At 46.4% G+C, this 57,671-nt stretch carries 45 protein-coding genes and 2 pseudogenes (1 of these 47 only partly in view); 29 read left to right on the plus strand and 18 right to left on the minus strand.

The genetic code is table 11. From position 1 onward, the window contains the following. Positions 1 to 105 precede the first annotated feature (105 nt). The 3 genes from opuAA to KY305_RS11940 are packed head-to-tail and all read left to right on the plus strand — an operon-like array spanning position 106 to position 3,092. Complete coding sequence (gene opuAA, locus KY305_RS11930; protein ID WP_223062711.1) at positions 106 to 1,362, plus strand: glycine/proline betaine ABC transporter ATP-binding protein OpuAA; 1,257 nt, start codon at positions 106 to 108, stop codon at positions 1,360 to 1,362. Next, on the plus strand, positions 1,363 to 2,211 hold the full coding sequence (opuAB, locus tag KY305_RS11935) for a glycine/proline betaine ABC transporter permease subunit OpuAB (protein WP_061528096.1): 849 nt from the start codon (positions 1,363 to 1,365) through the stop codon (positions 2,209 to 2,211). Further along, complete coding sequence (locus tag KY305_RS11940) at positions 2,211 to 3,092, plus strand: glycine betaine ABC transporter substrate-binding protein (protein WP_223062712.1); 882 nt, start codon at positions 2,211 to 2,213, stop codon at positions 3,090 to 3,092. The genes opuAB and KY305_RS11940 overlap by 1 nt, the downstream gene beginning before the upstream one ends. Before the next feature lie 30 nt (positions 3,093 to 3,122). On the opposite strand, the gene KY305_RS11945 is transcribed toward KY305_RS11940, so the two are convergent. Further along, positions 3,123 to 4,244: a M20 peptidase aminoacylase family protein gene (locus KY305_RS11945; protein WP_223062713.1), complete on the minus strand. Its 1,122-nt coding sequence runs from the start codon at positions 4,242 to 4,244 to the stop codon at positions 3,123 to 3,125. A gap of 148 nt (positions 4,245 to 4,392) precedes the next feature. Here KY305_RS11945 and KY305_RS11950 point away from each other — a divergent pair, with 148 nt between their 5' ends. The 4 genes from KY305_RS11950 (at position 4,393) to KY305_RS11965 (ending at position 9,800) form a co-directional block, all read left to right on the plus strand. Beyond that, positions 4,393 to 5,826, plus strand: a complete 1,434-nt coding sequence (locus tag KY305_RS11950; protein WP_223062714.1) for a YfcC family protein — start codon at positions 4,393 to 4,395, stop codon at positions 5,824 to 5,826. A 115-nt stretch (positions 5,827 to 5,941) separates the two neighbouring features. Further along, positions 5,942 to 6,433 (plus strand): DUF6773 family protein, encoded by a 492-nt coding sequence (locus KY305_RS11955; RefSeq protein ID WP_223062715.1) that lies wholly within the window; start codon positions 5,942 to 5,944, stop codon positions 6,431 to 6,433. Positions 6,434 to 6,691: 258 nt separating this feature from the next. Further along, positions 6,692 to 8,677, plus strand: a complete 1,986-nt coding sequence (amyE, locus tag KY305_RS11960) for an alpha-amylase (protein WP_223062716.1) — start codon at positions 6,692 to 6,694, stop codon at positions 8,675 to 8,677. 169 nt (positions 8,678 to 8,846) lie between these two features. After that, the gene (locus KY305_RS11965; RefSeq protein ID WP_223062717.1) at positions 8,847 to 9,800 is read left to right on the plus strand and encodes an L-lactate dehydrogenase; all 954 of its coding nucleotides are present in this window, start codon (positions 8,847 to 8,849) and stop codon (positions 9,798 to 9,800) included. Between the two features lie 41 nt (positions 9,801 to 9,841). Here KY305_RS11965 and KY305_RS11970 read toward each other — a convergent pair whose 3' ends face one another. Continuing rightward, positions 9,842 to 11,374, minus strand: a complete 1,533-nt coding sequence (locus tag KY305_RS11970) for an MDR family MFS transporter (RefSeq protein WP_223062718.1) — start codon at positions 11,372 to 11,374, stop codon at positions 9,842 to 9,844. Between the two features lie 114 nt (positions 11,375 to 11,488). On the opposite strand from KY305_RS11970, the gene KY305_RS11975 reads away from it, so the two are divergent. The 3 genes from KY305_RS11975 to KY305_RS11985 all read left to right on the plus strand — a co-directional run bounded on the left by KY305_RS11975 (position 11,489) and on the right by KY305_RS11985 (position 13,472). After that, positions 11,489 to 11,950 (plus strand): MarR family transcriptional regulator, encoded by a 462-nt coding sequence (locus KY305_RS11975; RefSeq protein WP_223062719.1) that lies wholly within the window; start codon positions 11,489 to 11,491, stop codon positions 11,948 to 11,950. A 63-nt stretch (positions 11,951 to 12,013) separates the two neighbouring features. After that, positions 12,014 to 12,643: a LysE family translocator gene (locus tag KY305_RS11980; protein WP_214804116.1), complete on the plus strand. Its 630-nt coding sequence runs from the start codon at positions 12,014 to 12,016 to the stop codon at positions 12,641 to 12,643. A gap of 67 nt (positions 12,644 to 12,710) precedes the next feature. Beyond that, positions 12,711 to 13,472 carry a YqcI/YcgG family protein gene (locus tag KY305_RS11985; RefSeq protein ID WP_223062720.1) on the plus strand — a complete coding sequence of 254 codons (762 nt, stop codon included), beginning with the start codon at positions 12,711 to 12,713 and terminating at the stop codon, positions 13,470 to 13,472. Position 13,473: 1 nt separating this feature from the next. Here the strand turns inward: KY305_RS11985 and KY305_RS11990 are convergent, their stop codons facing one another. After that, positions 13,474 to 14,805 (minus strand): amino acid permease, encoded by a 1,332-nt coding sequence (locus tag KY305_RS11990; protein ID WP_223062721.1) that lies wholly within the window; start codon positions 14,803 to 14,805, stop codon positions 13,474 to 13,476. A gap of 122 nt (positions 14,806 to 14,927) precedes the next feature. Here KY305_RS11990 and KY305_RS11995 point away from each other — a divergent pair, with 122 nt between their 5' ends. Both KY305_RS11995 and nadE read left to right on the plus strand, forming a co-directional pair. After that, positions 14,928 to 15,524 carry a DUF1989 domain-containing protein gene (locus tag KY305_RS11995; protein WP_223062722.1) on the plus strand — a complete coding sequence of 199 codons (597 nt, stop codon included), beginning with the start codon at positions 14,928 to 14,930 and terminating at the stop codon, positions 15,522 to 15,524. Positions 15,525 to 15,655: 131 nt separating this feature from the next. Continuing rightward, positions 15,656 to 16,474, plus strand: coding sequence for an ammonia-dependent NAD(+) synthetase (nadE, locus tag KY305_RS12000; protein ID WP_223062723.1), 819 nt, complete (start codon positions 15,656 to 15,658; stop codon positions 16,472 to 16,474). A 46-nt stretch (positions 16,475 to 16,520) separates the two neighbouring features. On the opposite strand, the gene KY305_RS12005 is transcribed toward nadE, so the two are convergent. Together KY305_RS12005 and KY305_RS12010 are read right to left on the minus strand one after the other, a co-directional pair. After that, the gene (locus tag KY305_RS12005; RefSeq protein WP_223062724.1) at positions 16,521 to 16,805 is read right to left on the minus strand and encodes an antimicrobial peptide LCI; all 285 of its coding nucleotides are present in this window, start codon (positions 16,803 to 16,805) and stop codon (positions 16,521 to 16,523) included. Between the two features lie 144 nt (positions 16,806 to 16,949). Beyond that, positions 16,950 to 17,738 (minus strand): sugar phosphate isomerase/epimerase family protein, encoded by a 789-nt coding sequence (locus KY305_RS12010; RefSeq protein ID WP_223062725.1) that lies wholly within the window; start codon positions 17,736 to 17,738, stop codon positions 16,950 to 16,952. Positions 17,739 to 18,088: 350 nt separating this feature from the next. On the opposite strand from KY305_RS12010, the gene KY305_RS12015 reads away from it, so the two are divergent. The 8 genes from KY305_RS12015 to putR all read left to right on the plus strand — a co-directional run bounded on the left by KY305_RS12015 (position 18,089) and on the right by putR (position 27,952). Further along, positions 18,089 to 19,399 carry an MFS transporter gene (locus tag KY305_RS12015; RefSeq protein WP_223062726.1) on the plus strand — a complete coding sequence of 437 codons (1,311 nt, stop codon included), beginning with the start codon at positions 18,089 to 18,091 and terminating at the stop codon, positions 19,397 to 19,399. A 122-nt stretch (positions 19,400 to 19,521) separates the two neighbouring features. After that, positions 19,522 to 20,082, plus strand: a complete 561-nt coding sequence (locus KY305_RS12020; RefSeq protein ID WP_223062727.1) for a shikimate kinase — start codon at positions 19,522 to 19,524, stop codon at positions 20,080 to 20,082. A 461-nt stretch (positions 20,083 to 20,543) separates the two neighbouring features. Next, the gene (gene cah / locus KY305_RS12025; protein WP_223062728.1) at positions 20,544 to 21,500 is read left to right on the plus strand and encodes a cephalosporin C deacetylase; all 957 of its coding nucleotides are present in this window, start codon (positions 20,544 to 20,546) and stop codon (positions 21,498 to 21,500) included. A 68-nt stretch (positions 21,501 to 21,568) separates the two neighbouring features. Next, positions 21,569 to 22,339 (plus strand): nucleotidyltransferase domain-containing protein, encoded by a 771-nt coding sequence (locus KY305_RS12030; RefSeq protein ID WP_223062729.1) that lies wholly within the window; start codon positions 21,569 to 21,571, stop codon positions 22,337 to 22,339. A gap of 199 nt (positions 22,340 to 22,538) precedes the next feature. Next, complete coding sequence (locus tag KY305_RS12035; protein ID WP_223062790.1) at positions 22,539 to 23,450, plus strand: proline dehydrogenase family protein; 912 nt, start codon at positions 22,539 to 22,541, stop codon at positions 23,448 to 23,450. Positions 23,451 to 23,466: 16 nt separating this feature from the next. Further along, a complete protein-coding gene (gene pruA, locus KY305_RS12040; protein WP_214800618.1) occupies positions 23,467 to 25,014 on the plus strand; it encodes an L-glutamate gamma-semialdehyde dehydrogenase in 1,548 nt (515 codons plus the stop codon). A gap of 92 nt (positions 25,015 to 25,106) precedes the next feature. Then, positions 25,107 to 26,561: a sodium/proline symporter PutP gene (gene putP, locus KY305_RS12045; protein WP_223062791.1), complete on the plus strand. Its 1,455-nt coding sequence runs from the start codon at positions 25,107 to 25,109 to the stop codon at positions 26,559 to 26,561. Between the two features lie 155 nt (positions 26,562 to 26,716). Then, positions 26,717 to 27,952, plus strand: a complete 1,236-nt coding sequence (gene putR / locus KY305_RS12050) for a proline utilization transcriptional regulator PutR (protein WP_223062730.1) — start codon at positions 26,717 to 26,719, stop codon at positions 27,950 to 27,952. A 35-nt stretch (positions 27,953 to 27,987) separates the two neighbouring features. Here putR and KY305_RS12055 read toward each other — a convergent pair whose 3' ends face one another. The 3 genes and pseudogenes from KY305_RS12055 to KY305_RS20355 form a co-directional block, all read right to left on the minus strand. After that, on the minus strand, positions 27,988 to 28,845 hold the full coding sequence (locus tag KY305_RS12055) for a TIGR03943 family putative permease subunit (RefSeq protein ID WP_223062731.1): 858 nt from the start codon (positions 28,843 to 28,845) through the stop codon (positions 27,988 to 27,990). Positions 28,846 to 28,849: 4 nt separating this feature from the next. Then, positions 28,850 to 29,731, minus strand: coding sequence for a permease (locus KY305_RS12060; protein WP_223062732.1), 882 nt, complete (start codon positions 29,729 to 29,731; stop codon positions 28,850 to 28,852). A gap of 62 nt (positions 29,732 to 29,793) precedes the next feature. After that, a pseudogene (locus KY305_RS20355) lies at positions 29,794 to 29,937 on the minus strand (alpha/beta fold hydrolase); the annotation flags it as partial. A 162-nt stretch (positions 29,938 to 30,099) separates the two neighbouring features. On the opposite strand from KY305_RS20355, the gene ffoR reads away from it, so the two are divergent. Next, positions 30,100 to 31,110 carry a ferredoxin--NADP(+) reductase gene (gene ffoR, locus KY305_RS12065; RefSeq protein ID WP_223062733.1) on the plus strand — a complete coding sequence of 337 codons (1,011 nt, stop codon included), beginning with the start codon at positions 30,100 to 30,102 and terminating at the stop codon, positions 31,108 to 31,110. Positions 31,111 to 31,140: 30 nt separating this feature from the next. Here the strand turns inward: ffoR and cobA are convergent, their stop codons facing one another. From cobA to nirB, 5 genes and pseudogenes are all read right to left on the minus strand, one after another. Then, positions 31,141 to 32,586 (minus strand): uroporphyrinogen-III C-methyltransferase, encoded by a 1,446-nt coding sequence (gene cobA, locus KY305_RS12070; protein WP_223062734.1) that lies wholly within the window; start codon positions 32,584 to 32,586, stop codon positions 31,141 to 31,143. A gap of 66 nt (positions 32,587 to 32,652) precedes the next feature. Beyond that, positions 32,653 to 32,973 (minus strand): nitrite reductase small subunit NirD, encoded by a 321-nt coding sequence (gene nirD, locus KY305_RS12075; RefSeq protein WP_223062735.1) that lies wholly within the window; start codon positions 32,971 to 32,973, stop codon positions 32,653 to 32,655. Positions 32,974 to 33,004: 31 nt separating this feature from the next. Then, a complete protein-coding gene (gene nasD, locus KY305_RS12080; RefSeq protein WP_223062736.1) occupies positions 33,005 to 35,422 on the minus strand; it encodes an NADPH-nitrite reductase in 2,418 nt (805 codons plus the stop codon). Positions 35,423 to 35,541: 119 nt separating this feature from the next. Continuing rightward, a complete protein-coding gene (gene nasC, locus KY305_RS12085; protein ID WP_223062737.1) occupies positions 35,542 to 37,674 on the minus strand; it encodes an assimilatory nitrate reductase catalytic subunit NasC in 2,133 nt (710 codons plus the stop codon). Positions 37,675 to 37,680: 6 nt separating this feature from the next. After that, positions 37,681 to 39,997, minus strand: a pseudogene (gene nirB, locus KY305_RS12090) (nitrite reductase large subunit NirB). A gap of 182 nt (positions 39,998 to 40,179) precedes the next feature. On the opposite strand from nirB, the gene KY305_RS12095 reads away from it, so the two are divergent. From KY305_RS12095 to KY305_RS12120, 6 genes are all read left to right on the plus strand, one after another. Then, on the plus strand, positions 40,180 to 41,379 hold the full coding sequence (locus tag KY305_RS12095) for an MFS transporter (protein WP_223062738.1): 1,200 nt from the start codon (positions 40,180 to 40,182) through the stop codon (positions 41,377 to 41,379). Positions 41,380 to 41,560: 181 nt separating this feature from the next. Continuing rightward, complete coding sequence (locus tag KY305_RS12100; RefSeq protein ID WP_223062739.1) at positions 41,561 to 42,763, plus strand: GTP-binding protein; 1,203 nt, start codon at positions 41,561 to 41,563, stop codon at positions 42,761 to 42,763. Between the two features lie 63 nt (positions 42,764 to 42,826). After that, entirely contained in the window at positions 42,827 to 43,963 is a 1,137-nt protein-coding gene (locus KY305_RS12105; protein ID WP_223062740.1) for a zinc-dependent alcohol dehydrogenase, read from the plus strand. A 12-nt stretch (positions 43,964 to 43,975) separates the two neighbouring features. Next, a complete protein-coding gene (locus KY305_RS12110) occupies positions 43,976 to 44,410 on the plus strand; it encodes an RDD family protein (RefSeq protein ID WP_223062741.1) in 435 nt (144 codons plus the stop codon). Positions 44,411 to 44,485: 75 nt separating this feature from the next. Continuing rightward, positions 44,486 to 44,806: a YckD family protein gene (locus KY305_RS12115; protein ID WP_223062742.1), complete on the plus strand. Its 321-nt coding sequence runs from the start codon at positions 44,486 to 44,488 to the stop codon at positions 44,804 to 44,806. A gap of 140 nt (positions 44,807 to 44,946) precedes the next feature. Continuing rightward, positions 44,947 to 46,383, plus strand: a complete 1,437-nt coding sequence (locus tag KY305_RS12120; protein WP_223062743.1) for a glycoside hydrolase family 1 protein — start codon at positions 44,947 to 44,949, stop codon at positions 46,381 to 46,383. 39 nt (positions 46,384 to 46,422) lie between these two features. Here KY305_RS12120 and KY305_RS12125 read toward each other — a convergent pair whose 3' ends face one another. From KY305_RS12125 to hxlA, 5 genes are all read right to left on the minus strand, one after another. Then, entirely contained in the window at positions 46,423 to 46,821 is a 399-nt protein-coding gene (locus tag KY305_RS12125) for a competence protein ComJ (protein WP_223062744.1), read from the minus strand. Positions 46,822 to 46,840: 19 nt separating this feature from the next. Beyond that, positions 46,841 to 47,278 carry a NucA/NucB deoxyribonuclease domain-containing protein gene (locus tag KY305_RS12130; protein WP_214800635.1) on the minus strand — a complete coding sequence of 146 codons (438 nt, stop codon included), beginning with the start codon at positions 47,276 to 47,278 and terminating at the stop codon, positions 46,841 to 46,843. Positions 47,279 to 47,484: 206 nt separating this feature from the next. Beyond that, positions 47,485 to 49,179: a methyl-accepting chemotaxis protein gene (locus KY305_RS12135; RefSeq protein ID WP_223062745.1), complete on the minus strand. Its 1,695-nt coding sequence runs from the start codon at positions 49,177 to 49,179 to the stop codon at positions 47,485 to 47,487. A gap of 119 nt (positions 49,180 to 49,298) precedes the next feature. After that, positions 49,299 to 49,856, minus strand: coding sequence for a 6-phospho-3-hexuloisomerase (gene hxlB / locus KY305_RS12140; protein WP_223062792.1), 558 nt, complete (start codon positions 49,854 to 49,856; stop codon positions 49,299 to 49,301). Next, positions 49,856 to 50,488 (minus strand): 3-hexulose-6-phosphate synthase, encoded by a 633-nt coding sequence (hxlA, locus tag KY305_RS12145; RefSeq protein ID WP_223062746.1) that lies wholly within the window; start codon positions 50,486 to 50,488, stop codon positions 49,856 to 49,858. Before hxlA ends, hxlB begins: the two co-directional genes overlap by 1 nt. Before the next feature lie 231 nt (positions 50,489 to 50,719). Between hxlA and hxlR the strand changes: the two genes are divergently transcribed. Both hxlR and srfAA read left to right on the plus strand, forming a co-directional pair. Continuing rightward, positions 50,720 to 51,082 (plus strand): transcriptional activator HxlR, encoded by a 363-nt coding sequence (gene hxlR, locus KY305_RS12150; protein WP_214800639.1) that lies wholly within the window; start codon positions 50,720 to 50,722, stop codon positions 51,080 to 51,082. Positions 51,083 to 51,671: 589 nt separating this feature from the next. Beyond that, positions 51,672 to 57,671: the 5' portion of a surfactin non-ribosomal peptide synthetase SrfAA gene (srfAA, locus tag KY305_RS12155; protein WP_223062747.1), read on the plus strand. It continues 4,752 nt past the right edge of the window; 6,000 of the gene's 10,752 nt are visible here — the first part of the coding sequence; it begins with the start codon at positions 51,672 to 51,674; its stop codon lies off the right edge, out of view.

A 57,671-nucleotide genomic window follows, 5' to 3' on the forward strand; every position in this document is an offset into this window, starting at 1 on the left:
GGATGTTTTTAAAGTAATGATACAAAATAAAAGGGATTATGCTGTTTGTTTGACTTGTTACAAACATGTTACGGTATTAAAGATTGCTTATTATGGAGGGAAAATATGAATTCGGATGAGAAACCAATTAAGATAAAAGTCGAAAATGTATCTAAGGTATTTGGGAAGCAGACAAAAAAAGCCATTCAGATGCTGTCCAACGGTAAAAATAAAAAAGAGATCCTGAAAGCAACCGGGTCAACCGTTGGTGTCAATCAAGCAAACTTTGATGTTTATGATGGGGAGATATTTGTCATCATGGGTCTATCGGGGAGCGGTAAATCAACTTTAGTTCGGCTGTTAAACCGGCTTATTGAACCGACTGCCGGGAATATCTATATTGATGGTGACATGATAACAAATATGTCAAAAGACCAGCTCCGGGAAGTGCGCCGGAAAAAAATCAGCATGGTCTTTCAAAAATTTGCGCTGTTTCCGCACAGAACGATTCTTGAAAATACGGAATACGGCCTGGAGCTTCAAGGTGTTGACAAAAAAGAGCGGGAGCAAAAAGCTCTTGACTCGCTTCATCTTGTCGGCCTTGAAGGATTTGAACATCAATATCCGGATCAGCTCAGCGGAGGAATGCAGCAGCGTGTCGGTCTTGCCCGTGCGCTGACGAACGACCCTGATATTCTTCTGATGGATGAAGCCTTCAGTGCGCTTGATCCGCTGATCCGTAAAGATATGCAGGATGAACTGCTCGACCTTCATGACTCTGTCGGCAAAACGATCATCTTTATCACGCATGACCTCGATGAAGCATTGCGGATCGGTGACAGAATCGTGCTGATGAAAGACGGTAACATCGTTCAGATCGGGACACCGGAAGAAATTCTGATGAGTCCGTCCAATGAATATGTTGAAAAATTCGTTGAAGACGTTGATTTATCGAAAGTCCTGACAGCGGGTCATATCATGAAGCGCGCTGAAACCGTGCGGATTGACAAAGGGCCTCGCGTAGCGCTCCAGCTCATGAAGAACTTGGGTATTTCGTCTATTTACGCCGTTGATAAACAAAAGCAGCTTCTCGGCGTCATTCATGCGGCGGATGCGAAAAAAGCGGTTGAATCCGATTTATCGCTGCAGGATATTTTAAACACAGAATTCACGACGGTGCACGAAAGCACATACTTGACGGAGATTTTCGACGTTGTGTCTGACGCGAACATTCCGATCGCCGTTACGGACGATAAAGAGCGCATGAAAGGCATTGTCGTAAAAGGCGCATTAATCGGCGCGCTTTCAGGCAATAACGATTATATCAATGTTGAAGATTCTGCTGATCAAGCACAGGATTCTTCTGTTCAGGGGGTGAAGTAAATGGACAGATTGCCTAGAATTCCGTTAGCAGATATCGTTGACCGGTTTGTTGACTGGCTTACTATGACGTTCGGAGGTTTCTTTGACGGAATCTCAAACGGTTTGGCCGCTTTTGTAAATGCGATTGTGAGCGGTTTGGGTTACATCCCGTCTATCTTATTAACTGTTATTTTTGCGGCTCTTGCTTGGTGGATAAGCACGAGAGGAATTGCACTTTTTACGTTAATCGGATTCCTTGTCATTGATTATTTGGGCTATTGGTCACCGATGCTGCAAACATTGGCGCTTGTCGTGACCTCTGTTTTGATTTCAATTATTATCGGGGTTCCGATCGGGGTTTGGGCATCTCAAAAAGAAACGGTCCGCCGAATTGTTACACCGATTTTAGACTTAATGCAGACTATGCCTGCTTTCGTATACCTATTGCCTGCGATTTTCTTCTTTAATATCGGGGTTGTGCCCGGAGTCGTAGCATCAGTTATTTTCGCGATGCCTCCGACGATCCGCATGACTGTGCTCGGTATTAAACAGGTTCCGGCTGATCTGATTGAAGCGACAGAAGCGTTCGGTTCAACGACGTCTCAGCGTTTGTTTAAAGTTCAGCTTCCGCTTGCTACGAAAACCATTCTTGCCGGAATTAACCAAAGCATCATGCTGGCGTTATCAATGGTTGTTATCGCGGCCATGGTCGGTGCGCCGGGTCTCGGTTCTGAAGTGTACAGCGCCGTGACACAATTGAAAACCGGTGTCGGTGTAGAAGCGGGTATCGCAATCGTTATCGTGGCGATTACGCTTGACCGTATTACGCAAAACATTAAAGTGAAGAAAAAGAGCAGGGGGAATGCCTGATGCTTAAGAAAATCATCGGTGTCGGCGTTACCGCTGCGCTGGCTCTTTCTCTGGCTGCCTGCGGTTCGCAGACTGATGGTCAAGCAACAGCTGCGTCCCAGGTCAACAAGACCATTATCGGAATTGATCCGGGTTCAGGTATCATGTCTCTGACAGATGAAGCCGTGAAGGATTACGGGTTAAAAGACTGGAATGTCATCTCAGCATCAAGTGCTGCAATGACGGCGACATTAAAGAAATCCTATGACCGGAAAAAACCGATCATCGTGACGGGCTGGACGCCGCACTGGATGTTCTCCAGATACAAGCTGAAATTCCTCGATGATCCGAAAAAAACGTACGGAACTGCCGAGCAGATTCATACGATTACAAGAACGGGCTTCAGTAAGGAACAGCCGAACGCGGTAAAAGTTCTCAGCCAGTTTAAATGGACGCAGGACGACATGGGAGAAGTCATGATTGCCGTTGAAGAAGGCGAAAAGCCGGCTAAAGCGGCTGCTGATTATGTGAAAAAACATAAGGACCAAGTGGCTCAGTGGACTAAAGGCGCTCATAAGGTGAAGGGCGATAAAATCAACCTTGCTTATGTGGCTTGGGACAGTGAGATCGCAAGCACGAATGTAGTCGGAAAGGTGTTTCAAGACCTTGGCTACGACGTAAAGCTGACCCAAGTTGAAGCAGGCCCGATGTGGACTGCGATCGCTACAGGCAGTGCGGATGCTTCCATGTCTGCATGGCTTCCGAATACCCATAAAGCGTATGCTGCCAAATACAAAGGGAAATTTGATGACGTAGGAACAAGCTTATCAGGCGTGAAGATGGGTCTGGTCGTTCCTCAATATATGAAAAACGTCAATTCAATAGAAGATCTGAAGAAGTAAAAAAAGCAGCCCTGATGACGGGCTGCTTTTTTATGTATCAAACGATGTAAGCACAGCGGCCGTTAAAATCTCAACGCCGGTATATATGGCGCTTCGGTCAAACGTCATGTGCGGATGATGAAGACCGGGCTGAAGTCCGCAGCCCAGACCGAGCATAGTGGTTTTGAGATTCGGGACCTTGACGCCGTAGAAGTGGAAATCCTCGCCCCCGGTCGTCACGAGCGGTTCATCCAGGTTTTCTTCACCGAGAATATCACGGATCGCCGAGGCCATGACGGCTTCCGCTTCCTTGTTTCGTGCAGCCGCCGGGAGGCTGTGCTCCTTTTGTAATTCAATTTTCGCCCCAAAAGCGGCGGCCGCCGCCTCGCAGGCTCTTTCTGTTTCGGCAGTCAGCTTTTCCATTGCGTCATTTGTCTGAGCGCGCAGATCAAGGCTGAAGGATGCTTTTCCGGGGATGATGTTGGAGCTGTCCCCTCCGGCCTGAAGCTTCGTCATTTTGACGGAATGGGGGATGGCCGGATCAATATGAATGAAGCTGAGCTTTTGGACCAGAAGCGCAGCGATTTCAATACTGTTGATGCCGAGATGCGGTCTCGCGCCGTGTGCTTCCTCCCCGATAATCAGTCCTTCGATATGCTGGCTGGAACCGTGCAGTATGGAAGGGGCACAGCGGCCGTTCGCCGTTTCCTGTATGGGACGCACATGCACGCCGTATAAGAAATCAACGTCATCAAGCACGCCTTCTTTGATCATTTTCAGCGCGCCGCCGCCTTTTTCTTCGGCCGGCTGAAAAATAAAGCGGATGGTGCCTTTCGGAAGCTGCGGCTGCTTTTGCAACAGCATCAGCGTGCCGAGCGCCATCGTCATATGGGAATCGTGTCCGCAGGAATGGTTTGCCTGAAAGGTGCCGTCCACCTCCTGCCAAAGCGCGTCGATATCCGCCCGAACCGCCACGACGGGAGAGCCTTCTCCGATTTCGCCGACGACCCCTGTACAATCAGAAAAAGTACGAATCCGGCACCCTAAATCCTCAAGTTTTTGTTTGAGAAATGCAGTTGTCTCATATTCTTTCCAGCTGACTTCAGGGTTCGCGTGCAGATGTTCGAAGATGTCCATAACGGTTTGTTTCATGTCTTCTGAAAGCTTTTGCATGGGGAGAAGTTCCTCCTTCTATCAAAATGAATTTTACCTTCTTTACTTCATTTATATTGAAACCGGAAGATAGGCTGTATATAATATACCACATATTTATACTTTTCAGAATAATTAATATTTTCAGACGGAGAAGGTGGATTGAAATATGAGTATGCCAGCAGCCGAAACACAGCCTAAGAAAAAACGAACGACATTTAAAATGCCTGACGCCTATGTCCTCTTATTTATCATTGCTTTCATATGCGCCGTTGCTTCGTATATCGTGCCGGCGGGAGAATTTGACCGCGTGACAAAGGGGGAGGTCACGACTGCGGTGCCGGGCAGCTACCACTCGATTGAACAGTCTCCGGTCAGCCTGATCAGCTTTTTCACTTCTCTTCAGGATGGAATGGTTGGATCAGCACCAATCATCTTTCTGATTTTATTCACTGGCGGCACCATTGCCATTTTAGAAAAAACAGGTGCCATCAACGGACTGATTTACAATGTCATCAGCAAATTCCGTACAAAGCAATTATTATTTATTAGTATTGTCGGCGCGCTGTTCTCCATTCTCGGAACAACCGGAATTGTTGTGAATTCAGTCATCGGATTTATCCCCATCGGCCTCATTGTCGCACGATCCTTAAAATGGGACGCAGTCGCGGGCGCGGCTGTTATTTACATCGGCTGCTACGCTGGGTTCAACTCTACCATTTTATCACCGTCCCCGCTCGGTTTATCGCAATCAATCGCGGAGCTGCCGCTTTTTTCGGGGATCGGCCTGCGTGCTGTGATATACATATGCTTTTTGGTGTCTTCTATTATTTATATTTATCTGTATACGAGAAAATTAAAAAAATCTAAGGATGCCAGTGTGTTAGGGAAAAATTGGTTCCCGGCGGCAGGAATGGGTGAAGCGGGTAAAGAAGAAAATCAGTCAGTGCCGTTTACCGTTCGCCATAAGCTGATTTTGGCTGTGGCGGGACTGTCGCTTATCGGATTTTTATACGGTGCTTTGAAGCTGGGCTGGTCTGATTCACAAATGGCTGCGACGTTTATTTTTATTTCTGTCCTTGCCGGTTTAATAGGCGGACTTGCGGCAAACGATATTGCCAAAACCTTCATTACGGGCTGCCAAGGCCTTGTATACGGGGCGCTGATTGTCGGGATGGCACGAAGTATTTCCGTTATTCTTGATAATGGCAAGCTTCTTGATACAGTCGTCAATGCATTGGCTTCGCTTTTGGACGGATTCAGCCCGATTGCCGGGGCGATCGGCATGTATATCGCCAGTGCGCTGCTTCATTTTCTCATCTCCTCAGGTTCTGGAGAAGCTGTTGTGTTTATTCCAATTCTGGCGCCGCTCGCTGATCTGATGGGAATTACGAGACAGGTTGCCGTGGAAGCTGTTATGCTTGGAGAAGGGGTCGTCAACTGCGTGAATCCGACATCCGGCGTCCTTATGGCGGTGCTTGCCGCCAGCGGCATTCCGTACGTCAAGTGGCTGCGGTTTATGGTGCCGCTTGCTCTGATTTGGTTCTTGATCGGGCTTGTATTTATTGTGATCGGCGTCATGACCAATTGGGGGCCGTTTTGACGATTGCTGCCCGCCGGCTTGCACGGCGGGCTTTTGAGTTATTCATTGCAGAAGCGCAGGCTGTTATTGTAACATGTAAGCCATAAGCCATTCATAAAAGTGCGGGAGGAAGGTCATGAATAATCTGCGTAATAGACTTTCAGGCGTGAATGGGAAAAATAAGAGAGTAAAAGAAAAAGAACAAAAAATCTGGTCGGAAATTGGGATGATAGCGGGAGCGTTTGCGCTGCTTGATGTGATCATCCGAGGCCTTATGTTTGAATTTCCGTTTAAAGAATGGGCTGCAAGCCTTGTGTTTTTGTTCCTCATCATCTTATATTACTGCATCAGGGCAGGGGCGTCGGGAATGCTCATGCCGAGAATAGACACCGAAGAAGAACTGCGAAAACAGGTGAAGCAGCAGCGAATAGAATCAATTGCGGTCGCCTTTGCGGTAGTGGTGCTTACGATGTACGACAGGGGGTTTCCCCATACATTCTTCGCTTGGCTTAAAATGATCTTTCTTTTTATCGTTTGCGGAGGCGTTTTGTTTTTGCTTCGGTATGTAATTGTGAAGCTGTCTTACAGAAGAGCGGTAAAAGAAGAAGTAAAGAAGAAATCATCTTAAATAAGGTGGTTTCTTTTTTTGTTTAGTGAGGGAAACGACTCATAGTTCCGGGAGCGCTTTCTATTTGGATAGGAATATAGAATGGAATTCACTCTATCAAGTTGTTTAGATAGAGTGATTGTGATAATTTAAAATGTAAGCGTTAACAAAATTATCCAGTCTTCATATTCGTTTGAAAGGAGGAAGCGGAAGAATTAAGTAAGAAGGATTTTTGACTCCGGAGCGGGTCTTCAAAAAATCAAATAAGGAGTGTCAAGAATGTTTAAAAAACGATTCAAAACCTCTTTACTGCCGTTATTCGCTGGATTTTTATTACTGTTTCATATGGTTCTGGCAGAACCGTCGGCTGCGAATGCTGAAACAGCTGACAAATCGAATGGGCTGACAGCGCCATCGATTAAAAGCGGAACCATTCTTCATGCTTGGAATTGGTCGTTCAATACGTTAAAACAAAATATGGAGGATATTCATAATGCAGGATATACAGCCATTCAGACGTCTCCGATTAACCAAGTAAAGGAAGGGAATCAAGCTGATAAAAGTATGTCAAACTGGTACTGGCTGTATCAGCCGACTTCGTACCAAATTGGCAACCGCTACTTAGGCACTGAACAAGAATTTAAAGATATGTGCGCAGCCGCGGAAAAGTATGGCGTGAAGGTCATTGTTGATGCGGTCATCAATCATACCACCAGTGACTATGCTGCGATTTCTAACGAGATTAAGAGTATTCCAAACTGGACTCATGGAAACACACAAATTAAAAACTGGTCCGATCGATGGGATGTCACTCAGAATTCATTGCTCGGGCTGTATGATTGGAATACACAGAATACACAAGTACAATCCTATCTGAAACATTTCCTAGAAAGAGCATTGAATGACGGAGCAGACGGATTTCGGTATGATGCCGCCAAACATATAGAGCTTCCTGATGATAGTAATTACGGCAGTCAATTTTGGCCGAATATCACAAATACATCCGCAGAGTTCCAATACGGAGAAATACTGCAAGATAGCGCGTCCAGAGATGCTGCTTATGCGAATTATATGAATGTGACAGCATCTAACTATGGACATTCCATAAGGTCCGCTTTAAAGAATCGCAATCTGAGTGTGTCGAATATCTCCCACTATGCATCTGATGTGTCTGCGGACAAGTTAGTGACATGGGTAGAGTCGCATGATACGTATGCCAATGATGATGAAGAGTCCACATGGATGAGCGATGATGATATCCGTTTAGGCTGGGCGGTGATAGCTTCTCGTTCAGGCAGTACGCCTCTTTTCTTTTCCAGACCTGAGGGCGGGGGAAATGGTGTAAGGTTCCCGGGGAAAAGCCAAATAGGCGATCGCGGGAGTGCCTTGTTTGAAGATCAGGCTATCACTGCGGTCAATACATTTCACAATGAGATGGCCGGACAGCCTGAGGAACTCTCGAATCCGGATGGAAACAACCAGATATTCATGAATCAGCGCGGCTCACAAGGCGTTGTGCTGGCAAATGCAGGCTCGTCTTCTGTCACTATTAATACTCCAACAAAATTACCTGATGGCAGGTATGATAATAAAGCTGGGGCCGGTTCATTTCAAGTAACGGACGGAAAACTGACAGGCACGATCAATGGCAGGTCAGTGGTTGTTCTTTATCTTGGCGATGTTGCAAATGAGCCTCATGTCTTTCTTGAGAATTATAAAACAGGGGTAACACATTCTTTCAATGATCAGTTGACGATCACCCTGCGTGCAAATGCGAATACAACAAAAGCTGTATATCAACTCAATAATGGACAAGAAACGGCGTTTAAGGATGGGGACCAATTAACGATCGGAAAAGGAGATCCAATTGGTACAACACACAAAATCACGTTAACAGGAACAAACAGTGATGGTAAAACGAAGACCCAAGAATACACTTTTGCCAAAAGAGACCCGTCTTCAGCCAACACCATTGGCTATCAAAATCCAAATCATTGGGACCATGTAAATGCTTATATCTATAGACATGATGGGAGTCAGGCCATAGAATTGACCGGATCTTGGCCGGGAAAAGCAATGACTAAGAATGCAGATGGAATTTACACGTTGGCGCTGCCTGCGGATACGAATACAACCAATGCTAAAGTGATTTTTAATAATGGCAGCGCCCAAGTGCCCGGACAGAATCATCCAGGCTTTGATTATGTGCAAAATGGTCTATATAACGACTCTGGCTTAAACGGCTCTATTGAGGAAATCAATTAAGCGGGACTTGAGGAAAAATACCATAGAAACCATCATAGATGGTTTCTTTTTTTGTTCATAAATCAGACAAAACTTTTCTCTTGCAAAAGTTTGTGAAATGTTGCACAATATAAATGTGAAATACTTCACAAGTGAAACGACACCACGAAACACTGGAGGATGAGCATACATGATGAACGAACGAGTGAACAAGGTAGCATTAATCGGAGCAGGTTTTGTTGGAAGCAGTTATGCGTTTGCGTTAATAAACCAAGGGATCACGGATGAACTCGTGATCATTGATGTAAATAAAGAAAAAGCCATGGGAGATGTGATGGATTTAAATCACGGGAAGGCATTTGCGCCTCATCCGGTTAAAACATCTTACGGCACATATGAAGATTGTAAGGATGCCGATATTGTGTGCATCTGTGCGGGGGCAAACCAGAAACCGGGCGAAACAAGACTTGAACTGGTTGAAAAGAATCTGGCTATTTTTAAAGGCATTGTCAGTGAAGTGATGGCAAGCGGGTTTGACGGCATTTTCCTTGTCGCTACAAATCCGGTTGATATTCTGACATATGCGACTTGGAAATTCAGCGGCCTGCCGAAGGAACGTGTGATAGGCAGCGGCACGACATTGGATTCTGCAAGATTCCGTTATATGCTGAGCGAATACTTCGGCGCGGCGCCGCAAAACGTACATGCCCACATTATCGGCGAGCACGGCGATACGGAGCTTCCGGTTTGGAGCCATGCCAATGTCGGCGGAGTGCCCGTTCAGCAGTTGTTAGAGAAAAATGAAGCGTACAAGCAGGAAGAGCTCGATCAAATTGTCGATGATGTAAAAAACGCGGCTTACCATATCATTGAGAAAAAAGGTGCGACGTATTACGGAGTGGCGATGAGCCTTGCCCGTATTACGAAAGCGATTTTGCGTAATGAAAACAGCATATTAACTGTCAGCACGTACGTAAACGGCCAATACGGAACCGATGACGTATATATCGGCGTCCCGGCTGTCGTCAATCGGGAGGGTGTTGCCGGCGTGACAGAGCTTGCGCTGAATGAAAAGGAACAAGCGCAATTCACTCACAGCGCAAATGTGCTGAAGGATATTCTTGCCCCGCATTTTGCTGAGTAAATGAAAAAGCAGTACATGACAAATGCCATGTACTGCTTTTTTTAATTCGCTTTTTTCGCTATTTCCTGAGAGGTTTTCACTCTCGCTTTTCCCATAAACAAAACGGTAATGGCTGCAATGACAATCGGCGCCAATGCAAGCATAAAGACGTATGTGATGCTTTGAGACATCGCGTCAATAATCTTATCTAAGATTTGCGGCGGAATTTGAGAGCGCGTGCCGGCTTGGAAAATCTCCTGGGGACTGCCCATATTTTGCATCGCGCCGCCCGCTCCTTTCATGCCGCTGAAGGCATCTGACAGCTTATTCGAAAACACATTCGTCTGAATGGTTCCGAAAATCGTAACGCCGAGAGTCATGCCGAATGATCTCAAAAAGGAGTTTGTTGAATTGGCGCTTCCGCGAAAACGCGGCTCAAGGTCGTTCATAGACGCTGCCGGAAGCAGTGAGAAGTTAAAGCCGACGCCGAATCCGGAAATCAGCATAAACACTGTCAGCATCGTGCGTGCAGTATCCGGTGTCATATTGGAAAGCAGCAGCATTCCGATAAAGAAAGCGACAACCGAAATCAGCATTAAATTACGGAAACTCGCTTTCGTTTGGAAGATTCCGCCGATCATACTGCCGATGACCGAACCGAGCATCATCGGCGTCAAAATAAAGCCTGCGCTGGTCGCAGAGCTTCCGTACACAGCCTGTACAAAAATCGGAATGAACACGGCTAAAATAATAAACGTGGCTCCGTAAAGGAAAGCCAAAATCTGCGCCGTGGCAAACAAACGGTTTTTAAACATCCAAAACGAAATAATCGGTTCCTGCGCTTTTCTTTCTACAATAAAGAAGGCAATAAAGAAAACCGCAAATACGGCGAACAGGCCGATGATCTGAACGGAATTCCAGTCATACGTTTTGCCTCCGAGCTCGAGCGCAAACATCAGGCATACAATGGACACCACTAAAGTAATAGCGCCGGCCCAGTCGATTTTTTGCTTTTTGTGCTCAAGTGATTCCTTATAATAACGAAGAATGAAGAACAGTGATAAAACGCCGATCGGCACATTGATATAAAACACCCAGTGCCAGCTGATGGAGTCGGTGATGAGTGCCCCTAAAAGCGGTCCGAGAACGCTGGACAGGCCGAAAACGGCGCCGAACATGCCCGACATTTTTCCGCGCTGCTCAGGCGGAAATAAATCAAAAATGATCGTAAAGGCGATCGGCATCAAGGCGCCCCCGCCGATTCCCTGAATGACACGGTAAATGATGAGCTGATCCATTGTTTGGGCGATTCCGCATAAAGCGGACCCGATTAAGAAAAGAATAAGTCCGAATAAAAAGAAACGCTTCCGCCCGTACATATCAGACAGCTTGCCGTAAATCGGCATACCGGCCATGACAGCCACCATATAAGATGCGGTGACCCATGCGAACTTATCAAAGCTTCCGAGATCAGCCACGATATTTCCCATCGCCGTGGCTACTATTGTATTATCCATAGCTGACATTAAAATGCCCAGCAGCAGCCCGAGGACGACAAATTTCGTCGAGGCGTCCTTTGCGGCTTTTGGTTCCATACTTTTTTCCTCCCATACTTACTTTTTATGATCAGATTTGCTATGATCATATTAACTTGGCCGTTAATTATCTTGATCGTCAAGATAAATTGATTTTATAGGGAGGACTGTCAGTTGTCAACAAGAAATGCCAGAAGTGAGATGGAGGAAACTGCTATACAGCTTTTTCGAAAGATGGCCACCCGGACGATTCTTTTTCATCAGGCGGCCGCTCAATCTCTCGGTCTGTTCCCCACCGATTTGAAATCAGCTGATATTTTAAATGAATTAGGACCGATGACCGCAGGAGAGCTTGGAAAGAAAACGGGACTCAGCACGGGTTCGGTTACGGCTCTTATCGACAGGCTTGAAAAAGCGGGGTATGCGATGAGAAAAAAGGACCCCGAAGACAGAAGACGGGTCATCATTGTGCCGTTAACAGCCGGGAAGGCCAATGTGAAGCAGCTGTTCGCCTCCTTATCCCAGTCCACTGTCAGCCTTTGCCGGCAATATAAAGAAGAAGAGCTTGAACTGATATTTGATTTTTTAGGGAAAACCACGGATATTATGGAGAAAGAGCTTGAGAAATTGAAATAATGTATCATAGCCCGGCTGATTCCCGAATAACTTGTACAAGTTGCATGAATGAGGGGGAAGCCAATGAACATCTTTTTAAGCTACATCGTTCTCGGGCTGTCATTGTCTGCACCTGTCGGACCGGTCAATGCAGCGCAAATTGACAAAGGCATCAAAAACGGCTTTTGGCATGCTTGGATTTTCGGGCTTGGCGCCATGATGGCGGATGGACTATACATGATCTTAATTTATTTCGGGCTGTCCCATTTTTTGACCGCTCCGCTGGTGAAAACGTTTTTGTGGTTATTCGGTTTTTTTGTGTTGACCTATACGGGAATTGAAACGTTAAGAAATATAAGAGAAGCTATGAATGTAAGGGGCGGGAGAGGAAAGCCGTCATTTCACAAAACGTTTGGATCCGGATTTTTTATTTCTCTCTCTAATCCGCTGAGCATATTATTTTGGCTTGGCATTTACGGCAGCATCCTTGCCAAAACCGCCGAATCTTTCAACGCGAACCAGCTTCTGATTTACAGCTCCGGCATACTTCTCGGCATTTTAATCTGGGATTTTTGCATGGCGATTGCCGCGAGCACATTCAGAAATCTGCTTCATGAAAAAGCGCTGCGGGGGCTGACAGCCGTTGCGGGGTTGTCACTCATTGCGTTTGGTTTATATTTCGGATGGCAGGGCATTCAATTGCTCATTTCGTAAAGGGAAGGACTGTCACCCATCGCCTATCTCCTTCATATCGTATCTTGACGATACTGGAGGTGGGTCGATGGCAAGCAAGCTATACACAAAAAGTTGCCTCGAGCAAAAAATATTGGAGCTGCCGAACTGGCAGAAAATCGCCTTTGAGCTCTTGTCTGAAAAAGTGGGGGATGAGGCGGACACGTTTCCGTGCATACCAGGCCGTCAGGGGTTTTTAACAGATCAGCTCCGTATTTCCTTTGCGGGTGATCCCCGAAAGCAGACGACGGCTGAGGAGCTGGGGCTCTTATTGTCCGAATACGGAAAGATATCAAGAAACACCGGAAAATATACGTCGCTGCTTGTGATCTTTGATACGCCCGAAGATTTGGCGGAGCATTACTCAATTGAGGAATATGAGGAGCTGTTCTGGTCATTTTTAAACCGGCTGAGTGAGCACGACCCGAAAGATTGGCCTGAAGACTTTCCGGAAGATCCGGAACATTATAAATGGGAATTTTGTTTTGACGGCGAGCCGTATTTTATCTTGTGCGCGACGCCTGCGCATGAAGCGAGACAAAGCAGAAGCTTCCCGTTTTTTATGCTGGCGTTTCAGCCCAGATGGGTGTTCGAGGGGTTAAATGATTCAACCGCGTTCGGACGGAACATGAGCAGGCTGATCAGAAAACGTTTAGAGGCATATGACGAAGCCCCGCTTCATCCTCATTTAGGATGGTACGGAGGAAAAGACAATTTAGAATGGAAGCAATATTTCCTCCGTGATGATGAAAAGCAGGTGTCAACATGCCCCTTTTCTTATTTGAAAGGATTATTTAAACAGACAAAATAAATTATGAATCGGCAGGGCGCTGTCCCTGCTTTTTCTGCACAATCCACGTGACAACGGCAATGATGGCGAGAAAACATAAGCTGACAAAGAAACCGGGCCTGCTTGATTTCTCAAACAGCGTACCGGATACAGCCGCGATAATCAGCACCATGGCGGTAAAAATCTGCGTGTTTCCCATCTTTGTCGGTTCGGTGAGCTTCTTGCTGGAAAAGAGAATAAACATCCACGTAAACAGAAGCATCAGTCCCGCTGCAGTTGTCATGTGTTCATAAATATTTTTCGGCAGCACCAATGACAAAAGGATCGAAACGATAAGCCCGGCAAACGTCAGTCCGAGCGCCGGCCAGCATACCTTTTTTCCTTCTTTTAACGTAAAGCATTTTGGCGCATCTCCGTCATCAGCCATTGTACAGAGCAATGTCGTCACCGCAAACAGAGACGCGACGAGCGTAGAAAAGCCCGCAATAATAAAAATGCCGTTGAAAATATCAAGGACGACATTCAAATGAAAGCCTTTAAGCGATGTAATAAACGGGCTGTCCTGCTCGGTAAATTTGTGTAAAGGCACTAAAAGCAGCGCAAGGCCGATAGATATGACGTAAATGACCGCCAAAACGGCGAGCATCAGTTTACCCGACTTTGCCGCTTCCTCAGGTTTTTTCAAATGAACCGTCATCAGCCCCATGACTTCAATTCCCCCAAATGCATAAAACGCGTAAATCAGTCCCGTCCATAATCCCATCGCTCCGTAAGGAAACAAATGCTTTGATTCACTCGGAACATGTATGTCCGGTTTGTGAGACGAAAAAATGCCGCACAGCGCTAAAACAGCGATGATGATAAACATAAAAATCGCTGCCGTTTTGACAACCGCGAGAACATGCTCTGTTTTTTCAAAAACGGACAGTCCCGTAAAAATAATCAACAGACCGAGAACCGCATAGATGGAGGCGAAAACCCAAAGCGGCACATTCGGAAACCAATGCTTCGTAAACAGCGAGATGGCTGTCAGCTGGCTTCCGGTGATCAGCATTTCTGACGACCAGTATACCCATCCGTTGCTGAAACCGGCCCATCTGCCGAACGCTTTTCTCGCATAAGCACAAAAAGATCCTTTTTCAGGCTGTTTTGCCGAAAGCTTTGCGAGCTGTTCAAAGACAAAGTATGTGCCGAGCCCCGCGATGAGAAACGAGATGAGCACGGAAAATCCGCTTTTGACAATAGCGATGCTCGAACCGAGAAAGAAGCCGGTTCCGATTGTACAGCCGATGCCGATTAAGGACAGCTGCCACCAGGCCAGATTTCCTTTAGGCTGGTCCTGTGATTTACCCATGAAGTTCAACCCCTTTATCAAAGATTAGATTGCGGCCAGCCGAAAGAGAATATACATCCAATAAATTGCTTTACATGAAACAAACGGCGGGGGTCATAATAGGAGAAAAAAGGAGCAGGCCGATGACACAGCAATTTATCGTTCCGCCGAAAAAAGGACTCGGGCTGAAAGTGCATAAAGGACAAATCATTAAAGTGGTTGATGTGGAAGGACAGCAGGTGGCTGACTTTACGGCGTACCATGCCAAGGACTTTTATGAGCATCTTGATCAGGGCGCGACCATCGATGCCAACCAGTCCATCAATGTAAAAGTCGGCAATCATATTTATTCGAATTTGTACAAGCCGATGCTGACATTAATTGAAGATACAGTCGGCAAGCACGACCTTCTTCTGCCGGCATGCCGTCCGGATATGAACAGGCTCTTATACGGAAAACATAAAGACGAGCTGCAGGATACGTGTTATGACAATATGTGCGGGGCTCTTGAACAGTTTGGCGTGCCGCGGCCGCATATGCATTATCCGTTCGCGATCTTTATGAATACGGTGCTTGATGAAAAAGGGAATTTGTCTGTCGAGGCGCCGCTGTCTGACGCCGGCGATTATGTGCGGCTTCGGGCGGAGATGGATCTTGTGGTTGCGTTTTCGTCATGCCCGATTGAAAAAGGGAAATGCAATGGAGAAAGCATCACGGCGCTGCGCGTGGAAATCAGCTGACCACGGCGTGTATTGTTCACTTACAATCAGTACCTGTGCTATATTTAACAGAGTCGTACATAGTGGCATGATTCATTTTCGTCATGAGAGGGAAATGAATGATAAAGAACAGTGCAGGAGGAGTGATTGGAATGAGCATGCAACAACAAATTATGAACGATCTACACGTAAAGCCTTCCATTGATCCGAAACAAGAAATTGAGGACAGAGTGAATTTTCTTAAACAATATGTGAAAAAAACGGGGGCTAAAGGCTTTGTGTTAGGCATCAGCGGCGGCCAGGATTCAACGCTTGCGGGCCGTCTCGCCCAAATGGCTGTGGAAAGTATCAGAGAAGAAGGCGGAAATGCCGAATTCATCGCCGTGCGTCTGCCGCACGGCACACAGCAGGACGAGGATGATGCCCAATTGGCGCTCACATTTATCAAGCCTGACAAATCATGGACATTTGACATTAAAACCACGGTCAGCGCATTTGCTGATCAATACAAAAAAGAAACCGGAGATCAGCTGTCTGACTTTAACAAAGGAAATGTAAAGGCCAGAACGAGAATGATCGCACAATATGCCATCGGCGGACAAGAAGGCTTGCTTGTCATTGGAACCGACCATGCTGCTGAAGCGGTGACCGGTTTCTTCACGAAGTACGGAGACGGCGGCGCCGATGTATTGCCGCTGACAGGCTTAACGAAACGCCAGGGCAGATGTTTATTAGAGGAGCTGGGCGCGCCGGAACGCCTGTACCTGAAATTACCGACAGCCGACCTGCTGGATGACAAACCGCAGCAAACGGACGAAACCGAACTAGGCATCACTTACAATGATATCGATGACTATTTAGAAGGCAAAGAGGTCTCAGGCGAAGTATCCGAGGCGCTCGAAAAACGCTATATGAGCACTGAGCATAAACGCCAGGTGCCGGCATCTATGTTTGATGATTGGTGGAAATAGAACTAAAAAACCTCCCTTTTTGAAAGGGAGGTTTAATTTCTTTTAATTACTTATCTACACTTTCATAGATCCCTACCCAGTAGCCTTTACTGCTATCATAATATTTGCTTTTAAAAATCCATGTAGTTCCATCTAACACGAAAGAGGCAGCAAAATTGCCATTAGGGCTTTGAACAAGTTTAATTGCGTTAATGCTGACATCGTCTTTAGATGAGATTGTACTTTTTTCAACAGAAGCTGATGCTGTTGGCGATGCGGCAAAGGCAGGAGCAGCAGACAAAAGTAAACCAAGAGACAAGGCAGAACCGGTTAGTACTTTTTTCAATTTCATTTCGAACACTCCTTTTTCCAATTAATTTGTTACAATTCTAATATTTAGATTAAGTTCCAATAAATTCCTTCTTTTTAGAAAAAGTTTTTATAAAAAATGCGTTTTCTTAACACAGCCATTCCTTCCGAAAGGGCTGTTTTTTGTTTACCTGTCAAAATAGTGCTCAAGCTCTTGGAGTGATTCCTTAATATGCGCCGCAGCCTGATCGCCGAAGTATTCAAGCGACACAAACCCGTCATATTGCCTGTTCTTTAATTCTTTCAAGAAATGTTCCTGATCTAAATCCCCTTGGCAGACAGGTGTCGGCTTGCTTACATACCAGTTGTCAAAATTCCAGTGATAGCTTTTTAAATGAACATGGCTGACGGTATGAAACAGCTTTTCTAAAGCCGCCATTTGGTCAATGTGATTGACGTGGAGATTGGAGCCGTCAAAAATGGTGCGGAGCCGCGGATGCCCGACATCCTTTAAAAAGGCCAGTGCTGCCTCCGGCGTATCTGCGTACGTATCGTAATGAATCTCAAGCCCGATATTGATCTCATAATCATCCGCCAGCCGGGCAGCCTTCTGAAATTGCTCGACGGCGCTCTGCCACTTTTCCGGTGACGTCCGGTGAGAAGGAAGGCTGCCCGCAAATACTCTGATCAGGGGGCTGTGCAGCTGTCTCGCGGCGCTTAATGCTCTCTGGACGTCCTGTTCAGTCTGCCGTTCATCCGAAGAGACGAAGTCAGTGTACAAGCTGACGGCCGGCACCTCTAATCCTTTTTCCTGCAGCTGCTCGTGAAGCCTGTCGAGGGGCCCGATATGCTGTACATATTGCTCAGCATGCCCGTACCACAATTCAATACCGTCAAATGAATGCTCTCTTGCGAAGGAAATGACATCAAGAATATGCTGTTTTTTAAACCCTGTCGTGCAAAAGCTCAGTTTCATCGGTGATCCTCCCGTTAACTCAATGTAGTGTGTTAACTATTTCCCTAGTGAAATTATGGATAAACAGACGTAAACGCATTTCCGCGAGACGAAATCATTCAGGGTTACACTCGATAAGCTTGGTGTTCCGGTCAGCCGATATAGGAAGGATTCCTTTTCAGTCGAGGCGGCCATAATAAAATGTATAGTCGATTTTCTTGTGTGTCCTAAGGATGAAGCGGCTTCGTTTGCTGCGGCAAAAATGATAAAAACACATACAAAGTTGTTTAACGCTTTTTTGCGTCAAAGTATTAAATAATCGCCCGAAGTGTTGTACAATTAATTTCATTCGAGTAAGGGGGGAGAAACCATTGAAAAATGAAACGGAGCTTACCAACTTCAGCCCTGTCCGGAATAAACCGACTCGTGCTCGTTACGTGATACTGGTTCTTTTGTTTTTTATCACTGCGATTAATTATATAGACCGTGCCAGTGTTTCCATCGTCGCTCCGTCGATTCAGACTTCGCTGAATATAAGTCCTGCGCTGCTGGGCGTCGTGTTCTCCGCCTTTAGCTGGACTTATACGGGGATGCAGATTCCCGGCGGTTTGCTTTTGGATAAATTCGGTTCGAAGCGGACGTACGGATTTTCTTTATTGATCTGGTCTGTTTTTACGGGAATTCAAGCCTTTGCGACAAGCTTCGGATTTTTATTCGGCTGCCGTCTGATCATCGGTTTAGCAGAATCACCGGCATTTCCTTCCAACAATCGGATTGTCGCGACTTGGTTTCCAAGGCGGGAACGCGCCTTTGCGACAGGGGTGTATACGGCCGGGGAATATGTTGGCCTGGCGTTTGCCACGCCGGTTTTATTCTGGATTTTAACGGCATTTGACTGGCGCGCCGTGTTTATTACGGCGGGGCTGCTCGGGCTTGTCTTCTCGGTTTTCTGGTTTAAGATGTATCAGGAGCCGAACCGATATCGAAAGGTCAATCAGGAAGAGCTGGATTATATTAAAGAAGGCGGCGGGCTGACAGAGGTGTCTAAGTCATCCGGCAAGATCACGTGGACTGATTTCATTCAGCTTCTTAAATACCGTAAGCTTATCGGCCTGTATATCGGCCAATTCGCCGTGGCTTCCACGCTGTTCTTCTTTTTGACTTGGTTCCCGACTTACTTGGCGGAGGCGAAACACATGGCCTTCTTAAAAGTCGGTATTGCCGCATCCGTCCCGTATATCGCCGCCTTTTTCGGCGTGTTATTCGGAGGGTCCTGGTCTGACGGAATGATCAAACGGGGGATTTCAGTAAATGTCGCCCGGAAAACGCCTGTCATTCTCGGTCTTTTGCTGACAAGCTCCATCGTGCTCGCGAATTTTACGGATTCCACTCCGCTCGTTTTGACGATATTATCCATTGCTTCTTTTGCACAGGGGATGTCCAATATTTCGTGGACGATGCTGAGTGAGGTGGCGCCAAGCGAAACAATCGGGCTGGCAGGAGGCGTATTTAACTTTTTTGCCAATATGGCCGGTATTATCACGCCGCTCATTGTCGGATTTATTGTCGCTGCGACAAGCTCATATAACGGAGCGATTCTTTTTGTCGGCGCCGTGGCCTTTATCGGGGCATTTTCTTATATTTTCATTGTCGGAAAGATTGAACGCATTACACTGCGATAGAAAGAAAAACTCATCTTTTGGAAAAGGATGAGTTTTCTTCATTGCATTATCTATATATTTCAATATTGAATTATCATATAATAAACATAACTTTTTCATTCCTTAGGAGGATTTCGCCGAAGATGAACGCAAAACGTGCCATTCCCGTAAGAGAAAGAAATATCGTATTAATCGGATTCATGGGTGTCGGAAAAACAACAATCGGCCAATTGGTCGCTAAAAAATTATATAGAGACTTTATTGATATTGATTTGCAGATTGAAAAGGATTTTAAAATGACGATTCCCGAAATGTTTGAGAAAAAGGGCGAAGCCTTTTTCCGCCAAACAGAGAAGGAATACATTTTGGATATTTGCCACAATACGAAGTTCAAAATCGTTTCACTTGGCGGGGGCTCCTTTAAACAGGAGGAAATCAGGCAGTGCTGTCTGGAAAACTGTGTTGTGCTCCACCTTGATTTATCATGGGAGAACTGGAAACAGCGGGCTGCCCTGCTGATTGAAAGCCGTCCCGTCCTGCATAACCGCTCCATGGATGAAATGGAACAGCTCTTTAACGAACGCCAAAGCATCTATGATAAACATAATTCAAAAGTGGCTACTGATAATCTTGAACCCGAAGAAATTGCCGATTACATTGTTGACACATTAAAAATCGGCTGGGATCTGTATCAGCCGATGTAAAAAGAGCCGTGGCGCTGTGAGCGCACGGCATTTTTTTATTGTGTTATTCCTTGACCAAAATGGCTTTTCAGCAAAATGATACAGGCTGCCCGTAAGAGGATGGTGCTGAACGTGCCGCGGGATGCTTCAAGAAGGTGAGTGCGTACCAGCTTTTCCTGCTCCTTCGGTGTCCCGCCTCATATGACCCAGCTCGCGAAATCAATCGGCAAATCCACTTCTTCATAGCCGATCTGAATGTGATGTATCTCCCGCTTTAATCTGCACTGTCGCGAACGCTCCTCTTTACATTCAGCATGACGGAGCAGGGCTTTATGGACGCGGGAAGGAAGGCGATTAAACAAACGTTTGATAAAAAATGATTCCGGAAATAAATTTATAAAAATTTTTAGAAAACCGGAGCTGATCCGTGCTAATATAGAGTCAGGAAATTAAATCTTACAAAACAAAGGAGTTTACTCGGAATGCAATTATACGATATGCCGCTCGACCAACTGCAAACCTATAAACCAAATAAAACGGCTCCTGATGACTTTACGAATTTTTGGGCATCATCATTAGAAGAGCTTGCAAAGATAGAGGCGAATCCTGAATTAACGCCTGCAAACTATCCTGCTGACGGCGTCAAGGTGTACCGCCTGACATACCAAAGCTTCGGCAGCGCGGTGATCGAAGGCTGGTATGCCGTTCCCGACCGCAAAGGGCCGCATCCGGCAATCGTTAAATATCACGGCTACAATGCCAGCTATGACGGAGACATTCATGATATCGTCAATTGGGCGCTTCACGGATATGCCGCATTCGGCATGCTCGTCCGCGGCCAGCACAGCAGCGAAGACACAAGCATCTCACCGCATGGGCACGTACCCGGCTGGATGACGAAAGGGATTTTAAATAAAGACACATACTATTACCGCGGTGTTTACTTAGATGCCGTCCGCGCCCTTGAAGTCATCAGCAGCTTTGACGAAGTGGATGAAACGAGAATCGGAGTAACCGGAGGAAGCCAGGGAGGCGGACTTTCAATAGCGGCAGCGGCATTATCAGACATTCCGAAGGCGCTGGCTGCGGACTATCCTTACTTAAGCAATTTTGAGCGGGCGATTGATGTGGCTCTTGACCAGCCGTATCTTGAGATTAATTCCTTTTTCAGAAAAAACGGCAGCCCTGATACTGAGAAAGCCGCAATGAACACCCTTTCCTATTTTGACATCATCAATCTCGCAGACCGGGTGAAGGCGTCCGTTCTCATGTCCATCGGCCTGATTGACCGCGTCACGCCGCCGTCGACGGTATTTGCCGCATACAATCATTTAGAAACGGAAAAAGAGCTGAAGGTATACCGCTATTTCGGCCATGAATACATTCCTTCCTTCCAAACGGAAAAGCTCGCATTTTTCAAAGCGCATTTGAAAGGCTGACAGCCGGTTAAAGCCCAAGTTTATGCGGGCTTTTTTTTAGGAATGTACACGGAAAGGAACGGATATAGATGAAACAAAGAATCATCGAAGAACTAAAGCGTATTGAAACACATTTCGGCGTCAAAGTGCTGTACGCCGTGGAATCAGGCAGCCGCGCGTGGGGATTTCCATCAAGGGACAGCGACTACGATGTCCGTTTTCTCTATGTGCCGAAAAAAGAATGGTATTTCTCCATTGAGACGCAGAGGGATGTCATCGAAGAGCCGATCCATGATCTGCTTGACATCAGCGGCTGGGAGCTGAGAAAAGCGCTGCGGCTGTTTAAAAAATCGAACCCGCCTCTATTGGAATGGCTCTCCTCAGATATAGTCTATTATGAAGCCTATTCGGCAGCCGATCAGCTGCGAAGGCTGAAAAACAGGGCGTTTTCACCTGAAGCAAGCGTCTATCATTATCTCAATATGGCGAAACGGAATGTAAAGAATGAATTGCAGGGCAGTGAAGTGAAGATTAAAAAGTACTTTTATGTTCTCCGTCCGATTCTCGCCTGCCGATGGATTGAAAAATTCGGCTCTGTTCCGCCAATGGCGTTTTCTGTTTTGGCAGATGCGCTGCTGACAGACGAAAAGCTGATATCAGAAATCAATACGCTGCTGATACGGAAAAAAAGCGGTGATGAACTGGCGGCAGAACAAAGAAATACCGTCATTCATGCGTTTATTGACGAGGAAATTGAGCGTCTCAGCCAATACGCCAAAACGATAAAAACAGTGAAAACGGATATTACGCAGGAACTGAATCAACTGCTTATACAAACCGTTGAAGAGGCTTGGAGGTGAAAACGGGAATTGACGAATGCTGTCATTCCCGCCCGCCTTTTTTCGGCATCTTTCGCTTGCTCTCTAAGAAGCTGATTGTGGGAAAACCACAAAAATAATCAGAATCTTTGTATTTCGAGAATATTGTGAGCGGCGGCTTTGTCCATTTACAATATACTCATACAAATACTTCTTAGATTGCGGGGTGTTAAGGTTGGAAGTGATTACAAGAGATTTTTTCTTATTTTTATCCAAGAGCAACTTTCTCAATAAGATGGCGAGAAACTGGGGAAGCCGTGTGGCAGCCGGCAAAATCATCGGAGGAATGGATTTCCGCAGTTCGATCCCGACGATTCGACATTTGAACAGCAAAGGGCTGTCTGTTACTGTCGATCACTTAGGGGAATTTGTCAACAGCAGTGATGTTGCGAGAGAACGCACCGAGGAGTGCCTGCAAACCATCGCGTTAATTGCTCACGAGCAGCTGAATTCCCAAGTGTCACTGAAAATGACATCTTTAGGTCTTGATATAGATCTCGATCTCGTCTATGAAAATATGACGAAAATCCTTCAGACGGCAGAACAATATAAAGTCATGGTGACGATCGACATGGAGGATGAAACGAGATGCCAGAAAACGCTGGAAATCTTTAAAGATTTCCGGAGCCGGTATGAATACGTAAGCACCGTGGTGCAGGCCTATTTATACAGAACGGAGAAGGATCTTGATGATCTCGATCCGCTGAATCCGTTTCTGCGCCTTGTCAAAGGAGCTTATAAAGAATCGGAGAAGGTTGCCTACCCTGAAAAAAGCGATGTAGACGAAAATTATAAAAAACTCATCCGCAAACAGCTTTTAAAGGGCCACTATACAGCCATTGCAACGCATGACGACAAGATGCTTGATTTTACAAAGCAGCTGGCCAAAGAGCACGGCATTCCAAACGATCGGTTTGAGTTTCAAATGCTGTACGGCATGCGCTCGCAAACCCAGCTCAGCCTGGTCGAGGAAGGTTACAACATGAGAGTCTACCTGCCTTACGGAGATGATTGGTACGGTTACTTTATGAGACGACTCGCAGAACGCCCCTCAAACATCGCATTCGCCTTTAAAGGCATGACAAAGAAGTAAAAAGGGAGAGATGACAATGACTACACCTTACAAACACGAACCATTCACTAATTTCCAAGATCAATCCAACGTTGAAGAATTCAAGAAAGCGCTTGCAACAGTAAGTGAATATTTAGGAAAAGATTATCCGCTTGTGATCAACGGAGAAAAAGTCGAGACGGAAGCAAAAATCGTATCCATTAACCCTGCAAACAAAGAAGAAGTCGTCGGCAGAGTGTCCAAAGCGTCTCAAGAGCATGCGGAGCAGGCGATCGAAGCTGCGGCAAAAGCGTTTGAGGAATGGAGATATACTTCTCCTGAAGAAAGAGCGGCCGTTCTATTCCGCGCTGCCGCAAAAGTCCGCCGCAGAAAACACGAATTCTCCGCCCTTCTTGTGAAAGAGGCCGGAAAGCCTTGGAATGAAGCTGATGCTGATACGGCGGAAGCCATCGACTTTATGGAATACTACGCCCGCCAAATGGTTGAACTGGCAAAAGGCAAGCCGGTCAACAGCCGCGAAGGCGAGAAAAACCAATACGTTTACACACCGACCGGCGTAACGGTTGTCATTCCGCCGTGGAACTTCCTATTTGCGATTATGGCGGGAACGACAGTGGCACCGATCGTAACAGGGAATACGGTCGTTCTCAAGCCTGCGAGTGCGACGCCTGTCATCGCCGCAAAATTCGTAGAAGTGCTCGAAGAATCCGGCCTTCCGAAAGGCGTCGTGAACTTTGTGCCGGGAAGCGGAGCCGAAGTGGGCGACTATCTCGTCGACCATCCGAAAACAAGCCTCATCACGTTTACGGGATCACGTGAAGTCGGAACAAGAATCTTCGAACGCGCGGCGAAAGTACAGCCTGGACAGCAGCATTTAAAGCGCGTTATCGCTGAAATGGGCGGTAAAGACACTGTTGTCGTTGACGAGGATGCGGATATTGAATTGGCTGCACAATCAATCTTCACATCAGCATTCGGATTTGCGGGCCAAAAATGTTCTGCGGGTTCACGTGCAGTTGTCCATGAAAAAGTGTATGATCAAGTCTTAGAGCGCGTGATCGAAATCACGGAATCAAAGGTAACAGCAAGCCCTGACAGCGCTGATGTGTATATGGGACCTGTTATTGATCAAGGCTCTTATGATAAAATTATGAGCTATATTGAAATCGGTAAAGAGGAAGGCCGTTTAGTGAGCGGCGGAACCGGCGATGATTCAAAAGGCTACTTTATCAAGCCGACAATCTTCGCTGACCTTGATCCGAAAGCGAGATTAATGCAGGAAGAAATCTTCGGGCCTGTCGTCGCTTTCTCAAAGGTCTCTGATTTTGACGAGGCATTAGAGGTAGCCAACAATACCGAATACGGTCTGACAGGAGCGGTGATCACAAACAACCGCAAGCATATTGAACGTGCCAAACAGGAGTTCCATGTGGGCAACCTGTATTTCAACCGCAACTGTACGGGAGCGATTGTCGGTTACCATCCGTTTGGCGGCTTCAAAATGTCCGGCACGGACTCAAAAGCAGGCGGACCGGATTACTTGGCCCTTCATATGCAGGCGAAAACAATCAGCGAAATGTTTTAAAGCGGGACTGAATGGGCATCCTCCTCGCGGGGGTGCCCATTTTATCCATAAATACCAAAAACGGAGGAGGAAATGCCATAGCAAACATTCAGTTGATTATATCCATTTGTATTTATATGGCGGGCATGCTGTTTATCGGTTATTACGCCTATAAACGGACGTCGAATCTGACGGATTACATGCTCGGAGGACGTTCTTTAGGACCTGCCGTCACAGCGCTCAGCGCGGGAGCGGCGGATATGAGCGGATGGCTCTTAATGGGGCTGCCGGGAGCTATGTTCTCCACCGGTTTAAGCGGTGCCTGGATTGCAATCGGGCTTGTGCTCGGCGCTTGGGCGAATTGGCTGTACGTGGCTCCAAGGTTAAGGACGTATACCGAAAAAGCGGGAAATTCCATTACTATTCCGGGATTCCTGGAGAATCGTTTCGGGGATCATACGAAGCTTCTCAGACTGTTTTCGGGTCTTGTGATTCTCGTCTTTTTCACATTTTATGTGTCATCCGGCATGGTATCCGGAGGCGTCTTATTTAACAGCATTTTAGGGTTGCAATACCATACGGGTTTATGGGTGGTAACGGGCGTGGTTGTCGCGTACACCTTGTTTGGAGGCTTTCTGGCTGTAAGCTGGACGGACTTTGTCCAAGGCATTATTATGTTTGCGGCTCTTATTCTCGTACCGATTGTGACAATTTTTCACACGGGCGGTCCGGCAGAAACCGTGACCGATATCCGTTCCGTCAATCCGGAGCTGTTCAATATATTCAAAGGAACAAGCGTATTAGGCATTATTTCTTTATTTGCGTGGGGGCTCGGCTATTTTGGGCAGCCGCATATTATTGTGCGATTTATGGCGATCACGTCTGTTAAAGAAATCAAACGTGCCAGACGAATCGGAATGGGATGGATGATTCTGTCTGCAATCGGCGCGCTGTTTACGGGTCTTGCGGGACTCGCGTATTATCACCAGCGCGGCATGAAGCTGGATGACCCGGAAACAATTTTTATTCAGCTTGGCAATATTTTGTTCCACCCAATCATTACGGGATTTCTCATTTCCGCGATTTTAGCGGCTATTATGAGTACGATTTCGTCTCAGCTGCTCGTCACATCCAGCTCTTTAGTAGAGGATTTGTATAAATCGATGTTCAGACGTTCAGCATCTGATAAGGAACTGGTATTTTTGGGGCGTATGGCAGTGCTTGCGGTGTCAATCATCGCTTTAGTGCTCGCTTGGGAGAAAAACAATACGATACTCGGGCTTGTCAGCTATGCTTGGGCAGGTTTCGGCGCTTCATTCGGGCCGGTTATACTGCTCAGTTTATTTTGGAAACGGATGACTAAATGGGGGGCACTCGCCGGCATGATTGTGGGAGCGATTACCGTAATCATTTGGGCGAATGCCGGTCTTTCGGACTTTCTGTATGAAATCATTCCGGGCTTTGCTGCAAGTCTCGCCGCTGTATTTGTCGTCAGCTTATTGACACAGGCTCCGTCAAAAGATGTCACAGATCAGTTTCATGAGTACCGTGATACACTTTCACAATAACAGTAAGTAACGAGAGGAAGAAGGGACAGCCCCTTTTTCCTCTTTTCACAATGGAGGCGGCCTGATTTTTTTGTTTTGGTAATACATGAATTTTTTTCTATACAAAAAGTCGCCGCGCAGAGTATGATTAAAGAAAAAGCATAGGAGAAATAAGTATGGAAGAGCTTTTAGAGAGAGTTTTTTCATTTACGGACATTGATAAATTAATTGATTTCATCAGTTATGAATTGCAGAAGCCGGTAATTCTGGAAAGTGCGGATTTCTTTTTGCTTGCCTATAATTCTTATTATATTAATCATTTTGACTCCGCTAACCAGCAAACTATTTTTTCGAAAAAATGTCCGGTGCAGATTTTTGAGAGGTTTCTGAAGGACGGAATTATTGAAAAACTGAAAACAGAGCCTGAGCCTTTTCGCGTCAACAAAATTGAAAGCATTGGGTTAAACCAGAGGGTGGTCGTGAGTGCAAAGCACAAAGGGGAAGTCATGGGCTACATCTGGATTCAGGAGCTTGACCGCAATCTGACGGATGAAGAGCTCGACTTTTTGTACGAGACCTCCTTCCATGTCGGGAAAATCATTTATAAAACGAACAAACTGAAACAGGAAAAGGAAGAAAAAGCAGAGGACCTGGTAAAACGGGCAATCTTTCAGCAATTCTCCTCTGAAAAGGAACTCAGACGGGAAGCTGAAATGATCAATACCGTGCTGCCTTCGGTTTTTTCAATTGTCGTCCTGCATGCCGCCAATGGGGATGGGGAAGCAGTCGAAGATTTAAAGGAAAATATCAGATCGTACTTGAATTTGCGTGATAAAGTCAGCCACGTATTAACGATCGAATCAAATATTGTCATTGTCGTTGCAAGCTTTTCACAAAAAAGCTCCGACGCCTCGGCAGCATCTGAATTCATCCATAAGCTGTTAACTCACTTTCACTTTCAGAAGATTCCCACCCCCATCTATATCGGAATCGGCAACGAGTACAACAGCATCCTGAAGCTCGGTAAAAGCTATATAGAAGCGCTTGAAGTGATAAAAGCCGCTGAGATTACCGGAAACCAGGAAAATATCCCGTACGAATACAGCAAACTCGGTATTTATCGCTATCTTGAAAGCATCGAAGAAAAAAACGCCTCCCTTGAATATGTAAACCATGATTTGGCTTTATTAAAAGCAAAGGACAGAGAAAGCAGTACTGAACTGCTGAAAACATTGGAAATCTATCTCCTCAATAACTGCAAAACAAAACCAGCCGCAGAACAGCTTTTTATTCATCAAAATACACTGAACTACCGTATCAAACAGATTCTTGACATGACATCGATTAATTTAAGCGACTTCAGAACAAGGTGCCAGCTGTACCTTGATATCATGCTTATGAAAAAGCAATAAAAAGAAACCAGTACTCGTACTGGTTTCGTCTTCAATTAAAATCCTCTGTACACATACGGATCATCAGGTTTTTTAATAGTGTTCCAGTCGGTTACTTTCACAACAGGGAGAGTTGATTTGAATGGCTGGTAATATTCTGAGGCCAAAGTGCCCTTAATATGAATCCATTCATCATCCTTGATGTTCATGTTCTTCGGAAACTCCACAAGCATCCCGTACACGCCGGAATCAGCGATACAGTGAATGATGCCAAACCTCAACACGAAGAGCTGGTTTTTGTTAATGGCGTTTCCTTTGTAAGCAAATCCATGAAATTCAATCGTCCGTCCGAGAAATTCACCCGGATAGTTATAAATCGTTTCCATTCCTTTTAGGAAATCGTCATCGGTCAGTGAAATCTCTTTCTTGCCGGAATACTTATTAAACAGCTGTTTCATCTGTTTGTCATAGCTGTCTTGGGCGTAATAAAGGCTCGCATCAGGCCGCAAATACTGGGTTTGGGAGTAATGATCTCCGCTCTCCATCGCCTTAAACGAGAACCCTTTTGTTTTGACAATGGATGAGTCAAGCGTCGCAATCGGGAAGAAGATGCCTGACACCAAAGGGAAAAGAAAAACAACATAAAACAAATAACGCTGATAAAATGGCTTGTTTTGTTCATGGTCATGCTCGTGATCATGGCCGCACCCGCAATCATGGTCATGGTGATCCCCGTCTTTTTCAGGCGACTTGATAAATAGATATGCTTGGACGGCGGTCAGAATGGCCAGCAGGAAGATCGCAATAAAGGAAAGATAGGCATATTTCATATTGATATATTTTGTCAGATTTCCTGAGGCATGCAGATGATAAAAGAAAAACGTAAATCCCATCAGCACCAATAGACGAAACATCCGATCACCCCTTTACCAGTAGTGATCCCGCTAAGACAATCACGACAATGTATGTAATCAGCAGGAAAACAAATCGTTTTTTGAAGGCCGCAAGCATCATCAATAGATTCTTAATATCTACCATCGCACCGAAGACGAGAAAGGCGATTAACGATCCTAATGAAAATGTGCTGCTGAAGGAAGACGCGATAAATGCATCAACTTCTGAACAAAGCGACAAGACAAACGCAAGACCCATCATCACAAGGGAAGAGGATACATCATTCTGCCCGATCGCAAGCAGAGTGGATGTTTTGACATACGTCTGCATCGCAGCCGCGATAAAGGCGCCGATGATTAAATATTTCCCCACGGAGAAAAATTCATCAATGGCGTGGCGCAAGGTCCCTCCCAGCTTTTGAAGCAGGGTGTGACGATGGTGGTGATGCCCCGGTTCATCAGGCTGTAAAAGCTGGTTATCCTTAAACTGATAGGATAATATAATCCCAATGATCACCGAAACGGCCAGCGCCAGTCCGCCCCGGTACAAGACGACGCTCCATCGATTCCCGAACGCAATATAAGTAGAAAATAAAACGATAGGATTAATAATGGGCGCAGTCAGCATGAAAGCAACGCCCGCATGCAGGGGAACCCCTTTTAACAGAAGCCGCCTTGTAATCGGGATAATGCCGCATTCGCAGGCGGGAAATAAAATGCCGGCCAGCGCACCGAACAAAACGGCGAGAAAGCGGTTTTTCGGCATGATCCCCGCTATCATTTCTTCAGAAACAAACATTTGAATGATTCCGGAAAGAATGACGCCAATCAGAATAAACGGAATGGCTTCTATTAAAATGCTGATAAAAATAGAATTCAGCTGAAGAAAAGATGATTGTGCTGTCACAATAAAACCTCCGCTTATGTTGAACTGCCTCTTATAATACCAGAAAAAAGGCACTGCTTGTTTCCAATCTCTTTTGACGTTCGTCCGTAACCGGACCTTGAAGGCGTGTTGAATGCCCGCTCATGCATGACAAGACAAGGACGCCCTTGCCTGTAACATTCTAGTATATGTCGTTCGAGAGTGACCGTTTCGACTCGTCTATTCATCTGTTTCTCCCATTTGTTTTTCTGCCTATTATAGGGTTTTCAACAATTGACCACAAGGGGAAGAAATGAATAAACACAGGCTTCTCAAATATGATATACTTTGTATTGATATTCATTCTCAATTAAAGTTTTTGATATAGATGGGAACGGGAGGCAGGACGGATGGCTGAGAATCAAGAGGTATATGACGTCACGATTATAGGCGGAGGGCCGATCGGGCTGTTTACGGCTTTTTACTGCGGGATGCGGGAGCTGAAAACAAAAGTGATCGAGTTTTTGCCGCGGCTCGGAGGGAAGGTATCTCTATTCTTTCCTGAGAAAATCATTCGCGATATCGGCGGAATACCGGGGATTGCGGGAAAACAGCTGATCGAGCAGCTGAAGGAGCAGGCGGTGACGTTTGATCCTGACATCGTGCTGAATCAGCGCGTGACCGGATTTGAACGCTTGAATGACGGCACTATTGTACTGACAGGTTCTGAAGGGGAAAAGCACTATACAAGAACTGTGATTTTGGCTTGCGGCATGGGCACGCTTGAGGTCAATGAGTTTGACAGCGAGGATGCAGCCCGGTACGCGGGCAAAAATCTTCATTATGGAGTGGAGAAGCTTGATGCGTTTAAAGGGAAGCGTGTGGTGATTTCAGGCGGCGGAGATACTGCTGTCGATTGGGCTAATGAGCTGGAACCGATTGCGGCGTCTGTGACTGTCGTTCATCGCCGCGAGGAATTCGGCGGAATGGAAAGCAGCGTGACGAAAATGAAGCAGTCATCGGTGCGGGTTCTCACGCCTTATCATCTGGAGCATCTGAGCGGAGATGAGGAGCGCATCCAAAGCGTGACCGTTTGCCATACTGCGTCTGGCCAGAGGGAAGAAATAGACGTTGATGAGCTGATCATTAATCACGGGTTCAAAATTGATCTCGGCCCGATGAAGGAGTGGGGCCTTGAGATTGAAGAAGGCAGGGTGAAAGCTGACAGACATATGCGGACGAATCTTCCGGGTGTGTTTGTGGCGGGCGACGCGGCTTTTTATGAAAGCAAGCTGAGATTGATCGCCGGCGGCTTTACGGAAGGCCCGACAGCGGTCAACAGTGCGAAGGCTTATTTGGACCCTAAGGCTGAGAATATGGCGATGTATTCAACCCATCACAAAAAATTGGTGCATAAATAAAACAGCCCTTAAGGAAAGGGCTGCTTGCAATCAGCTGTGAAGGAGCTTTTTTTCCGCCTGTTGATTCTGAATGAAAGCAAACAATTCATCCTGTTTTTGGACAGCTGTGAATCCATAAACGCCGGCAGTTGAGTCATCGCCTATGCAGACGATTGGAGGGCGGCTTTCTGTCGGTTCCGGCGAAATGCCAATTTGTTCGCCTGCGCTGATCAATTGCTGAACGGACGGTTTGCTCGGGCAAATGATCATGTGCAGCGGAGATTCACTGATGGTTCGCTGAATCATGCGGGTAAACCGGTCATCTATGACGTTTTCATGGGTGATATAAAACGAGCAGTACTTTTGCGTCTGCAAGGTTTCTGCTGAATGACGGCTCCCGACAACAAGACGTTTTTCTGAATCGGACTGAATGGCGGAGACGAGAAAGCCTCGTTTTTTAAGCTCCGTCTCTGCATGTTCAGATGCCGCACTCAGTCGGGCTGTCAGCTGGCGGATGTCGATTTTCTTAAAAGCTAGATCTTGGAAAAATTCACAAACCGCACGTCGCGATGTGAAAAAAATGTCTTCAAAGGTGCCGATCTTTTGAAGGATCTCTTCATTGACAGGCATGTTTTCAGTCCGCCATTTCGGCCATTCGATGACATCGGCACCGGAATCGCGCAGCTTGTCAGCCAGCGTATCTTCATCTTCGCCATGAGTGACAACCATCATGTGGCGGCCGATGAGCGGTTTGCTTTCAAACCAGCTCTGTGTTTGAAAGTTGACGATATCTCCAATGACGATAATCGCAGGGTTTGTGATTTGCTGTTTCTGCACTTTGTGATGGATATCCTGAAGTGTTCCTTTCACGCTCCGCTGCCGGCCCCACGTTCCCCACTGAATCACGATGACGGGGATGGAAGGGGATTTTCCGTACGCGATAAGCTGCTGGCAAATAAATGACAGGTTTTTAATGCCCATGTAAAATACAAGCGTTTGAACGCTTCGGGCAAGCCCTTCCCAGTCAAGATTCGGCTTGCCTTTTAATGATTTATCATGGGCGGTAATCATGGCGAAGGACGAAGCGAAATCCCTGTGCGTGACGGGCATTCCCGCGTATAGCGGCGCTGCGATTCCTGAGGTGATGCCAGGCACCATTTCATAGCGGATGCCGTGCTGCTGAAGAGCGTCTGCTTCTTCGCCGACTCTGCCAAACACACTTGGATCCCCGCCCTTCAATCGGACAACGGTTAATCCTTCCGCCGCTTTTTCAATCAGCAGGGCATTAATCTCTGCTTGTTTCATAAAATGGCGGTCCGGCAGCTTTCCGCAATAAATGAACCGGCAGTCGGGTGATGCGTATTCGAGAAGCTTTGGGTTTGCGAGCCGGTCATACAAAATGACATCCGCTTTCTCCAGAGCCTGTTTTCCTTTTACGGTGATCAGCCCTGGATCTCCAGGCCCGGCACCGACAAAATATACGATTCCGTTTTTCATGACCGCGTCATCCTTCCGTCACTTTGAAAAATGAAGGACCACTTGAAAAAGTGATCCGGTTTTTGATCAATATATGAGATAAACATGTTCTCCTTCGATCAGCGTTTCGTATGTTTTGACACAGCCATGATCCGGTTCTTGAACGTTTCCGTCTTCTAAGGAGATTTTCCAGTCGTGCATCGGGCAGAAGACGTATTCTCCGCTGACGATACCTTCTGCCAGGACGCCCCCTTTATGGGGACAGCGGTTTTCGATAGCGCGGATGCTTCCATTAGAAAGCTTAAAAACCGCAAGCTCTTTATCTTCAATATATACTGTTTTTCCTAATTTTTCAGGTAATTCATTTATGTTACCTACGCATACCTTTGTGACGTCTTTATTGACCATGTCCATTCCCTCCTAATGTTTGTTCCTGTCCTTATGAAGTGGTCACGACATTTTCAAATAAATCTTTTGAGGCTTGTTTATTTTTGAGGAAGTAGTTCCATGGATCTTTGTGGACAGACAATGTTTCATTTATTCTGTTGTTCAGTTCCTGCCGCTTTTCCGGGTCGTTTAATACGGATTGGACATGGGATAAACCGACGCGTTCCAGCCATGCGGACGTGCGTTCTAAGTAGTTTGCGGTTTCCCGGTAGTATTGAAGGTAAGCGCCTGCGTATTCTAAGACTTCTTCATTAGTTTTCACCTTCATCAGCAAATCACCGGCACGCAGATGAGTTCCGCCATTTCCGCCGACATAAAGCTCCCAGCCTCCGTCGATGCCGACAACGCCAAGGTCTTTAATGCCGGACTCTGCACAATTTCGCGGGCAGGCAGACACGGCCATTTTCACTTTATGAGGCGTATTGAGTCCTTCGAATTTTTTCTCAAGAGCAATGCCTAAAGCCATAGAGTCTTGCGTGCCGAAGCGGCAGAATTGTTCGCCTACACAGGTTTTTACCGTGCGCAGTGTTTTTCCGTACGCGTAGCCTGACGGCATATCAAGCTCGGCCCATACCTTTGGAAGATCTTCTTTTTTTACGCCGATCAAGTCAATTCTCTGGCCTCCTGTCATTTTAACGAGCGGGATCTCATATTTATCGACGACATCGGCGATCTTACGGAGATCTTGAGAGTTGGTCACACCGCCGTACATCCGCGGTACGACAGAGTAGGTTCCGTCTTTTTGGATATTGGCGTGCATTCGTTCATTAACAAACCGGGATGTTCTGTCATCCTCGTATTTGGCCGGATTGATCATGCCTAAGTAGTAGTTAAGAGCCGGCCGGCATTTGGAACATCCTTCTGGCGTCTTCCAGCCGAGCACGTTCATCACTTCTCTTGTATGTGACAGCCCTTTGGCTTTGATTTCTTCTACAACTTCGTCTCTCGTCAATGAAGTGCAGCCGCAAATCGCTTCTTTTTGCGCTGACGCATCAAAGTCTGATCCGAGTGTATGCTGGAGGATTTCTTCTACGAGCGGCTTACAGCCTCCGCATGAACGGGATGCACCGGTGCATGCTTTGATTTCGTCCGTTGACGAGCAGCCCTTTTCCTGTATGGCTTGAATTATGTCGCCTTTTGACACGCCGTTGCAGCCGCAGATGATTTCATCATCGCTCATCGCTGCGGTCATGCTTGTGCCTGCTTCTTGGCTGAGAGGCTGTAAGATTGATATTTTGGAGGTTTCTGAGATATCAGCTTCTTTTTGAATCATGGAAAACAGGCGATTGCCCTCACTGCTGTCACCGAATAAAACAGCACCGACAATTTGATTGCCTCTCAGGACGATTTTTTTATAGATGCCGTCCTGCTCATCGAATACTTTAATCGCTTTTTTGTCCGCTGATTCATCAAAGTCACCGGCGGAGAAGACCTCGACGCCTGATACCTTTAACTGAGTGGAGAGTACGGAGCCTTCATACGGTTTTGTGTTGATGCCGCAAATGTGCTTTGCCAGCACTTTTGCCTGTTCATAGAGCGGCGCCACGAGTCCGTATGCGATCCCGCGGTGCTCAGCGCATTCGCCGACCGCGTAAATGTGCGGGATTTCAGTTTGCATATAGTCGTTGACAATGATTCCGCGGTTGACTGGAATGCCGCTTTCTGTGCCAAGCTGTGTATTTGGGCGGATGCCGACGGCCATGACGACTAAATCAGCTTCGATGCTTGTTCCGTCTTTGAATCGGACGCCTTCGACACGGCCATCGCCTACAATCTCTTCGGTCTGCTTTTCAAGTAAAAAGGTCATTCCTTGTTTTTCTAATTCGTTTTGCAGCAGGCGCCCTGCCGTTGCATCCAGCTGGCGTTCCATCAGGAATGGAGCGAGGTGGATGACGGACACGTCCATGCCGAGATTCAGCAATCCCCGGGCGGCTTCCAAACCGAGCAGTCCTCCGCCGATGACGGCTGCTTTTTTATATTGTTTTGACGCGGCGAGCATCGTGTCTGTATCTTTTATGTCCCGGAAAGCCGTAACGCCTTTTTTGTCTGCGCCCGGAATCGGAAGGATAAAAGGGACGGAGCCGGTAGCCATAATCAATTCATCATAAGGCTGGATTCTGTCTTTATCCGTGATAACGGTTTTGTTTACTGTATCTACTTTGACCGCTGTTTCGTTTGTATACAATTGAATATTGTTTTCTTCGTACCAGTTCCAATCATTTAAGGTAATGTCTTTAATATTTGTGTCGCCTTGCAGCACTTTTGACAGAAGGATTCGGTTATAGTTGGGATGAGGTTCTGAACCAAATATCGTGATCTGGAATTCGTCTTTTGAAACATGCAGTATTTCTTCAATTGCCCTTACTCCGGCCATACCATTCCCAACAAGGACTAGCTGTTTTTTCCCCATCAGATGATCCGCTCCTTATCAATGTTTTTTTTAGCGTAGCACAGCAAAAAAAGATATTTAAGATGCATGTTATAAAATGTAACAAAAAATACAAAAAATTTTAAAAAATTTATGAAAAGTTAAACAGGACTGATTCGGACGGCGCACACCTTAAAACCGGGCATTTTACAGGCCGGATCTAACGCTTCACCAATTAAATCATTGACGTTTTGAGCGTCAGCCCAGTGGATGGGAACAAACACTGTATCTCTTCTTATTTGCTCCGACCATTTGCTCCGAACCGTGATGCTTCCGCGGGGGGATTCTACTTTCACGAGAACACGGTCATCAATATTATAGGCAGCGGCTGTTTTTGGATGGATTTCTACAAACGATTCAAAATGTCTTGCGGCCAGGGCCGCGCTTTTTCTCGTTTGGACACCCGTTAAGTAATGAGACATAACCCTGCCCGTCGTTAAATACAGCGGATATTCAGCGCTCGGCTTCTCTTTTGGGACAGCCGGTTCGTTTGGAATCACGCTTAATTTAGCTTTTTGATCCAAATGGGCAAAAGATGCCTCAAACAGGCGATCGGTTCCGGGACGCTTTAGTTCCGGACACGGCCAGTAAATGCCGCCTTCTCGTCTGAGCCTGTCATAAGTGATCCCGGAATAATCGGCGATTCCGCCGCGGCTGGCTTCTCTCAGTTCGTTAAAGATTTCCTCCGCTGACGTATAGGAAAAATATTGTCCTTTTCCAAGAGCCGAGGCAATTTCACAAATGATCTGCCAATCATGTTTTGCTTCTCCGGGACAGGTCCGGCTCGCTTCTCTTAATGTTACGCGGCCTTCAACGTTTGTCATGGTGCCTTCGTCTTCTAAATAAGAGGAGGCGGGTAAAATCACATCTGCGAATTTCGCAGTCTCCGAAATAAATAAGTCGATTGCGACAAAGAATGTCAGTTTTCTTAAAGCCTTTTTTACGAAATTCGCATTTGGGCTGGAGACCGCAGGATTGGAGCACATGAGAAACAGTCCTTTGATATCGCCGTCATTGATTTTTTCCACCATTTCATAGGCTGAGACGCCTTTTCGCGGCAGTTCATCCTGATGAATTCCCCACACTTTCGCAATATGCGCCCGGTGTTCTTCGTTTTCGATAGAACGGTAGCCCGGAAGCTGATCGGCTTTTTGGCCATGCTCTCTGGCACCTTGTCCGTTGCCTTGTCCGGTGATCGCCCCATATCCCGAGAAAGGCTTGCCGATTTTCCCCGTGATCAGAACCATATTTAAGAAACCTTTCACTGCATCTGTTCCGTCGGTTTGCTGTTCAATGCCCCGGGCTGTAAACAGCATGCCGGACGTTTCCTTGGCAAACTTCACGGCGGCCTTTCGCAAGTGCTCCAGAGGAATACTTGTCTGCTCGGCGATCTCTTCCAGATTCAAAGCGTCGGTATGCTGTTTGAGCTTTTCAAATCCGTTTGTGCGGGTGCGAATGAAGTCTTTATCTATAAGCTGTTCGTCTATGCAAATTTTGACTAAACCGTTTGCAAGGGCGGCGTCTGTGCCGGGCCTGATTTTAAGATGGAGGTCGGCTATTTTCGTTGTCGCTGTTTCCCGGGGGTCAATGGCAATGATGTAAGCCCCGTTTTCTTTCGCTTTATCAAAATACGGCATAATTGTCGGCTGGCATTCCGCGATATTGGTGCCGGCCAGGATGATGACACGGGTATGGGGAATGTCCGATAACGGGTTCGTCAAACCTCTGTCTGCGCCGAATGTTTGGTTGGCGGCGGTTGCTGCAGCGGACATACAGAGCCGTCCGTTGTAATCGATGTATTTTGTCTGTAAGCCGACTCGTGCAAACTTTCCTAACAGATATGCCTCTTCATTCGTAACTGAGGCGCTTCCGTAGACAGCCATCGCGTCTCTGCCGTGTTTGTTTTGGATCAGAATGACTTGTTTCTTAATATGGTTCAGCGCTTCAGTCCAGGAAACTGGCACAAATTCGCCGTTTTTTTTGAGCAGCGGCCGTGTAATACGGGAGGAGTGCAGGGCATGCTGATGGGCGTTCATGCCTTTCACGCATAAACGGCCTTGTGTCGTAGGATTGTCGATGCCGATTACAGTATACTTTTTCCGTGTGACGTTGGTTTGTTCCGCAAGCTGCATTTTGCATTGCATGCTGCAAAACGGACATTGGGTGTCGTATGTTTTTTCCGATTGGACGTCTTGCTGTCTTTTGCGGAAATAACTAAGCAGTCGTTCAGTCAAAAAGCCTCATCCTTTCTTATATATGTTTAAAGTATAGGCAGGTTTTGAATCAGGGAAAGGTCTGATTGGAGATTTTCCAGAAGCTGCGTCCGCATATCCTCTTCAAATAGCACCTCTCTGATATGAATGATGCCGAGGCGGTCAATCCACTGATGAATCTCTTCGGCATAATGAGCCGTTTCACGATAATATTGAATAAGGCCTTTTATCATAGCGCCAGTACTGTCTTCGTTATCCGTAACACAAAAAAGACTGCCGGCACGGGCGTGACGTCCACGGACGCCGCCGATGTAAATGTCCCAGCAAGTTTGTGTCTGAATGGCGCCGATATCCTGAAGAAAAGCATCAGTGCAGTCTTTTTTACAGGACAAGCTGATGGATACGTGATCGGGCATCGCAAGCATGTCAGAATGTCTTTCAATATGGCTTGCCAGCTCTTGAAAGGAGAGATTTTGCCCGCACGTACATGCTTTGACACTTTGTATTGTGCGGCGGTGCTGATGGGAAAAAGACGGCATGTGCAGTTCTTTTTTGATGTTCGCAAGGTCATTTGGTTGGATTCCGGAAAGCTTCAGTCTGTGGTTGTGAGTAATTGAAACATCAGGGATGCCGTATGTCTCGATGATGTCTGCGATGTTTCTGAGCTCCTGTGCATTTGTCAGTCCGCCGTAAATTTGGGGAATAAGGGTGTATGTATCTTCTGCCGATGGTTCACGGGATTGAATAAAGCCGGGCTGCAGCATTTCCAGATAATATTGAAGCGCCGGAATACAAACTTGGCAGCCATTTTTTGTTTTCCAGCCAGTTACTTTCATCACCTCGGCCGAATCAGTGAATGGACGGCGCCGCAGTTCGGCGATGACTTCATTTTCCGTCAAATCAGTGCAGCCGCAAAATGAAGGCTGGCGGGAGGTTTTTGTATATTCGCTGCCGGCGATGTACTTTAGAAGGTCTTCGACGAGCGGCTTGCATCCTCCGCAAGAGCCGGACGCTTTTGTGCAGTGCTTCACTTCCTCCGCAGTTTTTAAGTCTTTTGTGTGCACCGCTTCTTCAATGAACCCCTTTGTCACTGAGTTGCATTGGCAAATGGTTTCATTGGAAGGCATAGATTCAAATGAAATACCGGTTTGATCCGGTTCAATGAGCTGCTTTTTCACAATGGAAATGTCTTTTTGTTTGAAAAGGCTGTCGAGAAGCCGCTGTTTATCACGCGTGTCTCCGAATAAAATAACGCCGGCCAGTTTATCATCCTCAAAGAGCGCTTTTTTGTAAATGCCGGCATGTTCATCATGGAACTTAATGCTTGTTGTATGTTCTTCTTCGTGCACCTTTCCTGCCGACCACACATCAATACCCGCTATTTTTAAGGCCGCAGATGGTGCAGAGCCTTGAAATCCTTCACATGGAACGCCGCATATGTGTTGTGCGAGGACTTTTCCTTGTTCATAAAGAGGCGTCACCAATCCGTAAACGATTTCGTTATGCTCGGCGCTTCCCCGACGGCATACACATTCGGTTTGTTCGTCTGCATGAATTGATTTACGACGATTCCGAGGTTCGCGGAGAGTCCGGCAGATGCAGCCAAATGGATATTGGGCCTCACACCGGCCGCCATCACAATCAAGTCTGCTTTTATTGAAGATCCGTCTTCGAAACGGATACCGTCTGCCCGTGAGCTTCCCGTAATGGATGCTGTTTCTGTCTCTAAAAGAAAGGCTAAGCCTTTTCGTTCCAGCTCCGTTTGCAGCAGACGAGACGCTGTTTGATCGAGCTGTTTCTGCATAATAGCGGAGGAGTGGTGAACGACGCTGACGTCCATTCCGAGATGCCGTAAGCCGACAGCCGCCTCTAGACCTAATAAACCGGCACCGATGACCGCTGCCTTTTGATAACGTTCGGCCACGCTGATAAGAGCTCGGCAGTCTTCTATTGTCCGAAAGCCGTATACACCTTCTTTGTCTGCCCCGGGTATGGGGAGAATATGAGGGGAGGAGCCTGTTGCCACGATCAATTTATCGTAAGACATGCTGCGTTTTTGATCTGTGATGACATGCTGCTGATCTGTATCGATGTGAACGACCGTTTCTCCTGTGTAAAGCATAATTCCATGATTAGCGTACCATTCGCTGCAGTTCAGCGTAATGTCATCGAGCGAAACCTCACCCTGTAAAACGGAGGATAAGAGAATGCGATTGTAATTGGGGTGCGGTTCGCTGCCGAAAATGACAATCTCAAACATGTCACGATTAAGCTTTAAAATGTTTTCAATACAGCGAATTCCGGCCATTCCGTTTCCTGCTACAATTAATCTTGGTTTCTTCATTTACAAACCTCCTTTGCTGCAGCTTATAAGTTTTTCTTCTTCTATCAAAAATTATGGCACAATGCATTGCTAACGCATTAAACGTGTCACATTAGCTTACACATCTCTTTTCCGACAAAAATCAGTCATATATTCTTGGTTCAGAAGATTGAAAATTGTAGAAGCCGGGAAAGGGGAATGTTATGAAGCTGTCGGAACTGAAAACAAGCGGCCACCCGTTCACTTTGTTCTGCTCCTTTTTATACTTTGATGTGAGTTTTATGATTTGGGTTATGCTTGGGGCGCTCGGTGTTTATATTTCTCAGGATTTCGGCCTGTCTCCCTTTGAAAAAGGATTTGTCGTGGCTGTGCCGATTTTATCGGGATCTGTGTTTCGAATCATTTTAGGCGTGTTAACGGACAGGATCGGTCCGAAAAAAACAGCTGTAATCGGGATGCTGGTAACGACGATCCCGCTGCTTTGGGGAACATTCGGCGGCCGTTCGCTGACTGAGCTTTATGCGATCGGCATTCTGCTTGGCGTGGCGGGCGCGAGTTTTGCCGTTGCGCTTCCGATGGCAAGCCGATGGTACCCGCCTCATTTGCAGGGGCTTGCGATGGGGATAGCGGGCGCCGGTAACAGCGGCACCTTGTTTGCGACATTGTTTGGCCCCCGTCTTGCAGAGCAATTCGGGTGGCACAGTGTGATGGGAATCGCACTTCTTCCTCTGATCATCGTCTTTATTTTGTTTGCTGCCATGGCTAAGGATTCTCCTGCACAGCCCGCGCCGCAGCCGCTTAAAAACTATCTTCGTGTGTTTAGACAAAAGGAGACTTGGTATTTCTGTCTTTTGTACAGCGTCACATTCGGAGGATTTGTAGGGTTATCCAGTTTTTTAGCGATTTTTTTCGTCGATCAATACCAGCTGTCAAAAATTCACGCAGGTGATTTCGTTACAGTATGCGTAGCAGCGGGGAGTTTTTTTCGCCCTGCAGGGGGCTGGATTTCGGATCGAGTTGGAGGTGCTAAAGTTCTCGCTGTACTATTTGTCATCGTGGCCCTATGTATGGCGGGGGTCAGCAGCCTGCCGCCGCTTTCAATGGTCATCATTCTTTTGTTTTTCGGAATGATGGGGCTCGGAATGGGCAACGGAGCGGTGTTTCAGCTTGTCCCGCAGCGCTTCAGAAAAGAAATTGGAATGGTGACGGGAATCGTCGGGTCTGCCGGAGGAATAGGAGGTTTTTTCCTGCCGAATATTTTAGGATCATTGAAACAGATGACAGGTACGTATGCTATCGGTTTTATCTCTTTTTCCTGTATCGCATTGCTTGCGTTTGCGCTTGTCCTGACCGCAGGCTATTACTGGAGAGATAGCGCTGAAAGCAGCCCTGCGGATGTTTAGTTTTGAAACGGAAGACACGTTTTTCATCGTGTCTTTTTTTTGTGATTTATAATTTTTTCTTGATTTCAGACGGATCATACAGCAAAATAAACAGTAATGATTACGATTTATCATGATGCAGATTCGGGCGGAACATGAAAAATAAATCGTAATGATTCTATTTTATAAGGAGGATACATTCATGAAAAAAATTCCGGTTACGGTATTGAGCGGCTATCTAGGTGCTGGAAAGACCACTATTTTGAATCATATATTACAAAATCGCGACGGCTTAAAAATTGCCGTCATTGTCAATGACATGAGCGAGGTGAACATAGACGCCGGCTTGGTAAAGCAGGGAGGCGGCTTATCCCGAACGGATGAAAAACTCGTAGAATTATCCAACGGCTGCATCTGCTGCACGCTGCGTGAGGATTTACTGATAGAAGTTGAAAAACTGGCAAAGGACGGACGATTTGATTATATCGTGATTGAATCCACGGGAATCAGCGAACCGATCCCTGTCGCCCAAACATTTTCTTACATAGATGAAGAAATGGGCATTGATCTTACGAAATTTTGTGAATTAGACACAATGGTGACGGTGGTTGATGCCAATCGTTTCTGGCATGATTTCCAATCTGGTGACAGCCTCTTAGACCGTAAAGAAGCAGCCGGGGATGAGGATGAACGGGAGATTGCGGACTTATTGATTGACCAAATAGAGTTTTGCGATGTGCTCATTCTAAATAAATGCGACATGGTGGGCGAAAAAGAGCTTGATCAGCTTGAAATCGTTCTCCGTGCATTGCAGCCCCGGGCAAAGCTGATCCGCTCCGTCCGCGGGGAGATTGCTGCTGATGACATTTTGAATACCGGTTTATTTCAGTTTGAGGAAGCGAGCTCATCAGCGGGATGGATCAAGGAGCTGACGGCAGGCCATGCAGAACATACCCCTGAAACCGAAGAGTACGGCATCACTTCGTTTGTGTATTCACGGCGGCTGCCATTTCATACCGTGCGTTTTGACAACTGGATTCACCAATCGATGCCTGAAAACATAGTGCGGGCCAAGGGAATTGCCTGGTGCGCGACACACAACAGCTTGGCACTGCTTATGTCTCAAGCGGGTCCGGCGGTCTCAATAGAACCTGTTTCCTATTGGGTGGCCGCTATGCCGAGGCTTGAGCAGGAGCAGATCAAACAGCAAGAACCGCAGATCATGGATGACTGGGACCCTCAATTCGGTGATCGCCATACCAATCTGGTCTTTATCGGAACGGATTTAGATCAAGAAGCCATCACAAAGGAATTGGATCAATGTCTGCTTACGGCATCTGAGTTTGATTCAGACTGGTCACAGCTCGAAGATCCGTTTCAATGGGAAATCCAGCGGGCGGAATGACATACTGGCCGTGTTTAAATGAAAGTGAAGAGGGAAGGAGTGATAAAAAAGGAGCTGACCCAAATGAAAGCACTGACATATCAAGGGAAAGAGCATATGGAAGTGAAAGAAGTGGCTGCGCCCGAAATTCAAGATGAAAGAGATGTCATCGTCCGCATCACCGCAACGGGAATCTGCGGATCAGACCTTCACTTGTATAAAAACGGAATACCTGCCGATCCGGGGTATATCGTCGGTCACGAACCGATGGGAATTGTGGAAGAAACGGGAAGCCAGGTGCAAAAACTGAAAAAAGGTGACCGCGTCGTGATCCCTTTTAATATAGGCTGCGGGGAATGCTTTTATTGCAAGCATCAAATGGAAAGCCAATGTGATGAGTCAAACCCCAATCCCCACACGGATGCCGGCGGCTTATTCGGCTTCTCTGAGTTTAACGGGAATTTCCCCGGCGGTCAGGCTGAATATTTACGTGTTCCTTATGCCGATTTTTCTTCCTTTCTTGTACCGGCAGAAAGCGAACTTGAAGATGAACAGGTGCTGTTTTTGTCAGATGTTATGCCGACAGCCTTTTGGAGTGTTCAGCACGGCGGGGTGAAAAAAGGTGACACGGTGATTATTCTTGGCTCCGGGCCGATCGGTTTAATGGCGCAAAAATTTGCCTGGAAAAAGGGAGCAAAGCGGGTAATCGCTGTCGACCAAGTCCCGCATCGCCTTGAACATGCGAAACGCACAAACGGAGTGGAGACATACAATTTCGCAGAACATGATGAAATCGGAAAGCTGCTTCATGAACAAACTTCAGGCGGCGCCGATGTCGTTATAGACTGTGTCGGTATGGACGGCACACCGCTTGCAAAGGAAAATGCAGACCAAAAACCGAATCAGTTCGGAACCATCAGCCCGATTCTGACAGCGTCAGAAGCCGTAAAGAAGTTTGGCACCGTCCAGCTCACCGGCGCTTACATTTCTGAAGCGGATGGCTTTCCGATCGGTGATTTTTTCACACGAAACGTCTCATTAAAAATGGGACAGGCACCTGTCATACATCTGATGCCGCTGCTGTATCAAATGGTTGAACAAAAAGAAATTGATCCGACAGATATCATTACACACAAAGTGAGTCTTGCCGAAGCCCCTGCCGCATATGATATATTTGACAAAAAGAAAGATGGCAATATCAAAGTGATTTTGGAGCCATAGTGAGGAGAAACAATGAATATTTACAAACCGGCTGGGTTTTGGATCAGATTGGGAGCGGTATTGCTCGATTTTTTAATTATTTCAGTGCCTTTGTCTATCATTTTTATGCTGATAACAGGAAAAGATCCGAATGACAGCACATTGATCAGCGTCATTTTGACAGTCTACTCTATTGTGCTGCCTGTATACTGGAATGGATATGCCATCGGCAAAAAGATTTGCGGAATCCGCATTGTAAAAAAAGACGGTACTCAGGCGGGTTTTCTCACCATGATTTTAAGAGTGATTGTCGGCGGCCTTATTTACGGAGTTACATTTGGCCTAGCTGCTATCGTGAGCGCATTCATGGTCGGAATAAGAGAAGACAAACGGTCAATTCACGATTTCGTGGCCGGAACGTATGTCACTTACGCACGGCCTGGAGAAGGGATGGAAAAGAGCGAATAAATTTTCGCTCTTTTTTTGTATAAAAAATGGTTGAAGGCACAACATATGACAAACAGCTAAAGGAGGAAACAGATAATGAAAAAAGCTGCGTTACAGTTGATCGCGGTATTCATTGCCTCAATGTTTTTTTCAATACCTGCGCACGCCGCTGAAACGAAAATGCCTTCAACCATGTCACTCACAGAACAGCAGAAAAAAGAAATAGAAGTGCTGGAAAAAGAAATATTGGAAAAACGCAAACATGTGATTTCCAAGTATGTAGAGTATGGTGTATTGCCGAAAGAAAAGGCAGAGCATATAAAACAGCATATGGACAGACACTTTAACATGAAGAAACAAAATGGCTTTATACCGAAACCTCCCCCGCATAAGCTTGAAAAACGCCACCATTCTTGAGCATCCAATTTTCGTTGGATGTTTTTGTTTTTCTCTTGTTAGATAGAAGAGACGATGACAGACCTCTAATTGAGGATTGCTCTGAAACGCGTTTCATAACGTATGATATGGGTATCAAACGCATCGGGAGGATGAAACATATGATTCACGAAAAACCAGGCTCTTTCCCTGATACATTTTTATGGGGCTCAGCTTCTGCTGCCTATCAAGTTGAGGGGGCGTGGGACACAGATGGAAAAGGCCCTTCGGTATGGGATCTTTTCACAAAAATACAGGGTAAAACGTTTAAAGGCTCAAACGGAGATACAGCAGTCGGCCATTATGACCGTTATAAAGAAGATGTCGCATTAATGGCAGAAATGGGTCTGAAAGCTTACCGGTTTTCTGTCAGCTGGCCACGAATCTTTCCAAACGGAAGAGGTGAAATTAACGAGGCCGGAATAGCATTTTACGAGAACCTGATAGATGAATTGATTTCTAAAAATATTGAACCGGTCCTGACGCTTTATCATTGGGACTTGCCTCAGGCGCTTATGGATGAATACGGCGGATTTGAATCGAGAAATATAATCGACGATTTTAATGAATACTGCATTACCTTATACAAAAGATTTGCCGGCAAGGTGAAGTACTGGGTCACATTAAACGAGCAGAATTACAATTTTCATAACGGGTTTATCACCGCAATGCATCCGCCGGGAGTAAAAGACAGAAAACGATTTTACGAAGCGAACCATATTGCGTTTTTAGCTAATGCTAAAGCTATTGAATCATTTAGAAAATATGTGCCCGGCGGCAAAATCGGACCGAGCTTTGCTTATTCACCGGCTTATCCGCTTACCAGCCGCCCGGAGGATATAACTGCTTTTGAAAACGCCGAAGAATTTATGAATCATTGGTGGCTCGATATGTACTCTTGGGGAACATATCCTCAAATTCCTTTCCGTTATTTAGAGGAAAAAGGCTGGGCACCGACGGTGGAAACTGGTGATATGGAACTCTTGGCAAAAGGCAAGCCGGATTTTATCGGAGTTAATTATTATCAGACGATTACGTATGAAAGAAATTCACTTGACGGTGTATCAGAAGGAAAAATAAACACGACGGGTCAAAAAGGCACGAACCAGGATACTGGAATACCGGGGCTGTTTAAAACGAAGAAGAACCCAAATCTTGTGACAAGCAATTGGGATTGGACCATTGACCCGATAGGCCTGCGAATCGGCCTGCGGCGAATTACGAGCCGTTATCAGCTGCCTGTTTTTATAACAGAAAACGGTTTGGGTGAATTTGATAAAATAGAAGAAGACGGCTCAATTCAGGATGATTACAGAATTGACTACTTACGTTCGCATCTTGAACAGTGCAAACAGGCCATAAGCGACGGGGTGGATCTGGTCGGTTACTGCAGCTGGTCATTTACCGATTTATTAAGCTGGCTGAACGGCTATCAAAAACGGTACGGTTTTGTATATATTAACCGTGATGAGGAAAATGAGAAGGATTTGAAACGCATTAAGAAAAAGAGCTTTTCTTGGTATCAGCATGTGATCGAAACAAACGGCGAAAGTTTATAAAGAGTGCCCTGAGAGAAGAGGACTTCTCTCAGGGATTTTTTATTTTGAGGCTGCATCAATAATATACGTATCTGCATGAAGGTCTGATGATTCAGCTGGAACTGAATAACAGGTAAGGATGTATTGCCCTTTGGGAAGATCAAAGAAAAGCCGTTTTGACATGATACTCTCAATCTCAATTCCTTCTTTTACGGCCTCAAATGGAACAGTCACTTTTTTCTCATAGGAATGAACCGGCTCACTGCAGTTAAGCCGCAGCACAATAAACACTTTTTTGTTTCTCTGGGCTTCAAACGAGACAGCTCCGTCAGCTTCCGCATATCCTTTTTCAATTGCTTCATCAGTCCAATCAATAACAGGCGGTTCTGAATCTCTTTGGAAGATTGTAAATTGATGATAAGAAATGGTAAGTTCTTGCGGTTTCCATGATTTAATCAATGGCTGTTCCTCCTGCCTTTTATTTAATCTTAAACAAAACTCTCGTTCCGTCGGGATCATTGGTAAGCTGGTGCCCCACCCAAGAGCCGGCTCCCCGGTTGTCTGCCGGAGAAATATATTCCACGGAAGCGTTTGTTCCGCCTTGCTTACAAACCGCCATCGGCCACTCATCTCGATCATATCCCGTTTTAACCGGTATATCTTTAAGAGATTGCTCGCGCCGCTTATGTACGCCGTCTCTGTCAATGGTGCATATGCTGGAATACCCTTCTTTTATCGCGTCCTTAATATGCTTTGCTGTTTCCGGATATCGTTCGGACGGAAAATTGATCACTTTATCGTAATCTGCTTGCTGAACGGCCTGCTCGTTATCTGAGAAAATATCGCCTTTTATCAGGGCCGTGACTGCTCCGGCAATGATGATGAGAACAAACAGCAGTGCTTTCAATGTTTTCAAGAGAATGAATCACCTCCAATCTTCAGTTGCTGTAAAGCTGGTCCAAGAATAAATCAGAATCCGCCGGCTGTAAAGCAGCGAAAAAATATTTTTCGGCTGCAAATTCGTTTGATATCTCCTAATTTGGCCGGGGAAATCATTTTTTCTATGAAAAAACCGATTTAAAAATGATTTTTCCCGCGGCTGTGCGCGGAAATTACTGGTTGCTACCGAATGTTAAATTGACTTATTATAGCGTTAAGCTCACCCGCAAGATGAGAAAGGGTATCTGACGCAGCCGTGATTTCTTCCATAGCAGCAAATTGTTCTTCGGCCAATGAAGCCGCTTGCTTCGTATTCGAATTAGACTCTTTAATGTCGGCTGTATTAGCCGTAAAGGAGGCCGTTATTTCCTGGGCGCTTGCCGAGATATTTAGCACAGAAGCTGAAAGGCTGTTGACCCCAAGGCTGATCTCTTCCATAGCGTTTACGATGTCGCTGAAAACGAGTCCGATGCGCTGCATCATATTGACTCCTTCTGCTGCCTCTGTTTTTACGGATTCAATAGAAAGAGAGGATTGTTTCATATCAGACTGAATTTCTGCAATTACTTCAGAAATTTGGCCGGTTGATTTTTGAGATTCCTCCGCGAGCTTCCTGACCTCATCTGCGACAACCGCAAAGCCTTTTCCGTGTTCTCCGGCTCTTGCAGCCTCAATTGACGCATTTAGTGCAAGCAGATTTGTTTGATCTGCAATCTGCGTAATGGCCGAGACAATTTGGTCAATTTGTTTCGAACGGCCGTCAAGGAGCCGGAGCATTTCCTCGCTTTTTTGGATGGATTGATGAATTGTATTCATTTGCTGCTGAGCGTTTGCCATCTCTTTACCGCCAATTTTTGCTTTCTGCTCAGCATAATGGCCTTTATCAGCTATATCTGATGCATATACCGACATTTGTTGAATATCGCCTGCTGTTTGCTCCATTGCCTCTTCATTTCTTGAAATTCTTGTCATTTGCTGTTCAGAACGGTTTGCAATTTGCTGAACGGCTTCCGTAATTTTTTCTGAGGCCTGATTTGTTTCTTCTGCGCCTGCCGATAATTGCTCCGATGACGAGGCAAGCTGTTCCGCCGAGCGCTGGACGGTTTGAATGGTGCTGCTTAACTTCAATCTCATTTTATTGTAGGAGACACTCAAATCAGCCAATTCATCGCTGGACTCATCTGATATATCTTTTGTCATGTCGCCGTTTCCGGCACTTTCAAATGCGAGATTTAAACGGTTCAGACGTTTATTGATTCTTCTGGTGAAAAGTGTGACCAAAACGACAGACAGTATAATAACTGCAGCTAAAACGGCAGCAACTTGCGTAAGTATAGATTTCGTGAGCGATGTTAATACACTTTGATTTGCACCTGTGTACAGCATTCCGATAGTGGTGCCGTTTTTATCTTTTAAAGGCAGGTATGCCGTTTGATAGGAAGACCCTGCGACGTCAGCTTCGCCGTAAAATGTTTCTCCGTTTTTAAGTACGGTTTCGGTGACATCGGCAGCTGCTTCTGTACCAACAGCCCTTTGTCCGTCTTTCATGACGTTAGTTGCGACGCGGGTGCTGCCCTGAAAGATGGTAACGGTGTCGCCTGTTTCTTTACCGAGCAAATCAACGAGTTCTTCATTTTGATTAATTAACGTGTCCCCTTTGTAAAGCTTATCTTGCTTAATGACCCAATCGCCTTTGATTGTATCGCCTATATAGCGGCTGCTTAGAGAAAGATCACCCTTTGCCTTTTCGGTGGCCATTTTTTTCAGGCCGTCCGTCATATCCTTGAAAAAAACAATTCCTGCTGCTATTGCGAATAACAGTATGATGGAAAGAACCATACATAATATTTTGGTTCCCAGTTTAAATCTGATTTTCATCGTAATTCCCCTTGCTTTATTAATTTGCCATCTTATTTGATATCGGTTTTCTTTATAAAAAGTTAATGAGGAAGGGAATGGGACGAAAAAACGGCCACCTGAGGATGGCCGTCAAAACATTATTCAAGATTCGCATGCTTTGTAAACATGGTTTCCGAGTTCAGTCCTTTTTTCTCCATGATAGTTAAGATAACTGCATCATAAAACAGCAGGAGGGTTTGTTCGAATAAAGTTCCCATAGGCTGTATTGTTTTACTGCTTCCGTCGGCTTTGTCTTTAGCAGAACCGGGCATTGTAATCGTGACATCAGCGAGTTTGCCGAGGCTTGATTCAGGGTTTATGGTTAAAGCGGTGACGATGCCGTTTAGGCTTTTCGCTTTTTCCGCTGTATGAACAAGGCTTTTCGTTTCGCCGGATCCGGAGCCGATAATAACGAGGCCGTCTTCATGGAGTGGCGGGGTGAGCGCCTCACCGACGATGTAAGCGTTCAGCCCTATGTGCATCATTCTCATGGCGAAAGATTTGGCCATAAAACCGGAGCGCCCTGCTCCCGCCGTGAAGATTTGGCCGGCTGACAATATCTGCTCCGCAAGTTTGTCAGCTTCGCCGTCCGCAATGAATGCCGCAGAACGGGATAATTCATTCAGGATTTCAGTTAAATAATCGGTCGTTTTCATCATCCTTGTGTGATCAGCTGTTTCATTTTTGAAGCGGTATCCGCTTTATTGTCAGCGCCCGTTATTCCCCCGCCGACAATGATAAGATCAGGGTTCTGTTTCACGGCTTCAGAGAGCGTCTCAAGTTTAATGCCCCCGGCAATTGCGGTTTTTGCGTTTTTAACTGCCTTTTTAATTGTTGTCAATTCCTCGAAAGAGTTTTTTCCTTCCGCCTGATGATCATAACCTGTGTGTACACAAATATAATCAACACCCAGTGCGTCAACTTCTTTCGCCCGTGTTTCAAGGTTCTTAACGTTAATCATGTCGACGAGAATTTTCTTTTGCTGTTTTTTTGCTTCCTCCACAGCGCCTTTGATTGTTGAGTCGCCGGTTGCGCCGAGAACAGTGATGATGTCGGCTCCGGCTTCTGCCGCTTTCATGATTTCGTATCCGCCCGCATCCATGATTTTAAGATCGGCAAGCACTTTCAGATGTGGGAAGGCTGCTTTCATTTCTTTTACGGCCTTTAATCCTTCATTGATCACAACCGGAGTTCCGATTTCGACAACGTCCACATATTGCTCTACTTCTTTTACAAGTTCGATTGCCTCCGGGATATTCACTAAGTCTAACGCCAGCTGTAATTCCATTACATATCCACTCCTCTTTGTGATGTAGTTTACATTCTAATGAGTGTCCTGCACGTTGGGAAGTACGCACTTTCAAGTCAAATAGTTACTTTGAGGATACCGTCGCCCGCAGGCCAGCCGCTTTCTTTCGGGTAAAATCACGTGTTAGTATAAGTAAAGAGGTTTTTGTGAAAAAGTAAGTGATGTCTATAGATGATGAACATATAAAAAGTATGGGAAGGAAGATTAACCATGAGCCGTATGGATGAGAAAACGTTTAATTGTGAAAAGGAATTAACGCTTGCCGTGATAGGCGGGAAGTGGAAGATGCTTATTATGTGGCATCTGGGGAAGGAAGGCACAAAGCGGTTTAATGAGTTAAAAGCTTTAATCCCGGATATTACGCATAAAATTCTTGTGAATCAGCTTAGGGAGCTGGAACAGGATCTGATTGTTCACCGGGAAGTATATCCGGTCGTCCCCCCGAAAGTGGAATATTCCTTAACGGCCCAAGGGGAGAGTCTTATGCCGATTCTGGACGCGATGTATGAGTGGGGAAAAGAATATATGGAATTAATCAACATTGATAAAAAAGTGATGAAAGAATCTTTTTAAAGCGCTCTGTTTAATATAATAGAGGGCTTTTTTTGCGGTCTTTTGAGATCATATTGCGAACGGCTGTATGTGCTTTTTCGGTTTTTGCGCTGTCATGCAGACAATCCATAAAGTTTGTAAAGATTGTGAGTTCTGGAATAGCTGGAGATTCATCTGAAAAACATTATATTTTAAAAATTTTTAATTTTATGTAAATAATATTTTTGGACATATGTTGCGGGATGCCGCAAAAAACCCTCTGTTTTTGTCGGATTTTTTTTCGGTGTGCCGCATGAAACTTTTCACCCATTTTTCGGTGATAAAAACAAATTTTTCATATAAAGTGAACTTAAGTAGATATATAGAAATACATGAAGAAATAGGTAAACCTTTCATGCTTACAATCAACGGCTTTTGTCTTGATTTCTCATATTTTTCCGCCGAAATGCGGACTGGCAGGCCTGCGGACGCGGCATTTCGGCGGACCATGGAACGGGATCTTTTTTACAGAAGTGGTTCTTTTGGCTTGAGAATGTGTTAGGGACATAGTGGGAGGCTGTTTTTACGGGAGAATTGACAACTTAGTCACAAAAAAGGGAGGCGCAAACATATGGAAATAACTTTTTATCCTTTAACAAATGCTCAGAAGCGTATTTGGTATACAGAGAAATTCTATCCGAATACGAGTATTTCAAATCTTGCCGGTTTCGGAAAACTTATCTCAGAGGACGGAGTTCATGCGGCGCTTGTCGAGAGTGCCATTCAGGAATTTGTCCGGCGGCATGAGTCGATGAGAATCAAGCTTCGTCTTGATGAGGACGGGGAGCCTGTTCAATATGTGAGCGGATATCGTCCTTTGTCTATTGAACATGTGGACATCAGGCAAGCCGGTTTAACAGCGGACGAGCTGTCAAAGCTGGGACGTGAGGAGGCAAATCGCCCTCTGCCGTTATATGATCATGATTTGTTCCGTTTTTCCTTGTATACGATTAGTGAAAACGAGGTTTGGTTCTATGCAAATGTTCATCATATCATTTCAGACGGGATTTCCATGACGATTTTAGGTAATACGATTACCGATATTTATTTAGAACTGGCCGGCGGCATGGGTGAAGATAAAGGCGAATCACATTCCTTTATTGAGCATGTCCTGTCAGAGCAGGAGTATGTTAAATCCAAACGCTTCAAAAAGGACCGTGATTTTTGGAACGGACAGTTTGAGACCATTCCGGAACTTGTGTCTCTTAAAAGAAGCCGAGCTGACGCGGACCTTGGCGCCAAAAGGTTTTCTCAAGAAATTCCTCACGGGCTGTACACGCATATTCAGACATTTTGCGAAGACCATAAGGTCAGTGTTCTCTCGCTTTTCCAGTCAGCTCTTATCGCATATCTGTACAGAGTGACCGGGAGGGACGATGTCGTTACGGGTACGTTTATGGGAAACCGGACGAATGCGAAAGAGAAGCAGATGCTCGGGATGTTTGTTTCTACAGTGCCTGTGCGGACAAGCGTCGACGGAGGCCAAGCGTTTCTGGAGTTTGTAAGAGGGCGGATGAAGGACCTGATGAAAATTCTCCGTCATCAAAAGTATCCGTATAACCTGCTGGTGAACGATTTGCGCGAGTCGAAAAGCACGCTGAGCAAATTGTTTACGGTGTCTCTGGAGTACCAGGTGATGCAGTGGCAGAAAAAGGAGAATCTTTCATTTTTAACTGATCCTATTTTCAGCGGAAGCGGGACAAATGATATTTCGATTCATGTAAAGGAACGATGGGACACTGGAAAACTGACGATTGATTTTGACTATCGCAGTGACGTATTCACCGAAGAAGAGATTACATCCGTTTCTGAACGCCTGATTACATTGCTTGAAGATGCGCTCTTGTCTCCTGATCGTACGATTGATGAGCTTGCTCTTATTTCTGATTCGGAAAAAGAGCGCCTTCTGAAACGGGCCGGCGGCAATCCGACGGCATACCGCAAGGAGATGACGATACCGGCTCTTTTTCAAGAGAAAGCGGAGGCTCTTGCCGGCAAACCAGCGGTTGTATTTGAAGGCCGCACATTGTCCTATAGCACATTACATGAACAGTCCGGCCGCATTGCGGGACGCCTCCTGCAGCATGGTATATCCGCCGATTCTCCTGTTGCGGTGCTGCTCGGCCGTTCGGAGCGGGTCATTGCGGCGATTATGGGGATTTTGAAAGCCGGAGGGGCTTATGTGCCGATAGATCCTGATTTTCCGGCTGAGCGGATTCAATACATTTTGGATGACTGCGGAGCGAAAGCGGTTCTGACGGAAGATGGAATAAAAGCGCCGGAAACGGAAGCTGAACTGATTGATTTTGATGAAGCGGTTCACTATGAGATTCCGGCGGCCGGCGTGAACTCAGCATCCGACAGATTGGCCTACATCATCTATACATCGGGTACGACGGGGCGGCCGAAAGGCGTCATGATTGAGCATCGCCAAGTTCACCATCTGGTTCAGTCTCTTCAGCAGGAAATTTATCAATGCGATGAACAGACGTTAAGGATGGCGCTTTTGGCTCCGTTCCATTTTGATGCTTCGGTTAAACAGATTTTTGCATCACTTCTCTTGGGGCAGACTCTTTATATCGTGCCGAAAACAACCGTAACGAACGGTTCGGCTTTGCTAGATTATTACCGTGAAAACCGGATTGAAGCCACTGACGGAACGCCTGCCCATCTGCAAATGATCACAGCGGCCGGGGACGTCAGCGGAATTGAACTGCGTCACCTGCTGATCGGGGGAGAAGGCTTGTCTGCCGCCGTGGCCGATCAGCTCATGACACTCTTTAAAGAAACAGGCGCAGCACCGCGTCTGACAAATGTATACGGGCCGACGGAGACGTGTGTGGATGCGTCTGTGCACCCTGTCTTACCTGACGGAATCGGCAATCAAGCTGCATACGTTCCGATCGGGAAAGCACTCGGAAATGCCCGGCTGTATGTGTTGGATAAACATAAACAGCTTCAGCCCGACGGCACGGTCGGGGAGCTTTATATCGCGGGAGACGGCGTGGGGCGCGGTTATTTAAACATGCCGGATATGACCGCTGAGAAGTTTTTGCCTGATCCGTTTGTAAAAAGCGGAAACATGTACCGCACCGGTGATATGGTGCGCTGGCTGCCTGATGGCACGATGGAATACATCGGCCGGGAAGATGATCAGGTGAAAGTCCGCGGCTACCGCATCGAGCTTGGAGAAATTGAAACGGTGCTCAGAAAGGCGCCGGGTGCAGCTGAAGCCGTCGTACTGGCCAGACCGGATCAGCAGGGAAATTTAGACGTATGCGCATATATCGTGCAGGAGAATGGAACAGATTTTCAGCCTGCCGAGTACAGGGAGTATGTGTCAAAACACCTTCCTGACTACATGGTGCCGGCTTACTTTACAAAAACAGATGAAATTCCGCTCACGCCGAGCGGGAAGGCAGACCGAAGCAAGCTGTTTGCGTTTGATGTGCAAGCTGTCAGCTCAACCGTGTATATCGCACCGAGAAATGAAACGGAAGAAACCCTCGCCGCCATTTGGCAGGAAGTCCTCGGGATGGACAAGGCGGGAATTTATGATCATTTCTTTGAGGCGGGCGGACATTCGTTAAAAGCGATGACGTTATTGACGAAAATCCATAAAAAAATGGGTGTTGAGATCCCGCTGCAATACTTGTTCGAGCATCCGACAATCGCCGCTCTGGCTGATTATGCGGCCGGCTGTGAACAAGGAAAGGCTTTCCGTACGATTGAGCCTGCCGAAAAACAAGCGCATTATCCGCTTTCGCTCGCCCAGCAGCGGACGTATATCGCCAGCCAGTTTGAGGATGCGGGTGTCGGCTATAACATGCCTGCCGCTGCTATTGTTGAGGGGCCATTAAATATTGAGAAGCTGGAACATGCATTTTCTGACTTAATCAGAAGACATGAAGCACTGAGAACGTCATTTCGATTAGAGGACAGCACGCCGAGACAAGTGATTCACGAAGATGTTCCGTTTCATATTCAAATGATAGAGGCAGACGGCAGAACGAATGAACAGGTCATGAAGCATTTTGTGCGCCGTTTTGATTTGTCAGAAGCGCCGCTGTTCAGAATCGGTTTGCAAAAGCTTGATGAACGCCGCCATATGCTGATGTTTGACATGCATCACCTCATTTCTGACGGAGTGTCCATCGCCATCATCCTGAAGGAGCTGGCCGCTATTTACAGCGGGGCACAGCTTCCTGAATTGCGCATTCAATATAAGGATTATGCCGTATGGCAAACGGAACGGGCCGAAGAAGGCTATCAGAAGGAGCGGGCATACTGGAAGGATGTCTTTGCGGGTGAATTGCCTGTGCTTCAGCTGCTCCCTGATTATCCGAGACCGCAGGTGCAGAGCTTTGAGGGAGACCGTGTATCTGTCAAGCTGAGCAAAACGCTGCAAGCACGGCTGCACAAGATAGCCGAGACAAACGGAGCCACTCTTTATATGGTGCTCTTATCTGCATACTATACACTGCTTTCTAAATATTCCGGACAGGAAGATATTATCGTGGGAACGCCGTCAGCGGGAAGAAATCATTCTGACACCGAGGGGCTTGTCGGCATGTTTGTCAACACGCTTGCGCTGCGAAGCTCCGTTAAGCAGGATCAATCCTTTGTCAGTCTGTTGGCTCATGTCCGGCAGCAGGTGCTGAATGCATTTTCTCATCAGGATTATCCGTTTGAATGGCTGACCGAGGAGCTGAATGTTCCCCGTGATATGAGCAGGCATCCGATATTCGATACGATGTTCAGTCTGCAAAATGCAGCGGACGGCATTCCGGAAATCGGTGATCTCACGCTATCCCTTCATGAAACAAATTTCAATATCGCCAAATTTGATTTGACGATGCAGGCGCGGGAATCGGCGGAAGGCATGATGCTCGATCTGGATTATTGCACGAAGCTTTATAAACAGTCGACCGCAGACCGTATGCTGGCACATTATGTGCACCTGCTGGAAAGCGCAGCCGCTGCGCCGGAAGCGAAGATCGGTGACTATCATCTGCTTTCTGAACAGGAGGCAATGAATCAATTACAGCAATTCAATCCGAAACGAACGACTTATCCGAAAGAAAAAACAATCGTACAGATTTTTGAGGAGCAGGCTGAAAAGACGCCAAACCGTACAGCGCTTCAGTTTGAAAGAGAAGAACTGACTTATAAGGAGCTGAATGAGCGCGCCAACAGGCTTGCACGGCATATTCTTTCTGTCGGAGGCGGCGGAAAAACGGCGGCTGTGTTATGTGAACGGTCAACGGACATGATTGTTTCGATCATGGCTGTATTAAAAGCGGGCTCCGCTTATGTGCCGATTGATCCCGAACATCCGGTACAGCGAATTCAGCATTTCTTCCGTGACAGCGGGGCGAATGTGCTGATGACGCAGGAAAGCTTAAAGCCGATCGCAGAAAAGGCCGGATTTCAAGGAGTGATTGTGCTTGCTGACGACGAGATGAGCTATGACAAGGAATCTCATAATCTCGCAATGCCGTTTGACTCAAAAGCGATTGCCAACCTCACCTATACATCCGGTACGACGGGGACGCCGAAAGGGAACATCGTCACACATGCCAACATCTTGCGGACGGTGAAAGACACGAACTATTTGACTGTGTCTGAGGAAGACACGGTGCTTGGGCTTTCCAACTACGTGTTTGACGCTTTTATGTTTGATTTGTTCGGTTCTCTTTTAAACGGTGCGAAGCTTGTGATCGTTCCGAAAGAAACCGTGCTGGATATGTCCCGCTTATCCCGCGTGATCGAACGGGAAAATATCAGTATTCTGATGATTACGACGGCGCTGTTCCATCTGCTTGTTGACATGGAACCCGCCTGCCTGTCAACTCTTCGGAAAATCATGTTCGGTGGAGAGCGCGCCTCGGTGGAGCATGTCAAAAAGGCGCTTGCAACAGTCGGCAAAGGCAAGCTGCTTCATATGTACGGACCGTCAGAAAGCACGGTGTTTGCGACGTATCATCCGGTGGATGTTATTGAAGAGGACACGCTTTCTATTCCGATCGGGAAACCGGTCAGTAACACGGAAGTCTTCATCCTGAATCCGGACGGACGCGTGCAGCCGGAAGGCGTCGCAGGCGAGCTGTGCGTCAGCGGAGAAGGGCTTGTTCAAGGTTACTACAACCGTCCTGAGCTGACGGAAGAAAAGTTTGTGCCTCATCCGTTCAAAGACGGTGATCGCATGTATAAAACAGGCGACTTGGCAAGATGGCTGCCGAATGGCGATATCGAATTTATCGGCCGTATCGACCATCAAGTGAAAATCCGCGGACAGCGGATTGAGCTTGGAGAAATCGAGCATCAGCTGCAAAGCCATGACCGTGTTCAAGAAAGTGTCGTTCTCGCGGTTGATCAAGGCGCGGGTGACAAGCTCCTTTGTGCTTATTTTGTCTGCCTTGGAGAAATTTCTTCCCAGGAGCTGAGGGAGCATACGGCGAAGGACTTGCCGGCATTTATGATTCCGGCCGTCTTTATCCAAATGGATGAGCTGCCGCTTACAGGGAACGGGAAAATCGACCGCCGGGCACTGCCGCTTCCTGATGTAACC

It is taken from the genome of Bacillus sp. YC2 (assembly GCF_019891195.1).
GTDB lineage: Bacteria > Bacillota > Bacilli > Bacillales > Bacillaceae > Bacillus.

What these genes read in the sequence shown, in the direction of transcription:
- opuAA (WP_223062711.1), top strand. Translation starts at nt 106, where the DNA reads ATGAATTCGGATGAGAAACCAATTAAGATAAAAGTCGAAAATGTATCT.
- opuAB (WP_061528096.1), top strand. Translation starts at nt 1,363, where the DNA reads ATGGACAGATTGCCTAGAATTCCGTTAGCAGATATCGTTGACCGGTTT.
- KY305_RS11940 (WP_223062712.1), top strand. Translation starts at nt 2,211, where the DNA reads ATGCTTAAGAAAATCATCGGTGTCGGCGTTACCGCTGCGCTGGCTCTT.
- KY305_RS11945 (WP_223062713.1), bottom strand. Translation starts at nt 4,244, where the DNA reads ATGCAAAAGCTTTCAGAAGACATGAAACAAACCGTTATGGACATCTTC.
- KY305_RS11950 (WP_223062714.1), top strand. Translation starts at nt 4,393, where the DNA reads ATGAGTATGCCAGCAGCCGAAACACAGCCTAAGAAAAAACGAACGACA.
- KY305_RS11955 (WP_223062715.1), top strand. Translation starts at nt 5,942, where the DNA reads ATGAATAATCTGCGTAATAGACTTTCAGGCGTGAATGGGAAAAATAAG.
- amyE (WP_223062716.1), top strand. Translation starts at nt 6,692, where the DNA reads ATGTTTAAAAAACGATTCAAAACCTCTTTACTGCCGTTATTCGCTGGA.
- KY305_RS11965 (WP_223062717.1), top strand. Translation starts at nt 8,847, where the DNA reads ATGATGAACGAACGAGTGAACAAGGTAGCATTAATCGGAGCAGGTTTT.
- KY305_RS11970 (WP_223062718.1), bottom strand. Translation starts at nt 11,374, where the DNA reads ATGGAACCAAAAGCCGCAAAGGACGCCTCGACGAAATTTGTCGTCCTC.
- KY305_RS11980 (WP_214804116.1), top strand. Translation starts at nt 12,014, where the DNA reads ATGAACATCTTTTTAAGCTACATCGTTCTCGGGCTGTCATTGTCTGCA.
- KY305_RS11985 (WP_223062720.1), top strand. Translation starts at nt 12,711, where the DNA reads ATGGCAAGCAAGCTATACACAAAAAGTTGCCTCGAGCAAAAAATATTG.
- KY305_RS11990 (WP_223062721.1), bottom strand. Translation starts at nt 14,805, where the DNA reads ATGGGTAAATCACAGGACCAGCCTAAAGGAAATCTGGCCTGGTGGCAG.
- KY305_RS11995 (WP_223062722.1), top strand. Translation starts at nt 14,928, where the DNA reads ATGACACAGCAATTTATCGTTCCGCCGAAAAAAGGACTCGGGCTGAAA.
- nadE (WP_223062723.1), top strand. Translation starts at nt 15,656, where the DNA reads ATGAGCATGCAACAACAAATTATGAACGATCTACACGTAAAGCCTTCC.
- KY305_RS12005 (WP_223062724.1), bottom strand. Translation starts at nt 16,805, where the DNA reads ATGAAATTGAAAAAAGTACTAACCGGTTCTGCCTTGTCTCTTGGTTTA.
- KY305_RS12010 (WP_223062725.1), bottom strand. Translation starts at nt 17,738, where the DNA reads ATGAAACTGAGCTTTTGCACGACAGGGTTTAAAAAACAGCATATTCTT.
- KY305_RS12020 (WP_223062727.1), top strand. Translation starts at nt 19,522, where the DNA reads ATGAACGCAAAACGTGCCATTCCCGTAAGAGAAAGAAATATCGTATTA.
- cah (WP_223062728.1), top strand. Translation starts at nt 20,544, where the DNA reads ATGCAATTATACGATATGCCGCTCGACCAACTGCAAACCTATAAACCA.
- KY305_RS12030 (WP_223062729.1), top strand. Translation starts at nt 21,569, where the DNA reads ATGAAACAAAGAATCATCGAAGAACTAAAGCGTATTGAAACACATTTC.
- pruA (WP_214800618.1), top strand. Translation starts at nt 23,467, where the DNA reads ATGACTACACCTTACAAACACGAACCATTCACTAATTTCCAAGATCAA.
- putR (WP_223062730.1), top strand. Translation starts at nt 26,717, where the DNA reads ATGGAAGAGCTTTTAGAGAGAGTTTTTTCATTTACGGACATTGATAAA.
- KY305_RS12055 (WP_223062731.1), bottom strand. Translation starts at nt 28,845, where the DNA reads ATGTTTCGTCTATTGGTGCTGATGGGATTTACGTTTTTCTTTTATCAT.
- ffoR (WP_223062733.1), top strand. Translation starts at nt 30,100, where the DNA reads ATGGCTGAGAATCAAGAGGTATATGACGTCACGATTATAGGCGGAGGG.
- cobA (WP_223062734.1), bottom strand. Translation starts at nt 32,586, where the DNA reads ATGAAAAACGGAATCGTATATTTTGTCGGTGCCGGGCCTGGAGATCCA.
- nirD (WP_223062735.1), bottom strand. Translation starts at nt 32,973, where the DNA reads ATGGTCAATAAAGACGTCACAAAGGTATGCGTAGGTAACATAAATGAA.
- nasD (WP_223062736.1), bottom strand. Translation starts at nt 35,422, where the DNA reads ATGGGGAAAAAACAGCTAGTCCTTGTTGGGAATGGTATGGCCGGAGTA.
- KY305_RS12095 (WP_223062738.1), top strand. Translation starts at nt 40,180, where the DNA reads ATGAAGCTGTCGGAACTGAAAACAAGCGGCCACCCGTTCACTTTGTTC.
- KY305_RS12100 (WP_223062739.1), top strand. Translation starts at nt 41,561, where the DNA reads ATGAAAAAAATTCCGGTTACGGTATTGAGCGGCTATCTAGGTGCTGGA.
- KY305_RS12105 (WP_223062740.1), top strand. Translation starts at nt 42,827, where the DNA reads ATGAAAGCACTGACATATCAAGGGAAAGAGCATATGGAAGTGAAAGAA.
- KY305_RS12110 (WP_223062741.1), top strand. Translation starts at nt 43,976, where the DNA reads ATGAATATTTACAAACCGGCTGGGTTTTGGATCAGATTGGGAGCGGTA.
- KY305_RS12115 (WP_223062742.1), top strand. Translation starts at nt 44,486, where the DNA reads ATGAAAAAAGCTGCGTTACAGTTGATCGCGGTATTCATTGCCTCAATG.
- KY305_RS12120 (WP_223062743.1), top strand. Translation starts at nt 44,947, where the DNA reads ATGATTCACGAAAAACCAGGCTCTTTCCCTGATACATTTTTATGGGGC.
- KY305_RS12135 (WP_223062745.1), bottom strand. Translation starts at nt 49,179, where the DNA reads ATGAAAATCAGATTTAAACTGGGAACCAAAATATTATGTATGGTTCTT.
- hxlB (WP_223062792.1), bottom strand. Translation starts at nt 49,856, where the DNA reads ATGAAAACGACCGATTATTTAACTGAAATCCTGAATGAATTATCCCGT.
- hxlA (WP_223062746.1), bottom strand. Translation starts at nt 50,488, where the DNA reads ATGGAATTACAGCTGGCGTTAGACTTAGTGAATATCCCGGAGGCAATC.
- hxlR (WP_214800639.1), top strand. Translation starts at nt 50,720, where the DNA reads ATGAGCCGTATGGATGAGAAAACGTTTAATTGTGAAAAGGAATTAACG.